At 69.6% G+C, this 57,671-nt stretch carries 43 protein-coding genes (2 of these 43 running past the window's edge); 14 read left to right on the top strand and 29 right to left on the bottom strand.

Annotation, left to right across the window (positions count from 1 at the left end; translation table 11 throughout):
- On the bottom strand, positions 1–1,426 hold the 5' portion of the coding sequence (gene clpB / locus CRT60_RS19055; protein WP_098738124.1) for an ATP-dependent chaperone ClpB. Its footprint begins 1,259 nt before the window's first position; the window shows 1,426 of its 2,685 coding nt (coding positions 1–1,426); its start codon is at positions 1,424–1,426; the stop codon falls past the left edge of the window.
- A 241-nt stretch (positions 1,427–1,667) separates the two neighbouring features.
- Here clpB and CRT60_RS19050 point away from each other — a divergent pair, with 241 nt between their 5' ends.
- From CRT60_RS19050 to CRT60_RS19040, 3 genes are all read left to right on the top strand, one after another.
- Positions 1,668–2,582, top strand: coding sequence for a LysR family transcriptional regulator (locus tag CRT60_RS19050; RefSeq protein ID WP_098738734.1), 915 nt, complete (start codon positions 1,668–1,670; stop codon positions 2,580–2,582).
- Positions 2,583–2,683: 101 nt separating this feature from the next.
- Complete coding sequence (locus CRT60_RS19045; RefSeq protein ID WP_244592615.1) at positions 2,684–5,263, top strand: cation:proton antiporter; 2,580 nt, start codon at positions 2,684–2,686, stop codon at positions 5,261–5,263.
- Positions 5,264–5,286: 23 nt separating this feature from the next.
- Positions 5,287–6,168, top strand: coding sequence for a DMT family transporter (locus CRT60_RS19040; protein WP_098738122.1), 882 nt, complete (start codon positions 5,287–5,289; stop codon positions 6,166–6,168).
- Between the two features lie 19 nt (positions 6,169–6,187).
- Here CRT60_RS19040 and CRT60_RS19035 read toward each other — a convergent pair whose 3' ends face one another.
- Positions 6,188–7,111, bottom strand: coding sequence for an MBL fold metallo-hydrolase (locus CRT60_RS19035; RefSeq protein WP_098738121.1), 924 nt, complete (start codon positions 7,109–7,111; stop codon positions 6,188–6,190).
- Between the two features lie 41 nt (positions 7,112–7,152).
- Positions 7,153–7,797 (bottom strand): DsbA family protein, encoded by a 645-nt coding sequence (locus CRT60_RS19030; RefSeq protein ID WP_098738733.1) that lies wholly within the window; start codon positions 7,795–7,797, stop codon positions 7,153–7,155.
- 121 nt (positions 7,798–7,918) lie between these two features.
- Here CRT60_RS19030 and CRT60_RS19025 point away from each other — a divergent pair, with 121 nt between their 5' ends.
- The 3 genes from CRT60_RS19025 to CRT60_RS19015 all read left to right on the top strand — a co-directional run bounded on the left by CRT60_RS19025 (position 7,919) and on the right by CRT60_RS19015 (position 14,277).
- Positions 7,919–8,827: a LysR family transcriptional regulator gene (locus CRT60_RS19025; protein WP_098738120.1), complete on the top strand. Its 909-nt coding sequence runs from the start codon at positions 7,919–7,921 to the stop codon at positions 8,825–8,827.
- A gap of 149 nt (positions 8,828–8,976) precedes the next feature.
- The gene (locus CRT60_RS19020) at positions 8,977–10,614 is read left to right on the top strand and encodes a GMC family oxidoreductase (protein WP_098738732.1); all 1,638 of its coding nucleotides are present in this window, start codon (positions 8,977–8,979) and stop codon (positions 10,612–10,614) included.
- Positions 10,615–10,785: 171 nt separating this feature from the next.
- A complete protein-coding gene (locus CRT60_RS19015; protein ID WP_244592614.1) occupies positions 10,786–14,277 on the top strand; it encodes an indolepyruvate ferredoxin oxidoreductase family protein in 3,492 nt (1,163 codons plus the stop codon).
- Between the two features lie 7 nt (positions 14,278–14,284).
- Here the strand turns inward: CRT60_RS19015 and CRT60_RS19010 are convergent, their stop codons facing one another.
- From CRT60_RS19010 to bcsA, 6 genes are read right to left on the bottom strand one after another with little or no spacing between them, the layout of a single operon-like run.
- Positions 14,285–15,958: a tetratricopeptide repeat protein gene (locus CRT60_RS19010; protein WP_098738118.1), complete on the bottom strand. Its 1,674-nt coding sequence runs from the start codon at positions 15,956–15,958 to the stop codon at positions 14,285–14,287.
- A 13-nt stretch (positions 15,959–15,971) separates the two neighbouring features.
- Entirely contained in the window at positions 15,972–16,655 is a 684-nt protein-coding gene (bcsN, locus tag CRT60_RS19005) for a cellulose biosynthesis protein BcsN (protein WP_425290416.1), read from the bottom strand.
- A 25-nt stretch (positions 16,656–16,680) separates the two neighbouring features.
- Positions 16,681–18,519 (bottom strand): hypothetical protein, encoded by a 1,839-nt coding sequence (locus tag CRT60_RS19000; protein WP_098738117.1) that lies wholly within the window; start codon positions 18,517–18,519, stop codon positions 16,681–16,683.
- Positions 18,516–19,586 (bottom strand): family 8 glycosyl hydrolase, encoded by a 1,071-nt coding sequence (locus tag CRT60_RS18995; RefSeq protein WP_098738116.1) that lies wholly within the window; start codon positions 19,584–19,586, stop codon positions 18,516–18,518. Before CRT60_RS18995 ends, CRT60_RS19000 begins: the two co-directional genes overlap by 4 nt.
- Positions 19,583–22,150, bottom strand: coding sequence for a cellulose biosynthesis cyclic di-GMP-binding regulatory protein BcsB (locus CRT60_RS18990; RefSeq protein ID WP_244592612.1), 2,568 nt, complete (start codon positions 22,148–22,150; stop codon positions 19,583–19,585). The genes CRT60_RS18995 and CRT60_RS18990 overlap by 4 nt, the downstream gene beginning before the upstream one ends.
- A gap of 14 nt (positions 22,151–22,164) precedes the next feature.
- A complete protein-coding gene (gene bcsA / locus CRT60_RS18985; protein WP_098738114.1) occupies positions 22,165–24,450 on the bottom strand; it encodes a UDP-forming cellulose synthase catalytic subunit in 2,286 nt (761 codons plus the stop codon).
- A gap of 364 nt (positions 24,451–24,814) precedes the next feature.
- Between bcsA and CRT60_RS18980 the strand changes: the two genes are divergently transcribed.
- From CRT60_RS18980 to CRT60_RS18970, 3 genes are read left to right on the top strand one after another with little or no spacing between them, the layout of a single operon-like run.
- Positions 24,815–25,708 (top strand): AEC family transporter, encoded by an 894-nt coding sequence (locus CRT60_RS18980; protein WP_098738113.1) that lies wholly within the window; start codon positions 24,815–24,817, stop codon positions 25,706–25,708.
- Positions 25,709–25,722: 14 nt separating this feature from the next.
- Positions 25,723–26,220 (top strand): OsmC family protein, encoded by a 498-nt coding sequence (locus CRT60_RS18975; RefSeq protein WP_098738112.1) that lies wholly within the window; start codon positions 25,723–25,725, stop codon positions 26,218–26,220.
- The gene (locus tag CRT60_RS18970) at positions 26,210–26,929 is read left to right on the top strand and encodes a nitroreductase (protein WP_244592611.1); all 720 of its coding nucleotides are present in this window, start codon (positions 26,210–26,212) and stop codon (positions 26,927–26,929) included. Before CRT60_RS18975 ends, CRT60_RS18970 begins: the two co-directional genes overlap by 11 nt.
- A 113-nt stretch (positions 26,930–27,042) precedes the next feature.
- Here the strand turns inward: CRT60_RS18970 and CRT60_RS18965 are convergent, their stop codons facing one another.
- The 4 genes from CRT60_RS18965 to CRT60_RS18950 form a co-directional block, all read right to left on the bottom strand.
- The gene (locus CRT60_RS18965; RefSeq protein WP_098738111.1) at positions 27,043–27,441 is read right to left on the bottom strand and encodes a response regulator; all 399 of its coding nucleotides are present in this window, start codon (positions 27,439–27,441) and stop codon (positions 27,043–27,045) included.
- A gap of 37 nt (positions 27,442–27,478) precedes the next feature.
- Positions 27,479–28,801, bottom strand: a complete 1,323-nt coding sequence (locus CRT60_RS18960) for a sensor histidine kinase (RefSeq protein ID WP_098738110.1) — start codon at positions 28,799–28,801, stop codon at positions 27,479–27,481.
- 136 nt (positions 28,802–28,937) lie between these two features.
- The gene (locus CRT60_RS18955; protein ID WP_098738109.1) at positions 28,938–31,577 is read right to left on the bottom strand and encodes a PAS domain S-box protein; all 2,640 of its coding nucleotides are present in this window, start codon (positions 31,575–31,577) and stop codon (positions 28,938–28,940) included.
- Complete coding sequence (locus tag CRT60_RS18950; protein WP_244592610.1) at positions 31,574–34,585, bottom strand: chemotaxis protein CheB; 3,012 nt, start codon at positions 34,583–34,585, stop codon at positions 31,574–31,576. The genes CRT60_RS18955 and CRT60_RS18950 overlap by 4 nt, the downstream gene beginning before the upstream one ends.
- Before the next feature lie 367 nt (positions 34,586–34,952).
- Here CRT60_RS18950 and CRT60_RS18945 point away from each other — a divergent pair, with 367 nt between their 5' ends.
- On the top strand, positions 34,953–36,998 hold the full coding sequence (locus CRT60_RS18945; protein WP_098738108.1) for an NAD(+) synthase: 2,046 nt from the start codon (positions 34,953–34,955) through the stop codon (positions 36,996–36,998).
- Between the two features lie 64 nt (positions 36,999–37,062).
- Here CRT60_RS18945 and CRT60_RS18940 read toward each other — a convergent pair whose 3' ends face one another.
- The 3 genes from CRT60_RS18940 to lptF form a co-directional block, all read right to left on the bottom strand.
- Positions 37,063–37,605 carry a flagellar biosynthesis regulator FlaF gene (locus CRT60_RS18940; RefSeq protein WP_098738107.1) on the bottom strand — a complete coding sequence of 181 codons (543 nt, stop codon included), beginning with the start codon at positions 37,603–37,605 and terminating at the stop codon, positions 37,063–37,065.
- 88 nt (positions 37,606–37,693) lie between these two features.
- On the bottom strand, positions 37,694–38,704 hold the full coding sequence (locus tag CRT60_RS18935; protein WP_098738106.1) for a glycosyltransferase family 9 protein: 1,011 nt from the start codon (positions 38,702–38,704) through the stop codon (positions 37,694–37,696).
- Positions 38,701–39,864, bottom strand: coding sequence for an LPS export ABC transporter permease LptF (gene lptF / locus CRT60_RS18930; protein ID WP_244592609.1), 1,164 nt, complete (start codon positions 39,862–39,864; stop codon positions 38,701–38,703). Before lptF ends, CRT60_RS18935 begins: the two co-directional genes overlap by 4 nt.
- A 162-nt stretch (positions 39,865–40,026) precedes the next feature.
- Between lptF and CRT60_RS37555 the strand changes: the two genes are divergently transcribed.
- The 4 genes from CRT60_RS37555 (at position 40,027) to CRT60_RS18910 (ending at position 45,581) form a co-directional block, all read left to right on the top strand.
- A complete protein-coding gene (locus CRT60_RS37555) occupies positions 40,027–42,189 on the top strand; it encodes a tetratricopeptide repeat protein (RefSeq protein WP_280177230.1) in 2,163 nt (720 codons plus the stop codon).
- Positions 42,190–42,266: 77 nt separating this feature from the next.
- A complete protein-coding gene (locus tag CRT60_RS18920) occupies positions 42,267–43,631 on the top strand; it encodes a PQQ-dependent sugar dehydrogenase (RefSeq protein ID WP_425290411.1) in 1,365 nt (454 codons plus the stop codon).
- Between the two features lie 63 nt (positions 43,632–43,694).
- A complete protein-coding gene (locus tag CRT60_RS18915) occupies positions 43,695–44,822 on the top strand; it encodes a cysteine desulfurase family protein (protein WP_098738104.1) in 1,128 nt (375 codons plus the stop codon).
- Positions 44,823–44,909: 87 nt separating this feature from the next.
- Positions 44,910–45,581, top strand: coding sequence for a hypothetical protein (locus CRT60_RS18910; protein WP_098738103.1), 672 nt, complete (start codon positions 44,910–44,912; stop codon positions 45,579–45,581).
- Positions 45,582–45,644: 63 nt separating this feature from the next.
- On the opposite strand, the gene CRT60_RS18905 is transcribed toward CRT60_RS18910, so the two are convergent.
- From CRT60_RS18905 to CRT60_RS18845, 13 genes are all read right to left on the bottom strand, one after another.
- Positions 45,645–46,373, bottom strand: coding sequence for a porin (locus CRT60_RS18905; protein ID WP_098738102.1), 729 nt, complete (start codon positions 46,371–46,373; stop codon positions 45,645–45,647).
- Between the two features lie 244 nt (positions 46,374–46,617).
- Positions 46,618–47,379 (bottom strand): LamB/YcsF family protein, encoded by a 762-nt coding sequence (locus CRT60_RS18900; protein ID WP_098738101.1) that lies wholly within the window; start codon positions 47,377–47,379, stop codon positions 46,618–46,620.
- 40 nt (positions 47,380–47,419) lie between these two features.
- Positions 47,420–48,994 carry a methyl-accepting chemotaxis protein gene (locus tag CRT60_RS18895; protein WP_098738100.1) on the bottom strand — a complete coding sequence of 525 codons (1,575 nt, stop codon included), beginning with the start codon at positions 48,992–48,994 and terminating at the stop codon, positions 47,420–47,422.
- Between the two features lie 45 nt (positions 48,995–49,039).
- A complete protein-coding gene (locus tag CRT60_RS18890; protein ID WP_098738099.1) occupies positions 49,040–50,062 on the bottom strand; it encodes a 5-oxoprolinase subunit C family protein in 1,023 nt (340 codons plus the stop codon).
- On the bottom strand, positions 50,059–50,826 hold the full coding sequence (gene pxpB, locus CRT60_RS18885) for a 5-oxoprolinase subunit PxpB (RefSeq protein WP_098738098.1): 768 nt from the start codon (positions 50,824–50,826) through the stop codon (positions 50,059–50,061). The genes CRT60_RS18890 and pxpB overlap by 4 nt, the downstream gene beginning before the upstream one ends.
- Before the next feature lie 43 nt (positions 50,827–50,869).
- Positions 50,870–51,643, bottom strand: a complete 774-nt coding sequence (locus tag CRT60_RS18880; protein WP_098738097.1) for a substrate-binding periplasmic protein — start codon at positions 51,641–51,643, stop codon at positions 50,870–50,872.
- Between the two features lie 86 nt (positions 51,644–51,729).
- Positions 51,730–52,518 (bottom strand): putative hydro-lyase, encoded by a 789-nt coding sequence (locus CRT60_RS18875; protein WP_098738096.1) that lies wholly within the window; start codon positions 52,516–52,518, stop codon positions 51,730–51,732.
- A 54-nt stretch (positions 52,519–52,572) separates the two neighbouring features.
- Positions 52,573–53,340, bottom strand: a complete 768-nt coding sequence (locus CRT60_RS18870; RefSeq protein WP_244592607.1) for an ABC transporter ATP-binding protein — start codon at positions 53,338–53,340, stop codon at positions 52,573–52,575.
- A 4-nt stretch (positions 53,341–53,344) separates the two neighbouring features.
- Positions 53,345–54,064 carry an ABC transporter ATP-binding protein gene (locus CRT60_RS18865; protein ID WP_193548444.1) on the bottom strand — a complete coding sequence of 240 codons (720 nt, stop codon included), beginning with the start codon at positions 54,062–54,064 and terminating at the stop codon, positions 53,345–53,347.
- Entirely contained in the window at positions 54,061–55,077 is a 1,017-nt protein-coding gene (locus CRT60_RS18860; RefSeq protein WP_098738095.1) for a branched-chain amino acid ABC transporter permease, read from the bottom strand. Before CRT60_RS18860 ends, CRT60_RS18865 begins: the two co-directional genes overlap by 4 nt.
- Complete coding sequence (locus tag CRT60_RS18855) at positions 55,077–55,943, bottom strand: branched-chain amino acid ABC transporter permease (protein ID WP_098738094.1); 867 nt, start codon at positions 55,941–55,943, stop codon at positions 55,077–55,079. The genes CRT60_RS18860 and CRT60_RS18855 overlap by 1 nt, the downstream gene beginning before the upstream one ends.
- A 226-nt stretch (positions 55,944–56,169) precedes the next feature.
- The gene (locus CRT60_RS18850) at positions 56,170–57,516 is read right to left on the bottom strand and encodes an ABC transporter substrate-binding protein (RefSeq protein ID WP_204562006.1); all 1,347 of its coding nucleotides are present in this window, start codon (positions 57,514–57,516) and stop codon (positions 56,170–56,172) included.
- A gap of 146 nt (positions 57,517–57,662) precedes the next feature.
- Positions 57,663–57,671 carry the end of a LysR family transcriptional regulator gene (locus CRT60_RS18845; RefSeq protein ID WP_098738093.1) on the bottom strand. It continues 939 nt past the right edge of the window, so 9 of the gene's 948 nt are visible here — the last part of the coding sequence; its start codon lies beyond the right edge, outside the window; the stop codon is at positions 57,663–57,665.

Genomic DNA, 57,671 nt, shown 5'->3' with positions numbered 1-57,671 from the left:
GGCCCTCGGTGCGGCGGGACTGCGAGGCGCGCCACTCCTCCTCCATCGAGGTCTGGCGGGCTTCCGCTTCGACCAGTTCGCCGTCCAGCACATGCAGGCGTTCCTGTGAGGCGGCGTCCGGCTCGGCCTTCAGCGCCTCGCGCTCGATCTTCAGCTGGGCGACGCGGCGGTCGACGGCATCGAGCGCCTCCGGCTTGCTGTCGATGGCCATGCGCAGGCGGCTCGCCGCCTCGTCGACGAGGTCGATGGCCTTGTCAGGCAGCCGGCGGTCGCCGATGTAGCGCGCCGACAGGCTGACCGCCGCGACCACCGCCGCGTCGGCGATGCGCACGCCGTGATGGACCTCGTACTTGCCCTTGATGCCGCGCAGGATCGACACCGCGTCGTCGGCCGACGGCTCGTCCACCGTCACCGGCTGGAAGCGGCGGGCCAGCGCGGCGTCCTTCTCGATGTATTTGCGGTACTCGTCCGGCGTGGTGGCGCCGACGCAGCGCAGCTCGCCACGCGCCAGCGCGGGCTTCAGCATGTTGGCGGCGTCCATCGCCCCGTCGGTGCGGCCGGCGCCGATCAGCGTGTGCAGCTCGTCGATGAACAGGATGATGCGGCCGTTGGCCTCCTGCACCTCGCTCAACACAGACTTCAGCCGCTCCTCGAACTCGCCGCGGAACTTGGCGCCGGCCAGCAGTGCCGTGAGGTCGAGCGACAGGACGCGGCGGTCCTTCAGCCCTTCCGGCACGTCGCCGGAGGCCAGGCGCTGGGCCAACCCCTCGACCACGGCGGTCTTGCCGACACCGGGGTCGCCGATCAGGACGGGGTTGTTCTTGGTGCGGCGAGCCAGCACCTGGATGGTGCGGCGAATCTCGTCGTCACGGCCGATGACCGGGTCGAGCCGGCCCTGCCGCGCCTCTTCGGTCAGGTCGCGGGTGTAGCGGGCCAGCGCCTCGCCGGCCGTCGTCTCGGTCTCGGCGTCGGCGGGATGGTCCTTGCGCTGGGCATCGGCGGCGGCGGCCAGCGCGTCGGCATCGACGCCGGCGCGGCGGAACAGCGCGCGCAGCGGACCGCTCTGACGGGCAAGGCTCTCCAGCAGGCGTTCGGCGGTGACGAAGCGGTCGCCGCCGGTACGGGCCGAGGCGACGGCGCCCTGCAACACGGCGGCCAGCGCCGGCGACATGTAGAGCGGCTGCGGACCGTCGTTGGCGCCGGCCTGGACCGGCGCGCGGGACAGCTGCTCCTCGGTCGCGGATTTCAGCAGATCGGGGTCGCCGCCGGTGTCGCGCACCAGACGCGCCGCCACGCCGCTGCCCTCGTCGATCAGGGCCTTCAGCAGATGTTCGGGGAGAAGCTGTTGATGCCGCTCGGCAAGGGCGGCGATCTGCGCGGCCTGAATGACGCTGCGCGCACGATCGGTGAATTGACCGAAGTCCATCCGGCACTCCGTTTCCATGGTCTTCCGCCCAGTCATCCGGCGCGGAACGGCGCCTCCGCAGTCCGCAAAATGCGCGACCGCCCGGTGCCTGATGGGTAAATGGTTAACGGATTTGCGGCGATCAAGAGGGGGACCCGCGAGGAGATGCATCCGGCCGCATGGACGGCGCGGCCATATTGACACACGATCCCCGCCGCCCCTTTCATAGCGCCATGGTATGGACGGCAAGGGGTCCGGCGGGATGGATGTGCGGCAGCTTCGCTATTTCCTGGGCATCGTCGAGCATGGCTCGATCTCCCGCGCGGCGGATACGCTGCGGGTGGCGCAGCCGGCGCTCAGCCTGCATCTGAAGCGGCTGGAGGAGGATTTCGGCTGCCAGCTGGTGCTGCGCACGGCGCGCGGCGTGGTACCGACGGAAAGCGGGCGGCGGCTGGCGCAGCGGGCGGCGGCGCTGATCGGCCAGATGGACGGGCTGCGCGACGAGGTCAGGGCGGTGGAGGCGGTGCCGGCGGGTCCGGCCACCGTCGGCATTCCGACCTCGCTGGGGCCGGTGCTGACCGTGCCGCTGGCGCTGGCGGTGCGGCGCACCCATCCGCAGATCAGGCTGCGGGTGGTGGAGGGGCTGTCCGGCCACATGCTGGAATGGGTGCTGTCGGGGCAGCTCGACCTCGCGCTGGTGTTCGGCACCAAGGAGATGGGCGGGCTGGAGACCGAGCTGGTGGCGCGGGAGAAGCTGCATCTGGTTGGGCCGGCCGACGACCCGCTGCTGCGCGGCCGCAGCGCCATCCCCTTCGCCGAAGCGCTCTCCCTGCCGCTGATCCTGCCCGGCCGCCCGCACGGCGTGCGCGAGGAGGTGGAGCATGCCGCCCTGCTGGCGCGGGCAAGCGTCACCGTGGCGCTGGAGATCGACGCGCTGGAGCAGATCAAGGCGCTGGTGGCGGAAGGCTGCGGCTATACCGTGCTGTCGGACCGGGTGGCACGCCACGGCGTGGCGGCGGAGCGGCTGACCGGCCTGCCGATCGCCGATCCGCAGATCGACCGGACCATCCTGCTGGCCCATGCCGCCGGCCGGCCGATGTCGGCCGCCGCCCGCGCCACCCACGCCATCCTGTCGGACATCCTGTCCGGCCTGACGCAGGACGGCGGCTGGCGGTGAGGCCCGGATAAAGGGAGGGGGAATACGTGAGAGCGGCATACCCCCCTGCTGCCGGCCGGCGCATCGCTGCGGACCATTTTTGCCGCAGGAATCCACGGCCCATGGCCTTGCCCCCGCCACAGTGCGGCGATACCGTGCAGCCCACGCCGCAGCCGTTCCGTGGAACCATGCACGACATCGTCATTCAAGTCCTCGGCGTCGCCGGGCTTCTCGCCCTCGTCAGTTTCCTGCCGCCCCTCGCTGCCCGCTTCCAGATGCCCTATACGGTGCTGCTGGCCGGCGTCGGCGTGGCGCTGGGGGCCGTGATCCAGACCTTCGCCGGGCCGGGCAAGGATCCGCTGCACGACTTCCTGAATTCGCTGGCCGAGCTGGACGTCTCGTCCGACGTGCTTCTGCACGTCTTCCTGCCGATCCTGCTGTTCGAAACGGCGCTGGCGGTCGATGTGCGGCGGCTGTTCGAGGATCTGGGGCCGATCCTGCTGATGGCGGTGGTGGCGGTCTTCGTCTGCACCTTCGCCGTCGGCTATGCCGTCAACCTGTTCACCCCGCTGCCGCTGGTCGCCTGCCTGCTGCTGGGCGCCATCGTCGCCTCAACCGACCCGGCGGCGGTGATCGGCATCTTCCGCGACCTGGGCGCGCCGAGACGGCTGACCACGCTGGTCGAGGGCGAGAGCCTGCTGAACGACGCCGCGGCCATCGCGCTCTTCACCCTGCTGCTGGAAATGCTGACGCGCACCTCCCACGGCGGGGCGGCGGCGGCGGCGGTGGATTTCCTGCGCGACTTCTCCGGCGGCGTCGTCACCGGCTATGTCTGCGGCCGCATCGTCTGCATGCTGGTGGAGCCGGTGCGCAACCAGCCGATGGCGGAGATCACGCTGACGGTGGCGCTGGCCTACCTGTCCTATGTTCTGGCCGACCATTATGTCGGCGCGTCGGGCGTGGTGGCGACGGTGACCTCGGCGCTGGTCATCGGGTCGGTCGGGCGCACCCGCATCTCCCCGGCCACCTGGGGCGCCATGGAGCATGTCTGGCAGCAGCTGGGCTTTTGGGCCAACTCCATGATCTTCCTGCTGACCGCCATCCTGGTGCCGCGCCTGCTGGCCGATGCCGGCTGGGCGGAGGTCGGGCTGGTGGTGGTGGTGGTGCTGGCGGCCTTCGCCGCGCGCGCGGTGGTGCTGTTCGGGCTGCTGCCGGTGCTGTCCTGGGCCGGGCTGGCGCAGAAGGTCAGCAATTCCTACAAGTCGGTGATGCTGTGGGGCGGCATGCGTGGGGCGGTGTCGCTGACGCTGGCCCTGGCGGTGACCGAGAATTTCCGGGTGCCCGACAAGCTCCAGAGCTTCATCGCGGTGATGGTCACCGGCTTCGTCTTCGTCACGCTGTTCGTCAACGGCACCACGCTGCGCTGGCTGATCCGCCTCTTGAAGCTGGACGAGCTGACGCCGGTGGAGCGCGCCATGCGCAACCGGGCGCTGGCGCTGTCCACCGACAGCATCCGCGACCGCGTCTCCGCCGTCGCCCAGACCTATGAGGTCGACGGCGCGGTCAAGGACGTGATGATCGCCCGCTACGAGGAGCGGCTGAAGAAAATCGACCGCGACAGCCAGGAGGAGGCCAAGCTGACCGACGAGGACCGCGTCACCATCGGCCTCGTCATCCTGGTGAACCGCGAGGAAGAACTCTATTACGCCCACTTCTCCGAAGGGGTGGTGTCGCGCGCGGTGATGGAGATGCTGGCCGGCCGCAGCGGGCGCCTGCTCGACGCGGTCAAGAGCCAGGGCCGCAACGGCTATCGCGCCTTCGAGGAGCCGTTCATCGCCTTCTCCCCCTGGATGCGGACCGCCAGCTGGCTGCAACGCCGCTTCGGCATCCACAGCCCGCTGGCCCGGCGGCTGTCGATGCGGTTCGAGGTGCTGGTCGCCGTGCGCACGGTGCTGCGCGAGCTGCTGGCCTTCACCCGCGACCGGCTGGCCCGCGTGCTGGGCCAGGAGGTGGCGTTCGAGCTGGAGGGCATGCTGGTCGGCCGGCTCGGCATCGTCGAGCAGGCGCTGGCGGCTCTTAAGCTGCAATATCCCGACTACGCGGTGGTGCTGCAGAGCCGATATGTCGGCCGGGCCGCGCTGCGGCTGGAGCATGCCGAATACCGCGCCATGCACGCCGAATCGATCATCAGCCAGGAGGTGCTGACCGACTTGGAGCGCGATTTGGAACAGCGGCGCCGGGTGCTGGAGCGGTTGCCGAAGCTGGACGTCCGCTTCGACGTGGCGGAGCTGGTGCGCCGCGTGCCGCTGTTCGCCGAACTGCCGGCGGAGCGGGTGGCAACCATCGCCACGCTGCTGCGCGCCCAGCTTGCGCTGCCGGGCGAGACCATCGTGCGCAAGGGCGAGCGCGGCGACGCGATGTTCTTCATCGCGTCGGGTGCCGTCGAGGTGCTGGTGCCGATGCTGGCGGAGCCGGTGAAGCTCGGCACCGGCGACTTCTTCGGCGAGATGGCGCTCCTGTCCCGCCAGCGGCGCAATGCAGACGTGCGGGCGCTGGGCTATTGCCAATTGCTGGTGTTGGATGAGAAGGATTTCCGCCGGCTGGTGCAGAAGGACGCGGATTTGCAGTCCCACATCCAGGCGGTCGCCGAAGCGCGCCGCCAGCCGACCCAGTCGTCTCCGGCCGTTCCGGCGGTGAGCTGACCGGACGGGGAAGGATTTTGGAGATGAGCGGGACCGCGACGGGCGGCCAGACCTGGCTGCGCCTGATGCCGGGCCTTTTCGTGCTGCTGTGGAGCACCGGCTTCATCGGTGCGAAATACGGCCTGCCTTATGTGGAGCCTCTGACCTTCCTGCTGATCCGGCTGGGGCTGGTCGCCGTGGTGCTGGCGCTGGTGGCGCTGGCGAGCCGGGCGCCCTGGCCGAAGGACTGGGCGACCGCCGGGCGGATCGCGCTGGCCGGGCTGCTGGTGCACGGCGTCTATCTCAGCGGCGTCTTCCTCGCCATCGCCCATGGTCTGCCGGCCGGCGTCACGGCGCTGATCGTCGGTATCCAGCCGCTGCTGACCGCCGCCCTGTCCGGCCCGCTGCTGGGCGAACGGGTCAGCGGCCGGCAATGGGTCGGCCTGCTGCTCGGCCTTGCCGGCGTCGGGCTGGTGGTGCGCGAGAAGCTGTCGGTCGACGCCGAGCACCTGGTCGGCATCGGCTATGCCATGGCGGCGCTGGTCGGGATCACGCTCGGCACGCTGTACCAGAAGCGCCACGGCGGCGGCATGGATCTGCGCAGCGGCACCGCCATCCAATATGCCGCCACCGCAGTCGTCCTGGCTGTGGTCGCCCCGCTGACCGAAACGATGCAGGTGCAGTGGACGGGCGAGTTCATCTTCGCCCTGCTGTGGCTCTGCTTCGTGCTGTCGGTCGGCGCCATCTTTCTGCTGTTCGCCCTGATCCGCCGCGGTGCGGCGGCCAAGGTCGCCAGCCTGTTCTACCTGACCCCGCCGGTGACGGCCCTGGTCGCCTGGATGCTGTTCGGCGAGAAGCTGGGCGTCGCAGCATTGGCCGGGATGGCGGTGGCGGTCTGCGGCGTGGCTCTGGTGAACCGGAAGTGAGGGTGGAGACGGTGGAGCGTCAGCCCCACTTCATCTCGCCGGTCGCCACCTTGGCACCGATTTCGAGCGAGATTGCCTTTTCGGCGTTGGGGTAGCGCCGCTTCATGGCGGCGATCAGATCGGCGCTCGTCTTCGCTTTGGCAAGCTCCTCCTCGAAGGCCAGGAGATAGGCCTTGGTGTAGGCGATGGCGGTTGCATCGGATGCGGCGCCCGGCGCGGCATGGCCGGCGACCACCGCAGCCGGATTGCGGGCGGCCATGGCGTCCAGCGCCTTCACCCAGGCGGCCCGCGCCTCCGCCGTCGGGGTATCGGCGGTCCAGACATGCAATCCCGACGTCACCAGCACTCCACCGAAGACGGCGCGCAGCGACGGCACCCACAGGTACCGGCGGTTCGCCATCCCCTGGAGATCGACGATTTCGATGGTCTGGCCTTCCAGCATCAGTGCGGCAGCGTCGAAGGGTTGCGGCATCACCACATCGGCCAGGGTCTGCGGGCCGTTCTCCTTCAAGGTCGGTCCCCAGACCGCGAGCTTCTTTTCGACATTGCCCTTGATCGCCTCGACAGTGGCCGAGGCGGCGATGATGCGGGCATCGGGGAAGGCCGCCCGCACGGGACCCAGGCTGAAATAGTAATCGGGATCGCTCTGGCTGACATAGATGGTCGTCAGCGTCTTGCCGGTCGCCTTGATGCCTTCGGCCAGCGCCTTGCCGTCGGACAGGGTGAAGCCGCCGTCGATCAGGATCGCTTCGCGGCTGCCGGACAGCAGGACCGGAGCGCGGAAGAAGCCGCTGTCACCGGCCGGAAATGCCCGCCAGTTCAGCGGAGCAGCAGACGGCGTCGGCGTGGCGGCAAGCGCGCCCGCCGGAGCCAGGAGGGTGGCTGCCCCCGCCAGCGTCAGGGCATGCGCAGCGGTGGCAAGGAGGTCCCTGCGTGTGATCATCGTCGATGTCCTTGAGTTCGGTGCGGGTTGGGTGTTCGCAGTCAGCCGGCGCTGAGAATGGCGGCCAGCCGGCCGGGCTTGGAGAAGAGGATTTCGGAATCGAGTTTGCGCCGGTGCGATCCGTCGTCGAACAGCAGGGTCGGCACGCCACTGGCGCGGTAAGCCGCCATCAGCTGCCGGCCACGCTCCACCCGCGCGGCGTCGGCGACCGTCAACTCATCAGCCCCCTCGGCGAAGAGCGACGCCGCGGCATCGAGCCCCAGGCCGGTCAGGATGTCGGTCAGCGTCGCCGCCGCGGTGATGTCGAGCCCGTCGGCATAGCGCGCCGACTGGATGGCGGCCAGCGCCGCGAACTCGCGGTCGGGCGCGGTCAGCGCGACCGCCGTCAGGGCCAGCGTCGCCGGACCGCTGTCGATCCTCTGGCTCCGGTCGCCCAGGACGCCTGTGCGGTAGTGTTCGCTGAAGACCTGCCCGGTCAGGGCGTGGATGCGCTGGTCGTAGGCCCAGGCATGAGCGGCGAAGCCGTCGTCCAGCGGCCGGGCGCCCGCGCCGGAAAACAGGCCGGTCGGCAGCAGTTCCAGCGCGAGATCTTCGACATCCGACAGCGACGCCATGGCCGGCGAAGCGCCGTAGCACCAGCCGCAGAGCGGGTCGAACAGATAGGTGACGGTCCTGGTCCGGCTCATGAACAGCATCCGTGGCTGGCGGTGGGGCGATGGAACGACCTTAACCCCGGCCGATTGTGCTGGGTAGCCGGTACAAAACCGACATATCGTATGCTATTGGCAAACAATGGTCAGGCGTCCGATGAGCGACCCGAGGCATCTGAACCGCATCGCCTATTTCGCCGCGGTGGTCGAAACCGGCTCCTTCACCGCGGCGGCGGCGCGGTTGGGCATCACCAAGGCGGTGGTCAGCCAGCAGGTGGCGAAGCTGGAGGAGGAGGTCGGCGCCAGCCTGCTGGTCCGCACCACCCGCAAGGTGCGGCCGACCGAGGCCGGCATGAGCTTCCATCGCCGCTGCGTCGTGATCCTGCGCGAGGCCGAGGACGCCTTCGGCGAGCTGGCGGAGACCGCGGCGGCGCCGTCCGGGTTGCTGCGGCTGACCGCCCCCTTCGATTACGGGGTCGCGGTGGTCGTTCCGGCCATCGCCGCCTTCGTCGCCGCCCACCCGGCCTGCAAGGCCGACATGGCGCTGTCCGACCAGTCGCTCGACCTCGTCGGCGGCACCTTCGATCTCGCCATCCGCGTCGGCTGGCTGGCCGACACCAGCCTCCAGGCCCGCCAGTTCGGCAGCTTCCGCCAGCTTCTGGTCGGCACCCCCTCTCTGGCCGCGCAGATTGGCGAGGAAGCCGGGCCGGAGGACATTGCCGCCCTGCCCTTCGTCGCCAACACGGTGCTGCGCACCCCGCTGAGCTGGCAGTTCAGCGCCGTGACCGGCGAAGTGCGCACGGTGTCGCCGCGGGCATCCATCGCGCTGGACGCCACCTTCGCCGTGCGGGAGGCGGTGCGCGAGGGAGCCGGGCTGTCGGTCCTGCCGGATTACTGCGTGGTCGACGATCTGGCGTCCGGCCGGTTGGTCCGCCTCCTGCCGGGCTGGAGCCTGCCGCCAGGCGGCATCCATGCCGTCTTTCCCGCCGCCCGCTTCCGCCCGACCAAGGTTCGGGCCTTCGTCGATCTGCTGACCGAACGCGAGCGGCGGCGGATGGCGGGGTGAGCGGGTGCGAGGAGCGGGTGGGAGACCGGGGAGTCCGCAGCGACGGATCCCGCTGCGGCGAAATTTCGCTGGATCGTCCGCACGGTCAGCAATCTAATATGCCTGACAAATCAACAGATCCCTCGGGAGGGACGCGGATGGCGGACGGGATGGCAGGCGTGCTCGACTTCGGCAGCTTCGATTACATCATCGCCGGGGGCGGCACGGCCGGCTGCGTGCTGGCCAACCGGCTGTCGGCCGATCCCGACGTCTCGGTGCTGCTGCTGGAGGCCGGCGGCAAGGACAGCTGGATCTGGCTGCACATTCCCGCTGGCTACCTGTTCTGCATCGGTAACCCGCGCACCGACTGGTGTTTCAAGACGGAGGCCGAGCCGGGGCTGAACGGCCGCAGCATCCATTATGCCCGCGGCAAGGTGCTGGGCGGCTGCTCCTCAATCAACGGCATGATCGCCATGCGCGGTCAGGCGCGCGATTACGACGAATGGGCCGCCCTCACCGGCGACAGCCGCTGGAGCTGGAAGGAGGTGCTGCCGGTCTTCAAGGGCAGCGAGGATTACTGGCGCGGCGCCGACGAGATGCATGGCAGCGGCGGCGAATGGCGGGTGGAGCGGCAGCGGCTGCGCTGGGACCTGCTCGACCGCTTCGCCGAGGCGGCGCGGCAGGTCGGCATTCCCCGCAATGACGATTTCAACCGCGGCGACAATCTGGGCGTCGGCAGCTTCGAGGTGAACCAGAAGGGCGGCATCCGCTGGAGCGCCGCCAAGGCCTTCCTGCGCCCCGCCCTCGACCGCCCCAACCTGAAGCTCACCATCGATGCGGCCATCGACCGGGTGGAGATCGCCGACGGCCGCGCCACCGGCATCCGCTTCACCGTCAATGGGCAGCCGGCGCGGGCGGCGTCGAAGATCGAGACGGTGCTGGCCGCCGGGTCCATCGGCAGCCCGGCGATCCTCCAGCGCTCCGGCATCGGCCCGGCGGCGCATCTGAAGTCGCTCGGCATTCCGGTGGTGCTGGACGCGCCGGACGTCGGCGCCAATCTGCAGGACCATCTGCAACTGCGCATGATCTACAAGGTCGACGGCATCGTCACGCTGAACAAGCGGGCAGGCAACCTGTTCGGCAAGGCGATGATGGGGTTGGAATATGCGCTGTTCCGCAAGGGGCCGCTGACCATGGCGCCCAGCCAGCTCGGCGTCTTCGCCAAATCCTCGCCGGAGGTCGAAAGCGCCGACCTGGAATATCATGTGCAGCCGCTGTCGCTGGAGAAGTTCGGCGATCCGCTGCATGGCTTCCCCGCCTTCACCGCCAGCGTCTGCGACCTGCGCCCGGCGTCGCGCGGTTGGACCCGCATCACCAGCGCCGATCACCGCGCCAATCCGGCCATCGCCCCCTGCTATTTGTCCGATCCGGCCGACCGGGCGAAGGCGGCCAAGGCGCTGGCGCTGACCCGGCGCATCGTCTCGCAGCCGGCGCTGGCCCCCTACCACCCGCAGGAATACAAGCCCGGCCCCAGCTTCCAGACCGAGGAGGAGCTGGCGCAGGCCGCCGGCGACATCGGCACCACCATCTTCCATCCCGTCGGCACCTGCCGGATGGGCGGCGCGGACGACGCCACCGCCGTCACCGATGCGGAGATGCGGGTGCGCGGCGTGCGCGGCCTCCGGGTGATCGACGCCTCGGTGATGCCGACGCTGACCTCCGGCAACACCAACACGCCGACGGTGATGATCGCCGAGCGCGGCGCTGCCCTGATGCGGGCCGACCGCCGCGCCTCCCTGAGGGAGTAGCCCCGCCCGGACGCGCCGGCACCGCGCAAAACTTTCGCTGACTCAGCCAACAATCCGCAACAGGATTTTCCGGACCCCCCCGATCCCCGACCAACCCGCAAAATCATTTGCCTGCGAAAGGCGCAGACTTGTCCTCAGAAAAGAAATCCGAGGGGACGAGAGATGGACGGCATGCCGAAAGGTCTGCGGCCGGAGCAGGGGACGGCGGAGCGGGCGGAGATCGACCGGAGCTATCGCCTGGATGACCGCTACAGCCGGGCCGAGGGCCAGGTCTATCTGTCCGGCACCCAGGCGCTGGTCCGGCTGCTGCTGCTCCAGGCGGAGAGCGACCGGCGGGCCGGGCTGAACACCGCCGGCTTCGTCAGCGGCTATCGCGGCTCGCCGCTGGGCGGGCTGGATCAGGCGCTGTGGCAGGCGCGCAAACATCTCGATGCCCACGCCATCACCTTCGTCCCCGGCGTGAACGAGGATCTGGGCGCCACCGCCGTCATGGGCACCCAGCAGGTCGAATCCTCCGGCGAGGCCACCGTCGATGGCGTGTTCGGGATGTGGTACGGCAAGGGGCCGGGGGTGGACCGCTCCGGCGACGTGCTGAAGCATGCCAACGCCTATGGCAGCTCGCCGCGCGGCGGGGTTCTGGCGGTGGCCGGCGACGACCATGGCTGCGTGTCCTCCAGCATGCCGCACCAGAGCGACCTTGCGATGATCGCGTGGTCGATGCCGGTCCTGAACCCGTCGGGCGTGCGCGAGTATCTCGATTTCGGTCTCTATGGTTACGCCCTGTCGCGCTTTTCCGGGGCGTGGGTCGGCTTCAAGGCGATCTCGGAATCGGTGGAAAGCTCGGCCACTGTCCGGCTGCCGTCGCTGGAGCGCGGCTTCCTGCCGGTGGCATTCGATCCGCCGCCAGGGGGCTTGCATTACCGCTGGCCCGACCTGCCCAGCCTCGCCATCGAGGAGCGTCTGGCCGCCAAAATCGCGGCGGTGAAGGCCTTCGCCCGCGTCAACCGCATCGACCGCACTGTACTTGGTAAGGGCGGCTGGCTGCGCATCGTCACCACCGGCAAGGCGCATCTCGACCTGATGGAGGCGCTGCGCCTGCTGGGCATCGGCACGGCGGAGGCCGCTGAAATTGGCTTGTCGGTCCACAAGATCGGTCTGTCCTGGCCGCTGGAGCCCGACTTCGCCCTGACCGCCGCGCGGGGGGCGGAGGAAATCCTGGTGGTCGAGGAGAAGGCTCCCGTCGTCGAGGGCCAGTTGAAGGATCTGCTGTTCCACCTGCCGGCCGGCGAGCGCCCGCGCGCGGTCGTCGGCAAGACCGACGAGTTCGGCGCGCATCTCCTGCCCGCCACCGGCGAGTTGCGGCCCTGGATCGTCGCCAAGGCGCTGGTGGAGCGCATCCGCCACCGCTTCCCGGAACGGGATTTTTCCGCCCGGCTGGCGGAGCTGCTGCCGGGCGAGGCGCCCGCAGCCCCTGCCCTGCCCCGCACGCCTTATTTCTGCTCCGGCTGTCCGCACAACAGCTCGACCAAGGTGCCGGAGGGCAGCAAGGCGATGGCCGGCATCGGCTGCCACTTCATGGCGTCGTGGATGGACCGCGACACGGTGGGCCTCAGCCAGATGGGCGGCGAGGGGGTCAGCTGGATCGGGCAGGCACCCTTCAGCAAGCGGCCGCACATCTTCCAGAATCTGGGCGAGGGCACCTATTTCCATTCCGGGCTGTTGGCGATCCGGCAGGCGGTGGCCGCCAAAATCAACATCACCTACAAGATCCTGTTCAACGACGCCGTCGCCATGACCGGGGGCCAGCCGGTGGACGGCCCGATCTCCGTCGACGCCATCACCCGCCAGTTGGCGGCGGAGGGCATCACCCGCATCGCCGTGGTCAGCGACGCGCCGGAGAAATACGACAGCCGGTCCGCTCTGGCGCCGTTTACTACGGTGCATCACCGCGAGGATCTCGACGCCATCCAGCGCGAGATGCGCGACATCCCCGGCGTCACCGCCATCGTCTATGAGCAGACCTGTGCCGCCGAGAAACGCCGCCGGCGCAAGCGCGGCACCATGGCCGACCCGGCACGCCGGATGGTGATCAACGATCTGGTCTGCGAAGGCTGCGGCGATTGCGGCAAGAAGTCGAACTGCCTGTCGGTGCAGCCCAAGCAGACCGAATTCGGGGTGAAGCGGCAGATCGACCAGTCCAGCTGCAACAAGGACTATTCCTGCGCCGACGGCTTCTGCCCCAGCTTCGTCTCGGTGGTCGGCGGGTCTTTGCGCAAGCCGAACCCCGATGCGGTCGCCGCCCGCTTCACCGACGATCTGGCGGCGCTGCCTTTGCCGCATTTTTCCAGCACGGACGACCCGGCGGAAATCCTCATCGTCGGCGTCGGCGGCACCGGCGTCGTCACCATCGGTGCCGTGCTGGCGATGGCGGCGCATCTGGAAGGCAAGGCGTCCTCGGTGCTCGATTTCATGGGCTTCGCGCAGAAGGGCGGTGCCGTCTACAGCTATTTGCGGGTGGCGGGCGACGCGGCACGGCTCAATCAGGCGCGGATCGACCCGAAACAGGCGCAGCTGGTGCTGGCCTGCGACACGGTGGTCGCTGCCTCGGCCGACGCGCTGAAGACGGTGCGGCTGGGCCGCACGCGGGTGGTGGCGAACGCCCATGTCGCCCCCACCGGCGCCTTCACCCGTGACGGCAGCAAACTGCCCGATGCCGGATCGCTGCTGCGCAGCTTGCGCCGTGCCGCCGGACCCGAGCAGGTGGAGGTGGTGGACGCCAACCGGGTGGTCACCGCGCTGTTCGGCGACAGCATCCTCGCCAACGTCTTCCTGATGGGCGTCGCCTTCCAGAAGGGGTTGCTGCCGGTCGGGCTGGAGGCGCTGACCCGCGCCATCGAGCTGAACGGCACCGGCGTGCCAGCCAACCTATGCGCCTTCGCCTTCGGCCGCCTCGCCGCACACCGGCCGGAACTGCTGGCGATACTGGGCGCGGAGGAGGAGGCGCCGGCCACCGACCTCGCCGGCATCGTCGAGCGGCGGGCGGCGTTCCTCGCCGACTATCAGGACCGCACCTATGCCGACCGCTACCGCGCGCTGGTGGAGCGGGCGCGGCAGGCGGAGGCCCGCGTCGCCCCCGGATCGACCGCGCTGGCCGAGGCGGTGGCGCGCAGCGCTTTCAAACTGATGGGCTACAAGGACGAGTATGAGGTCGCCCGCCTGCACAGCGATCCGGCCTTTGCCAAGAGCCTGGAGGACCGGTTCGAGGGCGACTGGAAGCCGGTCTTCCACCTCGCCCCGCCGCTGCTGTCGCGCGACACCAACGGCTATAGCGAGCCGCGCAAAATGGTGCTGGGCGCCTGGATCCTGCCGGTGTTCCGCGGGCTGGCGGCGATGAAAAAACTGCGCGGCACGGCGCTCGACCCGTTCGGCTATACGGCGGAGCGCAAGATGGAACGCGCGCTGGTCGTCCGCTACGAGGCCACCGTGGCGGAGATCGCCGAGCGTCTGTCGGCCGGCCGCCTCGCCACCGCGGTGGAGTTGGCGGCCCTGCCGCAGGAGATCCGCGGCTTCGGCCCGGTCAAGCACCGCGCGATGGAGGCGGTGGAACCGCGCTGGCGGGCGCTGGAGCAGCGGCTGCGGGAGCGGACGGCGCAGGCGGCGTGAAGACGCCTTACTTTTCGAGGAAATGCAGGAAGGGGAAGGCTTCGAAGTCGAAGCGGATCAGGGCCGGCGCCCCGCCGCTGCGGACCAGATGGTCGTGGGTGCAGTAGGGGGCCGCCTGATCCAGCCCCCAGAAGGCCCGGCCCTCGTCGAAATGCCGGCCGATATAGGCGACGACGAGGTCGAGGTAGCGCTGCGCCGCCGGTGTGCGGTTGAAGGCGAGGAAGCCGGCGAGGAAATCGCGGGTCGGCCCGCGGCCCCGGCGGTCCTGCATCACCGCCACGTCCCAGGACGGCCACGCCGCCATGGCGAGGCCGGGATCGGCGAGCAGCAGTGCATCGACATCGATCTGGATCACCGGCCCAGCCCCGGCCCGCAGAAGCTGCTGCGTCACCGCGAACCGGGCGGAGGCGTAATAGGTCAGCCGCACCGGCTCCGGCAGGGCGCTCAGATCGACGGCCTCGAAGGAGACGGACAGCGGCAGGCCGCCGCCCGCCAGCCGGATCAGCTCCGCTTCGACATCGGCCGGCGGGTTCACGACATGAACATGCAGGACGCAGGACGCGGCCTTGTCCTGCCATGTCTCAAGGAAGCCGGCGCCAAAGCGCCGCCAGTAATCGCCGTCGCAGCCGACCAGCAGGATCGGCCGGCCATCGGACTTCGCGGCCACCGGCATGCGGCGGGCGGCACGGGCGAAACAGGCCGGCGGCTCGGCGGCCAGCGCTTCGAAGAAGGCCGGCCCGCCGCGCACCATCGACCACAGCAGCATCTCGAAATCGGCAGCGATGTCCTCCGCCGTCCAATGGCGGGCGAACTTGCGGAAATAGCGCTCGGCAAGGGCGAGCCGCTGCCGCCGGTAGAGGGCGTAGCAGACCACCGACAGGGCGACGCTGTCGCGCGGCTCCGCCATCAGCCGGCGGCGGGCGGCGGCGGCGACCCGCTCCAGCAATGCGTCATCCATCACGCCGGTCTGAACCGCGACCACCGCCGTCCCGAACAGGTTCCGGCATGCATCGCCGTGCCCGCCGTCGGCGGCACGGCCGAAGGCGGCGATGGCCTCGCCCAGGGCCGCCCGGTCGACCAGCCGGCCGGCAGCGGCGAGCGCGACGCCCATCACCCGGCTCGCCGCCAGCCGGCACAGGCCGAGACGGTACAGGCAGTCGGGCCGGCCGGGCTGGAGCGCGTCCAGCCGCCGGTACTGCGCCTCGGCCTCCGCGGTGCGATCCTGGGCATAGAGACAGTCGCCGAGCCGCCGCAGGAAGCTTTCGGTATCCGGCGCCAGCCGCAGGGCCCGGCGCAGCGCTTCGGCCGCCCCGGCCCCGTCGCCAAGGTCGGTCAAAGCGCCGGCGAGGTTGCCGAACGGCTTGACCCAGGCGGGGTCGAGCGCCATCGCCGCCCGATGCTGACCGGCCGCCCGGTCCGCCTGCGTCGCCGCCCGCAGCGCCGATCCCAGATTGTCGCGGTAGGCGGCGCAGAGCGGGTCCCGCCTGATTGCCTCGCCGATCAGCCGCACCGCTTCGGCATGCTCGCCCGACTGGTGATGCAGCACGCCCAGCAGATGCCACGCATCGGCCACCTCGGGTGCGGCCTGGATGATCTTCCGGTAGATGTCCGCCGCCTCGGCCAGCCGGTTGCCCTGGTGCAGGCCGACGGCGATGCGCAAGGCTTCGGATACGGTGGTCATCGCGGGCGCGCTCCTAGAGTCCTCCCAGATCCTGCGCTTCCAGGATCGTTTCCGGCAGGGTCAGGGTCAGGCCGTCGAAGGGAGCCAGCAGGGCGCGGATGTTGGAGCCGACACCGCAGACCCGGTATTCCAGCCGAACCGCCTCGATCCGTTCCGGCAGCATCCGCTTGTGGTCGGTGATCAGCTGCCAGGCGAGGACACAGCTGTTTTCCGCGTCCTGGGCGGTCGCATAGTCGTAGTCGCCGTAGCGGTTGCGGCGGGCGATGTCGGCGACCTTCACCTTCATGTCGGGAAATTCGCGCCGGGTCGTCACCGTCAGCGTTTCCATGGTGTAGAGCGGCACCGGGAAGACGCGCGGCGGCTGGACCAGGGCGCCGAACAGGCTGTCCGGCAGGGTCTGCACGTCGACGGTCAGGCGGTTCTCCCCGGCCAGCGAGGTCGGGTTGCCCAGCGCCACGTTGTAGGTCTTGTAGACCGCGCCGGTGTCGCGCATGCGGGCGGCGACGATGGGGAAGTCGCGGCTGTCCGGCAGGGTCACCGGCAGCGCCGCCGGCTGGATGCGGCGCCAGGGGGTGGCCGACTGAGTGAGGTTGTCGCGGACCCAGCCGGCGCAGCCGGAGGTCAGCAGCGTGGCCGCCGCCAGCGCCGTCCACAGCGCGGCGCGTCTCGCGGTCCGGTGAATCGGGGTCACGGCCATCTCCATTACGGCCATCGGGGCTTCCTTACCAGTCATGGTAGATCGTCTTCCAGGCAGTGGAGAGGCCTTCGCGCGACTCCTCGGTGCTGAGCCGGTCGTCGATGGACTTGAACTGGACGTAGGCTTCGTCGAAGCGCATCAGGTTGTACAGCGCCCAGCCGCGCACGATGCCGAGGTTCCGCGGCTCCGGCTCCAGCTCCTTGCGGGCATCGAGCAGGCGCAGCACGTCGTTGTAGCGCTTGTCCTCCAGCGCCCGGCCGGCCTCCGTCGCCATCAGCGAGGCGCGGATTTCCGCCCGCTGCGTCGCGGTCAGATTGGCGCGCGGCAGGTCGCGGGTCAGGCCGGTCACGTCGCCGGTCGCCAGACGCGCGATGGCCTGCCCATAGGCGTTCTCCTGGGCCGGCGTCGCCGTCTGCGGCAAGCCCGATGCGGCGGGGCTGCGGTTGCCCGCCTTTCCGGCCGCTGTTCCGGCCGCCGAAGCCCCGCCTTTTGCGGGTGCCGGGGCGGGCTCGCGGGCGGCCAGGGTCTGCGCCTCGGCGAAGGCGGCTTCGGCTTCCGACGGGCGTTTCAGCTCCAGCAGGCACCAGCCGCGCTGCTGCAACAGGGAGGCGGTCGGACCGCTTCTGGCGATGGTGCTGCGGATGATGCTGATGCACGCGGCGAAATCATGCCGGGCCAGCGCGCGGTCGAGCTCGCTCGGGCCCTGCGGTGCGGTGCGTCCGCCGCCGGGGCCGGAGGGGCCGCGCGGCGGGTCCACCGCCTTCAGCGCCTGATCGATGCGGCTCGACTTGCCCTTCCACGGGGCAGCGGCGGCACGGGCCTGCGCCTTGTCGCCCAATCCGTTGTAAGCCAGCACCAACCCTTCCGCCGCCTTGTCCGACGGTGTCCACTCGTTGGCCTGGGTGAACCAGCCCTGCGCCTCGGTGAAATTCTTCTGCTTCTGGAAATACCAACCGAGCGCGATGGCGCCGTCGGCATCCTGCTTGTCGCGGACGATGCCCTGGACGCGCGACAGATCGGCCGCCGACAGGGCGCCGGGCTTCGCGTTCCCCAGCCGCTCCAGCAGGCGGCCGGTCTCCAGCTCCGCCTCGGCGCTGCGGACGGCGGAGTAATCCTCCCCGGTCGCCGGGTTGGCGGTGGCGCCGAGCGCCGACAGCTCGCGCAGCCGCTCCGGGCTGAGATGGCGCGACGCCTTGAAGATGGTGTCGCGCCGCTCCTTCGCCTTGGGGCAGGTGGTGACGATGGTCTTGTAGGTGTCGAAGGCGCGGTCGGTCTGCTTCAGCTCGGCATAGGCCTCCGCCAGACGCCAGGCATTGTCGAGCCGGTTGCAGGCCACCGCCTCCGGCTGGGCGGCGGCGGCATCGACGACCTCCTGCCAGCGCTTGGTGTCGCTGGCGGAGCGGATGCGCCCGGCGCTCTCGGCCAGTTCGAGCTCCTGCAGAAGCTTGTCCGACGGCTGCCAGGACGGCGACTTGCGCCGCTGTTCGGCGATGGCGGCCCGCGCCTCCGCCACCTTGCCGGCGGACATCAGAGTCCAGAACGGCGTCTCGTCGACGCCGGCGGCGGTCGGCTGCGGCGCGAACAGGTCCTTGGGCGGTTCCCAGCCGGGGTCGAGCGCGCGCAGGCGGGCGATCTCCGCCTCCATCCGCTCGCCGTCGCCGATGCGGGCGTAATAGCGCAGCGCCGTCTCGTCCACCTTGCCGGCGGCCGGGGCGGAGCCGCTGCCGGGAGCCGGCGCCACCTCCACCTTCACGCCGGGAGCCAGTGCCCGCGCGCCGCTGTTCGACTGCGCCCAGGCATCTGACCCACCAGCCACGGCGATGCCGGCGAGGAAAAGGGCGGAAAGGAGGAGAGGACGGGTCACGGATCGATCCCCAGGCTTTGCGCCGCCAGCGCGGAAAGATGGGCCAAGGTGGTGGAGTAGTAATCCTCGTCGGGCGCCAGCGGCGGCACCGTCACGGCGTCGCCGGCCCCGGCAAGCTTGCAGGCCAGCCGGTAGACCGCCAGCATGCCGACCGACGCCGCCACCTGGGTGGTGGTGCCGCCCGGCAGCGACACGGTGGCGGGAACCGCCGAGCCGCCAAATTTCGTCGCCAGCGTCGCGAAGGGGCGGAAGTAGTAGGGATCGCGATAGCCGTCCATCGCCAGATAGAGCGGCACCCGCACGGCGTCGTAGCCATACTGTTTCTTGAAGCCGTCGGCGATGCCCACCGTTCCGGCGGCATCCAGCGTCATCCAGTCCGGCGGCAGCTGGAAGCCGCCGAAGCGCGCCTTCGACAACAGCACCAGCCCGGCATCCGACAGCTTGCCCCAGCGCTCGCCCCCCGGAAGGGCGGCGAAGGCGCGGATGGCCGGAAAGATCCAGTAGCTGGGGTTGAGGACCAGCGTCTCGCCCTTGCGGAAGCCGTCGCGTCCAGGCAGCAGCACGGTCAGCCCGGCCTGCTCCACCAGAACCCCGGCGGCCAGCGCCTTGACGATGGCGGCGGCGGCGGTGCGGTAGGCCTCCGCCTGCCAGGTCTCGGCGGCGCGCAGCAGCGCCCAGGCGATCAGCATGTCGCCGTCGGATGCGTTGTTGCGGTCGGCGACCCCGCCATCGGGCGTCCAGCGCCAAGCCACCAGCCCGTCGCCGCGCACCATCAGCACGCGCTGGGTCCAGCCCCACAGCCGGTCGAAGGCGGCGCGGTCGCCCCCCGCCACAGCCAGCAGCATGCCGTAGCCCTGCCCTTCGGAATGGCTGATGCCCTTGTTGCCGGTGTCGACGATGCGGCCTTCCGGCAGCAGGAAACGTTCGGCATAGCGGCGCCACGCCGCCCCGTCATAGGGGGCCGCGCGCAAGGCGCCCGGCAAGGCAGCCGGCACCGCCGCGGCCAGCCCGAGGGCGGCCGTCCCGACCAGCATGCCGCGCCGCGATGTTCCGACAGGGGACGTCATGACCCGCTCCGTTCCCGATGCCCGCTCTTCAGCAGAAGGCGCATGCTGACCGTCAGCACCACCGCCGTCCCCAGCAGCAGGGCGAACAGTAGCTCGATCCGTTGCGACAGGTTGCGGGCCAGAATCAGGATAAGGTTGCCGATGTCAAAGGGATTGAGAATGATCTGGTAGGGACGCGACACCTCCAGCGTGGTGATGGCTGGCGCCGCACTGCTCCACAACGCCCCGCCGCCGCGCAGCTTGTCCCACAGCCCGGCCTCGCCCAGGCTGCGCATGGCGCGGTCGACGGCGCGCGGATCCGCCGCGGTCAGCAGCGTCCAGGTCAGCGGCTCGGCCCCCGGCGCGCGGTATTGCAGCAGCGCCGCCTCCGGCAGGGTTTCGGCATTCTCGGTCAGCGCGACCACGTCGACCGGCGCCTCCTCCACCGTCCAGCTGTTGATGTAGCGCGCCGCCGCACCCATCGCCCGCCGCGCCCAGTCGGGCACCCAGCCGCGCCCGGTTGCGGCCGGATCCTTGGCATCGCCCGCCATCCGCTGCCAGCGGTTGGCCGCACCGCCGTCGGCGGCCAGCGCCGAGCCCGCGGCGCCCATCTGCTGCCCCAGTCCCTGCGGTATGCCCCCCGGCCGCGCCGGCCCCGGACGGGCGGCAGTGCCGGACCAGCCCAGCCGCAGCCGGTCGGCCAGGGCGCGGCGGTCGGCCGCCGCCATCGGCTCGCCGCGCGCCTTGGCCTGGGCGATCAGGGCGCCGGCCTCCAGCAGACCGGCCAGCCGGTCGGCCGGCAGCGGGGCCGAGGTGAAGACGGCCTGCGGCAGCGCCGCGACCGGGCCGACGATCAGCGCGTTGTCGTTCGGCAGCCCGTCCCAGCCGGTGTAGGGCACCACCGCCATCAGGTCGCCGGCCCGCTGCGCCAGCTTGGCGGTCAGGCTCCAGGCGGCGCCGAACCAGGCGGGGTCGCGCCCGACGACGACGAGATCGAAGGGCGGCGCCTGCTCGCCCCCGGCGGTGCCGCCATAGGGAAAGGCGGTGTTGGCGAAGCCGCCCAGGCTCGGCAGCGTGACCAGACGGGCGAAGCCGGGGATCTCGATGCTGGAGCTGTCCAGCAGGGTGAAGGTCGGGCGCCGCACCGCGAAGACGCAGTCGGTGCCGCCGGCCGGCGGCAGCTCCGCCTCCAGTTCGATCAGGTTGGGGCCGGGACGGAACAGCGCCATCGGCAGCGGCATCTCGCCATTCTCGATGATGCCGCTGGAGCGCTTGTCGATCTCCATGGCGCCGGCCGACTTGCCGTTGACCCGGACGTTCAGCACCGCGCCGGGGCCGAGATTGCCTTCGAACGCCGCGTTGACATGAAACAGGATGGAGCGGTCGCTGACCGGGGCGAAGCCGGCCGGCAGGGTCAGATCGACCCGGCCGGTGTAGCGGTAGCCGCTGTGCTGCACCGTCTGGAAGCCGAGGTCCGACAGACGGTAGCGCCCCTCCGCCTGCACCGGCGGGGCCGGCGGCGCGGCCGGGACCGCCGCGTCGGTGACGATCATCGCGGTCTGTGTCGGCAGCGGCCGGGTCACGTCGGCCAGCCGCATCACCGCCTGATCGACCTCCTGCTGGGTTCGTCCCGAGGCGACGGCGACGAAGCCGCCACCGCCGCTTCCCTCCGGACCGCCCTTGTTGACAGCATAGGGATAAACGCTGAGGAACGGCCCGGCGATGGCGGCGGCCCGCGCCTCGCCCAGCAGGGGAGCGAGGCGGTCGCGGGTGCCGATCAGGATGTTCTTGCCGCCCGGCAGCGGCAGGCTTTCCAGCGTCGGGGCGGGAGTGCCGGGAGGGTTGCCCGGCGCATTGCCGGCGGGCTTCACCGGCACCGCCACCACCCGCGGGGTCTGGTCGCCCAGCAGCAGGCCGTAGGACTGCGCCACCATGGAGCCCCAGCCGAGGTGATCGGCGTCGATCTCGCTGCCGGGCTGGACGATGGCCAGCGGCTCCCGCGCGCGGTCGGCGGAGGCCAGGAGCTGGCGGACCATGGCGAGGTCCGGCTCCGGCACGCCGCCGTCGGACATCAGCGTCAGCGACGAGGCGGCGAGGTTGACCCGCGCCCACAGATCGTAGGTGCCGCGGACCGTGCAGATGGCGCGGTGCTGGGCGCTGGTCTGGAAGACGATCTGGTTCTCGCCGGGGCGGATCAGGCTGCCGGGCAGGGTGATGGAGGCGTTGACCGGCCCGCGGAAGGCCGCGAGCGGCAGGTCCGCCACCGGAGAGCCGTTGATGAAGACCGACATCGACCCCTTTTCGGGCAGGATGTCGATGCCGTTCTCGTAGGTCAGCGTCAGCATGGCGCTGGTCAGCCCGATCACCGGCGGCAGGACGGCGCGCAGCGCCACCGTCTCCGTCTCGCCATGCAGCGTGACCTCCGGCTGGCCGTCGCGCAGGTTCGACAGCGGGATCACCCGGCGGTCGGCGGCCAGCACCGGCGATGCCCAGCCGGCCCATAGCGACAGCAGCGCAATCAGCGCCGCCAACAACGTCCGTGGCGACGCCCGCAGCATCCGGCCCCCGCCGGTTTGTTTGCCCATGCCCGCCATCGTCGTTACGGAGCCTGGAAGGTCAGGATGCGGCGCAGCGCACCCGGCAGGGCCAACAGGACATGGCCCAGCCGTGGAACCACGCGGGTGGCGAAGAAAAGCAGCCCGCCGAAGAAGGTCGGCGCCGCAACCCGCTTGCGGTCGAGGAAGATGTCCCAGCCGACGCTGTTGCCGAAGACGAAGCGCGCCATCTCGACGATGTCCTGGCGGTCGCGCGGGGCGAAGCCGGCGCCGACCGCCAGTTCGCCGTTGCGCATCTCGATACGGAAGAAGCGCACGCCGGTGGTGGTCGCCGCCTCCGTCTCCGTCGCGGCGATGGTCAGCACCGGCGTCTGGTCGGGCCGGCTCAGCAGCTCGCGCCATTTTGGATCGACGATCAGCCCGACGCCGCCGGCGGACACGTCGGCAACCGTCAGGTCGATGCCGGTGCCGTCCTCGAACTTCAGCACCGCCGGGCGGTCGACGGTGAAGCGCTCCTGCCGGCGTACGCGCTTGCGCTCATAGACGACGGCGAGGCCGCCCAGTGCCAGCAGCAGGCTCAGCGAACACCACACCGCCACCGGAACGATGGCCGCCCGGTGTTCGGGGAAGATGGAATAGCGCCACGCGCAGGCCGCCAGCCCCGCCGCCAGCAGCAGCGTGGTGACGATGAAGGGGGTGGCGAGCGGCGAGAAGCCGTCCTCCTCCACCGACTGGCCCTTGGCGGTCACCTTGAACACCGGGTCGCGCGGCCGGATCAGCGTCGCCAGCGCCGCGCGGGAGACGTGGAAGGATTGCAGATACTCGTACAGCTCCGAGAACAGCGGCCAGCGCATGCGCCCATGCAGGAACTGCGACAGGAAGGCGGCGGCGAAGACGTGCGGAATGACGAAGCAGCCGAAGTCCGGCAGGTTGATGCGGTAGATCTCCAGCCCGAACAGGGCATAGCACAGCGGCGACAGCAGGAAGATCGGCCGCCAGAACCAGAAGAACCAGTAGAGCATGGTGCTGAGGTAGCACAGCCGCTGCGAGAACGTCAGGCCGCGCTTGAGCAGCGGGTTTTTCAGGAGGAACAGCTGGATCATGCCCTGGGTCCAGCGCGACCGCTGGGCGATGAAGCTGTCGAAGGTCTCCGGCTGCAATCCGGCGATCAGCGGGCGCGGCAGATAGACGCTGCGCCAGCCGCGCGAGTGCAGCTCCAGCGCGGTCTCGCAATCCTCGGTCACCGTGTCGCCGCTGAAGCCGCCGACCTCCTCCAGCGCCGCGCGGCGCAGGATGGCGGCGGATCCGCAGAAGAAGGAGCCGTTCCAGCGGTCCAGCCCGGGCTGGATCGAGTAATAGAACATCTCGTTCTCGCTCGGCATCCGCTCGAAGGTGCCGAGGTTGTATTCGACCGGGTCGGGATTGACGAAGAAATGCGGCGTCTGGACCAGGAACAGGCCGGGATCCTGCTGGAAGAAGCCGACCGTCGCCTTCAGGATGCCAACGGTGGGAACATGGTCGGCGTCCAGGATCAGCAACAGATCGCCGGACGTCTTATGAAAGGCGTGGTTGATGTTGCCGGCCTTGGCATGCTCGTTGCGCGGCCGGGTCATGTAGGTGACCTGCAACCGTTCGCACAGCGCGGTCAGCGTCTCGCGCCGGGCCGAAGCCGCCGCTGCCTGTTCGGGATTGCTGTGGGCGAGCTTCTGATCGGTACCGCCGTCGTCCAGCAGATAGACGTGCAGCTTGTCGCGCGGGTAGTCGATGCAGACCGCGGCGGCCAGCGTCGTCTCCAGCAGCTCCGGCTCCTCGTTGTAGGAGGGGATGTAGACGTCGACGCTGGGCCAGAAGGCGGGATCGCCCGTCGGTTCCGACGGCTCGCGGGCGAGCGGGTCGATGATGACGAACAGCGAGGTCAGGAACAGGACGAAGGACAGCGCCTCGGCCGCGAACAGGGTCACGCCGGGAATGAAATTCACCAGGTCGTCCACCGGCGGCAGCGTGCCGGTCAGGCGCCAGAAGAAATAGCGGAAGGTGACGAAGGCCAGCAGCAGAACGGTCAGCGTGCGGGCATGCCAGAAGCGCTGGGCGAAGCGCCCAAGCACGAAGGCGGCGGCCACCACGCCGGCCGAGATGGCGGCACTTGCAAATCTTCCAACGGGCAAGGCGGCCAGCGCAAGAAACAAACCCGCCGACAGCAACAATAGAATCCAGAGCAGAACCGAGCGCAGGGAGAATCGGCGACTGTTCAGGTTCGGCTGTCGTTTGGATTGCTGCGCCTTGTTGTTCAGGGGCCGAACAACGGTCTTGGCGCCGGGCGAGGTTGTCATGCGTATCCGCAGAATGGGGCCATTGCACCCTAGTGGGTGACCCCTTATGGCTCAAGCTTCGTTACAAATCGTTACTGGCTCGAGACAAAGCTCGCTCAAAAGCCGTATTTCGTCGGGTCTGTGTCATTCCGATAACGGGGGTTCCGGCGCAGTTTTCCCCGGCGACGCACGCGAATGGCTGCGACTCGGGACGGGTGGGCGATTGCCGCAAGGGTCTGGCAACGCAGCGGCAATCGGATTCCTGTTGCGCGGCTGCCCTGCGTCCCGGCTTGGGTTTGGGGGGATGACGGCGGGCGGGATTGCCGCCATGGTGGCTGACAGTCCGCCCACCCACCGGTTGCAGTAAAGGGTTCCGCCAATCTCCATGCCCATCTCCGCCCTTCTGTCCGACGCCTTCGCCGTGCTGGCCCCGGTTTTCGTGGTGGCTGCACTCGGCTATGGCTGGGCCCGGGGGAAGCTGCCCTACGACAGCGCCTTCATCACCACCTTCGCCATCAACGTGTCGTCGCCCTGCCTGGTCTTCGCGGCCCTGACCCGGCTGCACCTGTCCGCCGACGTGATGGGGGAGATGGCGCTGGCGGCAACGCTGTGCATGGCGCTGACGGCGCTGGCGTCGGTCCCGGTGCTGCTGGCGTCGGGGCTGTCGCTGCGGGTCTATGTCCCGGCGATGGCCTTTCCCAACGCCGGCAACCTGGGCCTGCCGGTCTGCCTGTTCGCCTTCGGCGAGAATGGCCTCAGCCTTGCCGTGCTGTTCTATGCGGTGATGTCGGTGGGGCAGTTCACGCTGGGGCCGGCGCTGGCGGCTGGGCGCTTCGACCTGGGGCAGATGGCGCGCACCCCGACGATCTACGCTGTGGCGGCGGCGGTGGCGATCCAGCTGGCAGGGCTGCCGCTGCCGGTGTGGATCGGCAACACCACCACGCTGCTGGGCAACTGCGCCGTGCCGCTGATGCTGTTCTCGCTGGGGGTGGCGCTGTCGAAGCTGCGCCTCTCCGGCGCGGTGCGGGCCCTGTCGATGTCGGCCTTCCGGCTGGCGGTCGGCTTCGCCATGGGGCTGCTGGTGGCCTGGGCGATGGGGCTGACCGGGGCCGCGCGCGGCGTGGTGCTTGTGCAAAGCTCGATGCCGGTGGCCGTCTTCAACTATCTCTGGGCGCTGCGCTACGGCAACGCGCCGGAGGATGTCGCCGGCATGGTGCTGGGGTCCACCGCCATGGCCTTCGTCGGCCTGCCGGCGCTATTGATGTTCGTGATGCAGTAGAAGGGAGGAGCTTCATGGCGCACAGGGAACACCGCTATGCCGTCCGGCTCGACTGGACCGGCAATCTCGGCACCGGCACCTCGTCCTACAGGGCCTACAGCCGCGACCACACGCTGAGCGCCGGGACCAAGCCGGCAATCCCCGCCACCTCCGACGCGGCCTTCCGCGGCGATCCGGCGCGCTGGAACCCGGAGGAGATGCTGGTCGGCGCCCTGTCCTCCTGCCACCAGCTCTGGTACCTGCATCTCTGTTCGGCCGCCGGGATCGTCGTCACCGGCTACAGCGACGATGCGGACGGGATGATGGAGGAGGAGACCGACGGCGGCGGCCAGTTCACCGCCGTCGTCCTGCGGCCGCGGGTGACGCTGGCGCCGGGCTCCGACGCCGGCAAGGCGCTGGCCCTGCACCATGAGGCGGCAGAGAAATGCTTCATCGCCCGGTCGGTCAATTTCCCGGTCCGGCACGAACCGGCGGTGGAGGTCGAGGGAGAGGCAGCCGGCGATGAGCGCTGACCCCACGGCCCTGCCCATGCCGGTGGAAGGCACCCCCGCCCTGCCCGTGCTGGACGCCGTCGCCGGCCGGCGCAGCATCCGCGCCTTTCTGCCGACGCCGGTGGAGCGGGAGACGGTGCTGCGCATCCTCGACCTCGCCGCCCGCGCGCCGAGCGGTTCCAACATCCAGCCCTGGAAGGTCCACGCCATCGCCGGGGAGGCGCGCGCCGCCCTGTCGGCGGAACTGCTGGCCGCCCATGAGGCCGGGGAGCCGGAGGTGCCGGAATATCCCTATTACCCCGAAACCTGGCGGGAGCCCTACCTGGGCCGCCGGCGGGCGGTGGGCTGGGCGCTCTACGGCTCCATCGGCATCGGCAAGGGCGACCGCGAGCGGATGGCGCGCCAGCATGGCCGCAACTGGCTGTTCTTCGGGGCGCCGGTCGGGCTGTTCTTCACCATCGACCGCGACATGGGCAAGGGGGCGTGGCTCGACCTCGGCATGTTCATGCAAAATGTGATGATCGTCGCCCGCGGCTTCGGGCTGGAGACCTGCCCGCAGGCCGCCTTCTGCTACCGCCACGCCATCACCGCGCGGCATCTGGGCCTGCCCGACGGCGAGATCATCGCCAGCGGCATGGCGCTGGGCTTCGCCGACTGGTCGGCAGCGGAAAACAACTTCCCGACGGAGCGCGAACCGGCGGAGGGCTTCACCCGTTTCAGCGGGTTCTGAGGACTGCGTCCTTAGAGTGCGATCGGTTCAAGCGGAATCGCTTGAAGCGTGAATCGCACGGAAAACCAAAAGCCTAGAGTCTGTCCGGTGCTTCAATAAGCACCGGACAGACTCTAGAGCGTCACGAACCCATGGGGCGCCGCCGCGGATGGCGCGCCGGGCGACAGCACCCCGGCGACGAAGGCGGCGGTCTGGACCAGCACGCGCGGCGAAAAGGGCTTGGCGATGTAGCCCAGCCCGACCCCGCCGGCCTGCGCCTTGTTGGGCGGGTTGCCGGTGGCGAAGACGCAAGCGATCCCCATCGCCTTCAATGCGCGGGCGACGTCGAGCCCGTTCGAGCCGTTGGCCAGCTTGATATCGACGAAAGCCATATCGGGCTTCTCCTGCCCGGCCAGGGCAAGGGCGGTCGGCAGATCCTCGGCGATTCCCGTCACCGCATGGCCGGCCGACTGCAAAGTCAGCGACACGCCCTCGGCGATCAGGAATTCATCCTCTATGATCAGTATCTTCATTGTTTTTCTTGTATATTTTGCGGATTGGCCGGAAGGCTCACGCCTGGGTTGGAGCAGGCGGCTTCATCGGGAAAGTTAAAAGGAAGCGCGTCCCCGGTGTCAAACGTTCGATCTCCAGACGCCCCCTTAATTGCCGCGTAAGATTGCGGGCCGTGTTCAGGCCGAAGCCGCCGCCGCTGTTGCCCGCGACCTCCTCCGGCAGGCCGATGCCGTCGTCGGCGACATCGATGCGGACCTCGTTCCCCGCCACCGCCATATCCACCGTGACCCTGCCGCGCCGCCCGTCGGGAAAGGCGTGCTTGTAGCTGTTGGTCAGCAGCTCGTTGACGATCAGCGCCACCGGCACCGCGGTGTCGACCGGGGCCGACAGCGGCGCGCCCGTCGCCAGGGTCATCGACGGTTCGGCCCCACCGGTGGGCGGGACGGCGTTCTCGGCGATGCTGCGGATCAGGTCGGTCAGCTCGACGGTGTCGTACACCGCCCCTTCGCCATAGAGACGGCGATGGACCTCGGCAATCGCCAGCACCCGGCTGCTGCTGTCCAGCAGTTCCTGCCGCACCTCCTCGCTGCGATGCCGCATCGCCTGGGTCCGCAGCAGGTTGGCGACGATCTGCAAGGAGTTCTTGACCCGGTGGTTGACCTCATCCAGCAGGATCCTGTTCTCCTGCAGCGTCGCCGCCAGCACCTCCCCTTCGGCCCGCTCGGCCTGGTAATCCCGCTCCAGCCGCCGGACGGTGGAGAAGCAGAGCCAGCCGGTGACGGTGACGAAGACGATCCCATAGGCGATCATCAGCAGCTCAAGAATGGTGGCATGCCGGCTGCGCCCGGCGAGCAGCAGGTCCTCATCCGCCCGCATGGTGGCGGTCATCCGCCGGATTTCGGCCATCATGTTGGCGCCGATGCCCTCGCGGACGGGTGCCGGCGCCCACGCCACACCCGCCTCGTCGGCCTGCCGCAGAAGCTCGGCCATCCGGTCCAGCCTGTCGGCGGTCAGGCTCCGCAACGCCGTCACCTTGTCCTGCTGCACCGGATTGTCGGCGGTCAGCGAGCGCAGGCGGTCCAGCAGCGCGCGGCTGCGCTCCCTCCCCTCCTCGTAGGGGACGAGCTGCCGGGGGTCCAGCGACAGCAGATAGCCGCGCTGGCCGGATTCGGCATCGGACAGGGTGGATTGCAGTTCCTCGACCGCGGAGATGACCTTGTGCGTGTGGTCGATCCAGTCGATGGCGCGGCGATATTCGATGAAGACGACGACGAGCAGCAGGAAGCCGATGAACAGGCCGCCGAGCAGCAGCGCAGATACTCTGGCGGCACGGGCGCGCACCATCCGGCGCGCAAGGCTGGCATCCGTCCTGTTGGGCATGGGTCGTCCCCGTTTTGTGCCGTCATTCACCTCTCTAAACAGTTCGGACAGTCTGGATCTTCATCGGTCCGGAGCATTGACGTGAATCAAGAAAAGCTGCGTTGACGAAGGATTGCGCTGGCGACCCATACACCGGTCAGCCACCCAGCGCCGCCGCCAGCGTATCGTGCAGGCGGCCGGGCTGGATCGGCTTGTGCAGCAATGCACATTGGGCGCCGGCCGCCTCCCGCAGCCGGTCCGCCGAGGTGTCGCCGGTCAGCAGCACTCCGGGAATGTCGCGCGACAGGCGGCGCCGGACCATGTCCATCACCATCAGCCCCGTCGTCCCCTCCGGCAGGCGGTAGTCGGCCAGGATCAGGTCGGGCTCTTCCCCGGACTCGATCAGGTCGCCCAGCAGCTGCTCCGCCTCCGCCCCACTGCCGGCCTCCGCCACGCGATAGTTCCAGTCCTCCAGCATCAGGACCAGCGCCATGCGGATGACGGCGTCGTCCTCCACCAGCATGACCAGCCGCCCGGCCTCGTCGTCGGCCCCGCTGCGGCCGGCGCTGCCGGACCGGTCGGTCATGTCCGGCCTGGTTTCGGTCAGGGGCAGGCTGACGGTGAAGCGGCTGCCGCGGCCCAGCGAGGAGGTCACGTCGATGGTGCCGCCCAGCATGGTGACCAGCCGCTTGGCGATGCTGAGCCCCAGACCCAGCCCTTCGCGCCGGTCACGGGCGGCGTTGCCGACCTGGTAGAAGTCCTGGAAGATGCGGTCGATGTGCTGGTCGGCGATGCCGATGCCGGTATCCCACACCTCGATCTGCACATGGTCGCCGCGCTGCCGCGCCCCGATCAGCACCCGCCCGCCGGGGGCGAAATGCAGCGCATTGGCCAGCAGAGCGCGCAGCACCCGCTCCAGCAGCCGCGGGTCGGTGCGCGTCGTCAGAGGCGGCGCCACCAGACGCAGAGCCTGCCCCGCCTTCCCGGCCGCAGGCGCGAATTCCCCATGCAGCCGGGCCAGCAGGGCGGCGATATCCACAGTCTCCGGATTGGGGGCGACCAGCCCGGCCTCCAGCTTGGAGATGTCGAGCATCCCGTCCAGCATGCCGCCCAGCCCGCCGAGCGAGGACTGGATCTGCTCCGCCATCCGCCGGGCGCCGGGGGCAAGCGTTTCCTTCATCAACAGGTCGGCGAGCAGCAGCAGGGCCTGCACCGGCTGGCGCAGATCGTGGCTCGCCGCCGCCAGGAAGCGCTCGCGCGCGTCCAGCGCCACGTTCAACTCGCGCTCCAGCGCCTTCACCGCGGTGATGTCGGCGACACTGGACACCACCGCCTCGACCCGGCCGGCCGGATCGGCGACGGGACGGCTCGACACCCGCAGCCAGCGGGTGGGGGCGGTCGCCTCCTCCCCCTCGACCACGCCGATGATGCGCTCGACCACCGGCTTGCCGCTGCGCACCGCTTCCGCCGCCGGGGGAAGCCCATGCAGCCGGTTGCCGTTGGCGTCGATGAAGCGGCGGCCGGCCGTGGTCGGAACCATGGTGGCCGGGGCGGTGGCCGGCGCCATCTGTCCGCCGGCTCGGCTCTCTGCGTTGCCGTCGGCGTCGAAGGCCGACGCCATCGGGTCGAGCAGGGGGCGGGCGGGGCCGTCCAGCAGCCGCTCGGCCATGGCATTGGCCAGCAGGCTGCGGCCATCGACCGCGGTCATCGCCAGCGCGTCGTGCAGCGACTGGACCAGCACCCGGTGCCGCCGCTCGCTGAGGTTCAGCGCCGATTCCGCGGTCCGCCGCGCGGTGACGTCGCGGAAGGCGACGACGGCGCCCTGGATGCGCTCCTCCATCGGGGCGAGGCGCATGCCGGACGCCAGCATGGGGGAGATGGTGATCTCCACCAGCAGCGTCCCGCCATCCTCGCGGCGGAGCCTCTCGCAGGCGACGCTGCGCGGCCGGCCGTCGGTCAGCGAGAGCGCCAGCGCCCGGGCCGCCCCGCCCGCCTGGGGTGCCGCTGGGTCCGTTTCGCCAACCGGCAGCCCGGTCCCTGGCTCCGCCGGTCCGGCCAGCAGATCGGAGGGCGGGCGGCCGATCAGGTCGAGGTCGAGATGCCCGGTCATGGCCGTCGCCGCGGCGTTGACGAAGCGGATGCGCCCGTCGGCGTCCACCCCGAGGATGCCGTCGCCGACCGACTGGAGGATGTGGTGATAGTCGGCGCGCGCCCGCTCGGCGTCGTCGCGGGCCTGCTGCACCTCGCGAAGCCAGGCGTTGCGTTCGGTCAGGTCGGTGATGGTCAGCAGCACGCCGCCGCGGTCGCTGTCGTCCAGCGTCACCCGGCGGGCGTCGGTCAGCCCGTCGATGATCGTGCCCTGGGGCCCGAGATAGCGGAACTCCTGCCGGACCCAGTCGCCATGGTCGCGCAGCCGGCCGAGCGCGGTGAACAGCCGGCCATGGTCGACGCTGTCGAGCAGCAGGGTCAGCGGACGGCCCTTCAGCCGCAGCATCGGCAGGCCGAACTGCCGTTCGGCGGCGGCGTTGGCCTCGCCGACGATGCCGGCGGCGTTCACCGCCAGACAGGCCAGCGGCACCGACTGGAAAAGCTGGAGATATTGCAGGCGCGACGCCTCCAGCGCCTGCTGGGCGCCGCGCAGCTCCTCGTTCTGGATCTCAAGCTCGGCCTGATGGACATACAACTCGTGCAGCAGTTCCTTCATCGAGGTGGCGGTGACGTCCGTCGCCTCGAAAGTCCCGCCGCTCAGAATGGTTTCGGCACGGCGCCGCAGTCGGCCGGAAGACTCCTCACTCATTCTTCGCCCCCGTCGCCCTTACCGGCATCGTCGAACCGCAATTCCATCAGCTTGCGGTTGGTTATGTTGATGTGACTGACGACGATGCCGCCGTCATGGTCGTTCAGGCGGGTGGCGTGCATCAGGAACCAGCGCTGTTCATCGGGCGAATGGCAGGGATATTCGATGGAGAAATCATCGGCTTCGCCGTCCAGGATGCGGCGCAGCCCGTCATGCACCGCCCGGGCGATGGCGTCCCTCTTCGCCGCCTCCGGGTTGAGGCAGACGTCCAGATAGTTGGTGCCGACGCCGCAGCGCTCGGTCGCCGGGGCGCCGTTGCGCTGGGCGAATCCGCGCCACGCAGCGTTCACCATGACGATCTGGCCGTCGCGGTCGGTCACGGCAATGTGCTCAGGCAGGCTGTCCAGCACCTTCTGCAGCCGCTCCTGCGCCTGCTTGGTCTCCGTCACGTCGACGAAGGTCACCACCACGCCGCCGGTCTGATTCTTGTCGGTCAGGTAGGGCAGGATGCGGGTCAGCACCCAGCGGCCGTCATACACCCGGACATGGCGTTCCACCGTCTCCTGCCCGTCGAACACCTTGCGGATGTCGGCGAGGAAATCGGGATAGTCGATGTTGGTAGACAGATGCGCGATGGAGCGGCCGATGTCGCGCGGGATGATGTTGATGAAGCCGGCCGCCGCCGGGGTGAAGCGGCGGATGACGAAGTCGCCGTCCAGGAACACCGTGCCGATCTCGGTCGAGCGCAGCAGATTGTCGAGGTCGTTGGTGATCTCGGTCAGCTCCTCCACCTTCGCCTGATATTCGGCGTTGACGGAGTAAAGCTCCTCGTTGACAGACTGAAGCTCCTCGTTGGTGCTCTGCAACTCTTCGTTCGAGGCCAGCAATTCCTCGTTGGTGGCCTGCAATTCCTCATTGGCGGTCTCCAGCTCCTCGATGGTCGCCTGGAGGTTCTCGCCGCGCGACAGCAGTTCCTGCTCCAGCCCGCGGATGCGCTCGGCGGCGTCGGCGTTCAGGTCGAAGTCGGAATCCGGAACCGACAGCGGCAGCATGTTGGCGCGGTCCAGCACCACCAGGGCGAAGCGGCGCCCGGTCTTGCGCGCGACATAGGGCTGGACCCGCAGGCTGATCGCCGCCACCCCTTCGCGGTCCTTCACCGGGATGTTGGACAGCGCGAACTCCTCGCCGGAGCGGAAGGCGCGGTTCAGCGCGGTGCCCGTCACCATGGCGACCGAGGAGGGCAGCAGCTTCAGCACGTTCAGCGTCGCCTCGCCCGCCGGCACCTTCAGCAGGGACGAGGCGTCGCCGAACACATGCATGATGGTCATCTGTTCGTTGACCAGCAGGCAGGGCGGCACATAGGCCTTCATCAACGCGCCGATGGCCTCGTCGATGACCGCCCCCTCCTCCATGCCATGGCTTACGGCATCCTCGCCATGGCGGGCCAGCGGGGCCGCCACCGTCGGCACCAGCAGGCGCGACAGCCGGAAGGAGCCGGCGCGCAGGCTCTGGAACAGCTTGTTGCGGCTGTCGACGGTGTGGAAATCGGACTGGAGGTCGCCCAGCGTCTCGCTGGTGCCGAGGAACAGGAAGCCGCTCTGGCGCAGGGCGTACTGGAACAGGCTCAGAACCTTCCGCTGCAACGGCTGGTCCATGTAGATCAGCAGGTTGCGGCAGCTCAGCAGGTCGATCTTGGTGAAGGGCGGGTCGCGCATGATGTTGTGGGCGGCGAACACCACCATGCGGCGGATGTCGCGCGACACCGCATAGCTGTCGCCGCGCGCGACGAAGAAGCGGCTCAGCCGGTCCGGCGATACATCCTCGGCAATCGCGCGCGGATACTCGCCGAGGCTTGCGATCTCGATGCTGTCCTGGTCGATGTCGGTGGCGAAGATCTTGACGTCGAAGCTGCGCCCCAGCCTTTCCTGCGCCTCGGCGAACAGGATGGCGATGGAATAGGCCTCCTCCCCGCTGGCGCAGCCGCAGACCCAGACGCGGACCATGTCGGTCGGGCTGCGGTTGGCGAGCAGGCTGGGAATCACCCGGTCGGCCAGGACGCGGAAGGCCGCCTCGTCCCGGAAGAAGCGGGTGACGCCGATCAGCATCTCCTTGTAGAGATTGACCGTCTCGGCGCTGTTCCGCCGCAGAAGGGCGGCATACTCGTCCATCGACTCCAGGCCGGCGCCCTGCATCCGCCGCTCGATCCGCCGCAGAAGGGTCGCCAGCTTGTAATGCGAGAAATCGACGCCGGTGACGGAGCGGATGACCGCGATGATCTGGGCCAGCGGGTCGTCGCCGTCCTCGCGCCGCTGGCGCGCCGGCATCGGCCGGGCGCGGGCCAGGGTCTTGCGCGCATGCTCGATCAGGCGGGCCGGCAGAGCATCCGGCGCCAGGGTGGCGTCGATCTGTCCGGTGGCCAGCGCGCTGCGCGGCATGCCGTCGAACTGCGCGGTTTCCGGCTGCTGGACCGCGGTGAAGCCGCCGGCCGACTTGATCGCCATCAGGCCGCGCGTCCCGTCCGATCCGGTTCCCGACAGGATCAGGCCGATGGCCAGCGGACCCTGGTCGCGGGCGAGCGCGGTGAGAAAGATGTCGATCGGCAGGCTCATGCCGCCGCCGGCATCCTTGGCGGTCAGCCGCAGCCGGCTGTCCTCGATGCTCAGATGCTTGCCCGGCGGCAGCAGATAGACGGTGTTGCGCTGGACCGGCACGCCCTCGGTCGCCTGCACGACTTCCATCGCCGTGTGCTTCGCCAGCAGATCGACCATCAGGCTCTTGTGCACCGGCGACAGGTGCTGGACCACGACATAGGCGAGGTCGCTGTCGCCGGGCACCGCGTCGAAGAAGCGCTGCAACGCCTCCAGCCCGCCGGCCGAGGCACCGATGCCGACGATGCAGCAGGCCTGCTCCGGCGACGCACCCGTTTCCGCCGGAACACCGCCTGCGTCCGCATTGGGCGATGCGGAGGGCGTCGGGTCAGGATGCGTGGCGGGCGTATCCGTTGGCACGGTGATAAACTGGTCCTTCTGGCGTCGGCCTGCCGGTTCTCTGCGCAAGCGAGTCCCTGCCTATATCCGTCGCATTTGATTTGGTCAACTTGACTGTCGCAGGGCAACGCTCTTCATCATCATCAATTTAACTGGAATGTCCCCATCTTCCCATCGATTTGACTTTGGTTTTATAACGAATGTATCGTGTCTTAAGCATCGCCCCGACAAGCCCCGGCCTTCCCGTCCGAAAGGCCCGGAAGCCCGGGATCGCGCAGAAGGCAGGCGGGACAGAGGACCTGACGTGCGCGAAATTCCTGCTATGTTTGCTGCCCCCAGGCGTCGCATCCTGGGGCGTCAATGGCATGCAAGGTAGCGGGAACGGGTCATGAGCTTCACCTCGATCTATCGCCACGGCTTCGCGCGGGTGGCCGCCTGCACCACGCGCAGCACCCCTGCCGACCCGGCGGCCAATGCCGCGGCGGTGCTGGAGGCGGCGCGCGCCTGCCACGACAAGTCGGTGGCGGTGGCGCTGTTCCCCGAACTGGCGCTGTCCGGCTATGCCATCGACGATCTGTTGATGCAGGACCCGCTGATCGACGCGGTGGAGCAGGCGATCCTCGATCTGGTGCAGGCGTCGGCCGGGCTGATGCCGCTGCTGCTGGTGGGCGCGCCGCTGCTGTATGACGGGCGGCTCTACAACACGGCGGTGGCGATCCACCGGGGCGAGTTGCTGGGCGTGGTGCCGAAGCAGCATCTGCCGAACTACCGCGAATTCTACGAACGGCGCCAGTTCGCGTCGGGCGCCGGCACCGAAGGCGGGACGATCCGCATCGGCGACCTGACCGCCCCCTTCGGCCCCGACCTGCTGTTCTCCGCCGAGGACCAGCCCGGTCTGGTCGTCCATGCCGAAATCTGCGAGGATCTGTGGGTTCCGGCCCCGCCCAGCACCATGGCGGCGCTGGCCGGCGCGACGATCCTCGCCAACCTGTCTGCCAGCAACATCACCATCGGCAAGTCGGACACCCGCCGGCTGCTGGCGAAATCGCAGTCGGCGCGCTGTCTGGCAGCCTATCTCTATTCGTCGGCCGGGACGGGGGAATCGACCACCGACCTCGCCTGGGACGGCCAGACCTCGATCTTCGAGAATGGCGAGAAGCTGGCGGAGACCGACCGCTTCCCCGACGGCGCCCAGATGGCGGTGGCCGACGTCGATCTCGACCTGCTGCGGCAGGAGCGGCTGCGCCAAGGCACCTTCGACGACAACCGCCGCCTGTTTCCCGCCGCCACCGGCAGTTTCCGCACCGTAGCCTTCCATCTCGATGCGCCGGAGGAGGATGTCGGCCTGCTGCGCGTGGTGCCGCGCCTGCCCTTCGTTCCCGCCGCCGCCGAACGGCTGGAGCAGGACTGTTACGAGGCCTACAACATCCAGGTCGCAGGATTGGTGCAGCGGCTGCGCGCCACCGGGATCAAGACGGTGGTGATCGGCGTGTCGGGCGGCCTGGACAGCACCCACGCGCTGATCGTCGCCGCCCGCGCCATGGACCGGCTCGGCCTGCCGCGGACCGGCATCCTCGGCTACACCATGCCGGGATTCGGCACCAGCGAGGGCACCAAGTCCAACGCCTGGACGCTGATGACGGCGCTGGGGGTGACGGCCAAGGAACTCGACATCCGGCCGGCGGCCAACCAGATGCTGCGGGACATGGAGCACCCCTACGCCCGCGGCGAGGCGGTGTACGACATCACCTTCGAGAATGTGCAGGCCGGCCTGCGCACCGACTACCTGTTCCGCCTTGCCAACCACCACAACGGCATCGTGCTCGGCACCGGCGACCTGTCGGAACTGGCGCTCGGCTGGTGCACCTATGGTGTCGGCGACCAGATGTCCCATTACAACGTCAATGCCGGCGTGCCGAAGACGCTGATCCAGCATCTGATCCGCTGGGTCGGCCGCACCGGCCAGTTCCAGCAGGAGGTGTCGGCGACGCTGGACGCCATCCTGAAGACGGAGATCTCGCCGGAACTGGTGCCGGCCGGCTCCGACAAGGCGCTGCAAAGCTCCGAATCCGTGGTCGGGCCGTATGATTTGCAGGACTTCACCCTGTTCTACGTGCTGCGCTACGGATTCCGCCCGTCGAAGATCGCCTTCCTGGCCCGCCATGCCTGGTCCGACGCCAACAAGGGCGACTGGCCGGAGGGCTATCCGCTGGAGAAGCGCCGCGCTTACAGCCCGGCCGAGATCCGCGACTGGCTGCGGGTGTTCCTGCGCCGCTTCTTCGGGTTCAGCCAGTTCAAGCGCTCGGCCATGCCGAATGGCCCGAAGGTGAGCGCCGGCGGCTCGCTCTCGCCCCGCGGCGACTGGCGCGCCCCGTCGGACGGCAACGCCCGCATCTGGCTGGAGGAGCTGGACCGCGAGGTTCCGGCGGAGTGAAAGGACAAAAAAGGCCGGCGCCCCATCGGAGCGCCGGCCTTTTTCCTGTCGGTCGCGACAGCGATCAGATCGAAATGCGCAGGGACTCGCGGTTGACCGGGGCGGCGTCCGGGGCGGTCATCGGGCGCGGCGGCACGGCGGGGCGCATTCCGGCCGGCGGCTGGCCCGGCGCCGGAGCTGCCTGCGGCGCCTGGGGAGCGGCCGCCTGGGGCGTGCCCGGATGCGGCTGGGTCGCCTGCTGGGCGGCGATGAACTGGCCCTGGGCGGTCAGGCCGCTGGCGACGTTGCGGTTGATATTGACCAGCGTGTCGATCTTGCCGAAATCCAGGTCGATCAGACGGTTGGTCGTCTCGCGATCGACCAGCAGCGACAATGCTGCAATGTTCGTCCGGACTTCCGGCGGATGGCCGCAATCCTCTTCGGTGATCGCCGCCTGGAAGATCGTCCACAGGCGCTGATTCAGCTGGAGAGCCTCGCGGTAGGCTTTTTCGTCCTTGGCATGGCTGGCGGCGATGATACGGCGCGCCGCTTCCGCCAGGGCCCAAGCCTCGACATCGCGCGGATTGTCCGAGGTCGGCTTGTTGGCGTAGGTGGGAGTCGGCTTCATTCCAAACCCTCGGGGGAAAACCCATCCGGTGGGGGCGGACCTGCCCCTTTGCTTCGTCTAGGAAGTGTCGGTTATCCGACCGGCTTTGTCAACGCAACGGGGGTAGTTCGGCGGGTGTGGAGGACCCTGACGCAAACTGGTCACACGTTCTATGCGTTTCGGAGAGGAGCGCGGTCGCCGTCTCATCCACCCGGTCCTCGTCGACGCCGTCCATCAGCCCGCGGGCGTTGGGGTCGGCGGTGACGCGGGCCAGCAGCTCCGGCTGCGGAACGCTGCTGACCACCACCCGCCCGCGCGGCCCCCAGGGACCGTAGATTGCGGGATAGCCGGGACCGAACAGCCCGACCGTCGGCACGCCCGCCGCCGCCGCGATGTGCATCAGGCCGCTGTCGTTGCCGACATAGAGCGCCGCCCGCTCCAGGCAGGCGGCGGCGGCCATCGGGTCGGTGCGGCCGGTCAGGTCGATGGCCCGCGGCCCCAGCGCCGCCAGCACCGGCTGCGCCCGGTCCCGCTCCGGCCCGGCGGCCAGCACCGCCACCCGGGCGCCGGCCAGCGGCCCGCCCTCCCCGGTCAGGCGCAGGGCCAGCCGGGCGAACCGCTCCGCCGGCCATTCCTTGCCCAGCCAGTTGGCCGTCGGCCCGATGGCGAGGAACGGCCCGGTCCCGGCGGGGATCAGGGCGTCGGCCTGCCGCCTCGCCTCCCGGTCGATCCACAGGCGCGGGGCCGGCGGCGGCGACAGGCCCAGCACGGCGGCATTCTCCTCCACCTTGTGCATCGGGCGCGCCGCCTTGGCGTGGAAGGCGCGGCGCCGCGCCGGCACCAGCCGCCCGACCGCCGAATTGCGCAGATCCACCACAAGATCCCAGCGCGTGCCGACACACTCCAGCCAGAGCCGCAGCCAGTGGCGCGCATAGGACCGCTTCGCCAGCGGGATCAGCCGCTCCAGCCCCGGCACCGACCGGAACAGCGGCGCCGGCAGCGGCCCGCAGGCGACGGTCAACCGCGCGCCCGGATGGGCGTCGGTCAGGTGGCCGAGCAGACCGGTCGAGAGCACCGCGTCGCCCAGCCGGTTGGAGGTGATGAAGAGGATGCGGCTCATGACGCCGACCCGGCCGGGCCGGCATCGGGACCGGCATCGGGATGAAGATCGGGCGCCCCCTGACGGCGCCCCGGACGCAGGCTGAGGCCGCGCGACATCACCCACAGGGGCGGCAGCAGCATCGCCAGCGGCATGGCATACATCAGCGGCACGAAGACGGTCGCCTTGCCGGCGAGGCTGGTCAGCCCGAGCGCCCCGGCCTGCAACCCCATCACCGCCAGCACGGCGATGGTGACGCGGGAGGACTGGCCGCGCCGGTTGAACTCGCCCGACAGCAGCGCCGACAGCGCCACCAGCGCATAGGTCAGGGCCAGCAGCGGCGAGGAGAAGCGGTGGTGCAGTTCGGCGATCAGGCCGCGGCGCATGCGGTCGTCCTGGGCCGGGACGTTTCCGTCCATCAGCTCCGCCGTCGTGCGTTCACGCGCGTCGGGCCAGCGGTCCGCCGCCTGGGGCGCCACCGCCTTCAGGTCGACGGCATAGCGGTCGAAGAACAGCTGTGACAGCCGGTTGGTCTTGCGGTCCAGCTCCTGCCGGTTGCCGTCATAGACGACGAAGCGCGTGCCGTCCGGGCCGGTCTGCATCACCGCGCGGTCGCCCATGATCGTCACCGGCTTGTCCGGCTGGCGCCCGTCATGGATCAGCACCTTGTGCAGGTTGCCGTCGGAATCGCGGTCGCGCAGGAAGACGCTGAACCGGTCGCCGACCTCGTTGAACACGCCCTCGCGCAGGAACAGCTGCGAATAGTCGCTGCGCACGGTGTATTCCATCCGCACCAGCTCGCGGTGGGCCGCCGGGGTGATCCAGATGTTCAGGGTGAAGACGACGGCCATCACCCCCACCGCCAGCGCCAGCGCCGGGGTCGAGAGCGAGAAGGGGCCGACGCCGGCCGCGCGCATCACCACCAGCTCGCTGTCCGTCGCCATCTTGTTGTAGGTGAACAGGATGGCCCCGACCAGCGCCAGCGGCAGCACGATGCCGAGGAAGGTCGGCACGGTCAGCAGCAGCAGCCACAGGAACATGCCCATCGGCGCGCCGGCGCTGACCACGATCTCGATCAGGCGCAACGACTGGCTGAGCCAGATGGTCAGCGTCAGGCCGGCCGTCGAATAGAGCGTGGCGATCAGCAGGTTGCGGAACAGGTACCGTTGCAGTCGGTTCATCGGGGATCGGCCGGGGGCTGTATACGGCCGGCAAGCTGACCGCCCCGGCCCGCCGGGTCAAGTGCTGAAAACCGCGCGCGCCCACACGGGTGCCCGCTTGGGCGCCCCCTCGGATTGGGAAAGCGCTGGCGCCCGCCCGCGCCAGCCGGTATGACGGTCGTCATGGCGACGATCCAGGAAGCGATGGCTGCCGCGGTGGCGCATCATCAGGCCGGCCGGCTCGGCGAGGCGGCGGCGCTCTATCATGGCGTCCTGGATGCCCTGCCCGGCCATGCCGACGCTGCCCATCTGCTGGGCGTCGTCCATCTGCAATCCGGCCAGCCCGAGCGCGCCGTCACCCTGATCCGCGGCGCCATCCAGCACAACCACCGGGTCGCCGATTATCACGACAATCTGGGCAGCGCGCTGAAATCGCTGGGCCGGCTGGAGGAGGCGGTGGCCGCCCACCGGCAGGCGGTGCGCCTGCGGCCGGACTTCGCCCAGGCGCTCTACAATCTCGGCAACGCGCTGGAGGCGCTGGGCCGGCTGGAAGAAGCGGTGACCGCCTTCCGGCAGGCGGCGGCACGCCGTCCCGGCTATGCCCGCGCCCGCTTCAACCTGGGCAATGTGCTGGCGGCACTCGGCCGGCGGGCGGACGCGGACGACGCCTATCGCGCCGCCCTGGCCGACGATCCGACCTTCGTCGAGGCGCACGCCAACCGCGGCGCCCTGCTGCTGGCGCTGGAGCGCCCGCGGGAGGCGGCGGCGGATCTGGCCCGCGCGCTGGCGCTGCGTCCCGACCATGCCCCGGCCCTGTCCAACCTCGCCGCGGCCCGGCTGGCGCTGGGCGACCGCGACGGCGCCGAGCTTGCGGCCCGCCATGCCGTGGCCGCCCGGCCGGATCTGGCCGACTGCCTGCTGCGGCTGGGCGAGGTGCGCCAGCGCGCCGACCGACTGGGGGCCGCCGCCGACGCCTACCGGACGGCGCTTGCCTGGAACCCGGCGCTGGCGGAGGCGCAGGCCAACCTCGCTTTGGTCCGCCAGGGCCAGGGGCTGCTCGACGCGGCGGAGGCCGGCAACCGGCGGGCGCTGACGCTCGACCCTCATCTCGCCGACGTGCGGTCCAACCTCGCCTATCTGCTGCTGTTCCGGCCGGGGGTGACGGCGGCGGCGGTGCTGGAGGCGCATCGCGACTGGGACCGGGTGCATGGCGCGCCCCACCGCGGGCGCTGGGTGAAGCCGGGGAAGGCCGGCGCGCGGAAGGGGCCGCTGACCGTCGCCATCCTGTCCGGCGATTTCCGCCGCCACCCCGCCGGCCTGTTCGCCCTCCGCACGGTGGAGGCGTTGCCGGGACAGGACATCCGGCTGCTGCTCTACGCCAACCAGAGCGAATCCGACGACGTGACCGGCCGCTTCCGCAAGGCGGCGGCGCAATGGACCCCGGTCACCGGCCTGACGGATGCGGAACTGGCGGCGCGGATCCGCCACGACCGGCCCGACGTGCTGATCGACCTTGCCGGCCACAATGCCCGCGGCCGTCCCGGCGTCTTCGCCCGCAAGCCGGCCCCGGTGCAGGTGGCGTGGTCGGGCTATATGGCGACCACCGGGCTGGCGGCGATGGATGCGCTGGTCGCCGACCGCCACCATGTCCCGGAGGGAATGGAAGCCTTCTATGCCGAGCGGGTGCTGCGCATGCCCGACGCCTTCATCGCCTACGATCCGCCGGATGTTGAGGAACTGCCGCTGACACCGCCGCCCTGCCTGTCGGGCGGACCGGTCACCTTCGGCAGCTTCAACATCCTGACCAAGCTGAATGACGGCGTGCTGGCGGCCTGGGCGGCGATCCTGGGCCGAATGCCGGGGTCGCGGCTGCTGATGAAGACAAAGGCGTTGTCCTGCCCCGACACCGCCGCCCTGTGGCGCGGCCGGCTGGCCGCCGCCGGCATCGATCCCGGCCGGGTGACGATGGTCGGCGCCACCGCCAGCCTTGACCATATGCGCTGGTGCGCGTCGGTCGACGTGGCGCTCGACCCCTTCCCCTTCTCCGGCAGCACCACGACGCTGGAAACGCTGTGGATGGGGGTGCCGGTCGTCACCCTGCCGGGAGAGACCTTCTCCAGCCGCCATTCGCTGGCCTTCCTGACGGTGGCCGGGGTCGAGGGCTGCATCGCCGCCGATCCGGCCGATTATGTGGAACGCGCCGTCGCCTGGGCCGGGGACGGGCAGGGGCTGGCGGATCTGCGCCGCACCTTGCGGACCCGCATGGCCGCCGGGCCGTTGTGCGACGGCGGAAAACTGGCCGCCGCCCTGGCGGGGGAGTTGCGGGCCCTGACGCTGCCGCACTGACGGCGGAACCAACCCGAATGCGCCGGCGTTGAGCGTTGGGTACTCCCTCCACGCTTACAGACGCGGGATTTCGGCGCATGCACAGCACCACACGGCTCGCCTTCATGCTTTCGGCGACGGTCGCCGTCCTGTCGCTCGCCGGCTGCGGCGATCAGGCGTCCCTGCCGGTGTCGGCCGGCACCGGCCCCAACCCGACGCTGCCGGCGCCGAAATCCACGCTGATCCCGACGGTCAACATCGCCGACGCCATCGGCTGGCCGCAGGGCGCGCAGCCGGTGGCGGCCAAGGGGTTGAGCCTCACCGCCTTCGCCACCGGCCTGGACCATCCGCGCTGGATGCTGGCCCTGCCCAACGGCGACATATTGGTGGCGGAGACCAACGCCCCGCCCAAGCCGGAGGACGGCAAGGGCATCAAGGGCTGGGTCATGGGGCTGGTGATGGGCAAGGCCGGCGCCAAGACGCCCAGCGCCAACCGCATCACCCTGCTGCGCGACAGCGACGGCGACGGCAAGGCCGATGTCCGCGAACCCTTCATCGAGGGGCTGAACTCGCCCTTCGGCATGGCGCTGGTCGGCGGCGACCTCTACATCGCCAACAGCGACGCGGTGGTGAAGGTACCCTACAAGCCGGGCGACACCCGGATCACCGCCAAGCCGGAGAAGGTCGTCGATCTGCCGGGCGGGCCGATCAATCACCATTGGACCAAGAACATCATCGCCAGCCGCGACGGCACCAAGCTCTATGCCACGGTCGGCTCCAACAGCAATGTCGGGGAGAACGGGATGGAGGCGGAGCAGGGCCGCGCCGCCATCTGGGAGATCGACCTGAAGACCGGGGCGCACCGCATCTTCGCATCGGGCCTGCGCAACCCGAACGGCATGGACTGGGAACCGACGTCCGGCGTCCTGTGGACCGCCGTCAACGAACGCGACGAGATCGGCAGCGACCTCGTTCCCGACTATATGACCTCGGTGAAGGACGGCGCCTTCTATGGCTGGCCCTACAGCTATTACGGCCAGCATGTCGACCAGCGGGTGGAGCCGCAGCGCCCCGACCTCGTCGCCAAGGCGATCCCGCCCGACTATGCGCTGGGTCCGCACACCGCCTCGCTCGGCCTGACCTTCTCCCGCCAGGGCGACCTGCCGCCGAACCTGCAGGAGGGCGCCTTCATCGGCCAGCACGGCTCGTGGAACCGCGACCCGGCCAGCGGCTACAAGGTGATCTTCGTGCCGTTCCGCAACGGCAAGCCGGCGGGTGAGCCGGTGGACGTGCTGACCGGCTTCCTCGACAAGGACGGCAAGGCGCAGGGCCGCCCGGTCGGCGTGATCCTGGACAACAAGGGCGCCCTGCTGGTCGCCGACGATGTCGGCAACGCGATCTGGCGCGTCGGCGGCACCGCGACCGCACAGTCGGCGGAGCGGCCGGACCAGCCGGCGAAGTAGCGACAGGGAGGGGAGGCGGGCATCCCCCCTCCCCTTCGTCGCGCGATGGCGCGATACTGCGCCATGATCTACCTTGACCATCTGGCCTCGACGCCGCTCGACCCGCAGGTGCTGGAGGCGATGCTGCCCTGGATGCGGATTGACGCGGCCGGCAACCCGCACGCCGCCCATCCGGCCGGCTGGCGCGCCGCCGACGCCATCGACCAGGCGCGGGCAGAGGTCGCCGCCCTGGTCGGCGCGCAGCCGGGCGAAATCGTCTTCACCTCCGGCGCCACCGAGGCCAATGCGCTGGCGCTGCTGGGCGGCGTGCCGGCGGGTCGCGGCTGCGTCGTTTCGGCGGTGGAGCATGCCAGCATCCTCGGCTGCCTGCCCGAGTTGCGGCGGCGCGGCCATCCGGTGGCCGTCCTGCCGGTCGACGGCAGCGGCCTGGTCGATCCGGCTGTATTGGACAGCGCCCTGGCCGGCCTGCCGGAACCGTCCCTGGTCTCGGTGATGGCCGCGAACAACGAGGTTGGGACGGTCCAGCCCCTGGCAGAGCTGGCCGCGGCCGCTGCACGTCATGGCGCGACGATGCACAGCGACGCCGTGCAGGCGCTGGGCACGCGTACGCTCGACATGGCGGCGCTCGGGCTGCATGGACTCAGCCTGTCGGGACACAAGCTCTATGGACCGATGGGCATCGGCGCGCTGATCGTCCGCCCGCCCTTCCGGCCTGTGCCGGCCTCGACCGGCGGCGGACAGCAGCGCGGCCTGCGGGCGGGAACGCTGCCGACGCCGCTCTGCGTCGGGCTGGGCGCAGCCTGCCGGCTTGCGCGGACGCGGCGAGAAGAAGATGCCCGCCGCATCGGCGCGCTGCGCGACCGGCTTTGGCAGCGCCTGCACCAGCGGCTGCCCGGCATCCGCCGCAACGGAGCGGCGGATAGGCTGGCCGGCTGCCTGAACGTCACCATTCCCGGCATCGACGCGGCCGACCTGCTTCTGGATCTGCCGGAGCTTGTCGTCGCCACCGGGTCCGCCTGCCACAGCGGGGATGGCGAGCCGTCGCATGTCCTGCTGGCGCTCGGCCTGTCGGCGGCGGATGCCCATGCCAGCCTGCGCTTCGGGCTGGGCCGCGGCACCACGGTCGCGGAGGTGGACGAGGCGGCCGACCGGCTGGTCACCATGCTGGGATCAGCAAATCCAGGGGAATGAATCGCCCCGCCGGAGCGTCCTGCTTCAACTGGCTCCGCCGGCAAGGGCTGATCTGGCGGGGAAAACAACAGCAAAGGGAGAGAAACCATGATCGGTGCGAACATCCGGACCGCTGCGGCGGCCGCTTTCCTGCTGGCGATCCCGGCAGCGGCTTCGGCGCAGCAGGCCGGCCCGTCCGCCATGACCTTCTTCGTCACCAGTGTAGGCATGGGCAAGGGGGCCGATCTCGGCGGGCTGGTCGGCGCCGACCAGCATTGCCAGAAGCTGGCCCAGGCGGCGGGCGCCGGCAGCCGCACATGGCGGGCCTATCTCAGCACCCAGGCCGCCGACGGCCAGCCGGCGGTCAATGCGCGCGACCGCATCGGCAAGGGACCCTGGCAGAACGCCAAGGGCGAAATGGTCGCCCGCTCGGTCGAAGAGCTGCATGGCACCAACGCCCTGACCAAGCAGACCGCGCTCAACGAGAAGGGCGAAACGATCAACGGTCGCGGCGACCAGCCCAACACGCACGACATCCTGACCGGGTCGCAGCCCGACGGCACCGCCTTCGCCGCCGGCCAGGACATGACCTGCGGCAACTGGACCAAAAGCGGGACCGAGGGTGCGGCCATGCTCGGCCACCATGACCGCATGGGCCTGGACGAGCAGCCGCCGGCGAAATCCTGGAACTCGTCGCACGCCTCGCGCGGCGGCTGCAGCCAGGACGCGCTGAAGAGCACCGGCGGCGCCGGGCTGCTCTACTGCTTCGCGGCGAACTGAGCGGTTCGTTACCGGCTGCGGCGGGGCGGTGGAGATGCCATTCCCCCGCCCTGTCCGTCACGGTCAGAACACCAGACGCGCGCCAACCTTGACCACGGCCCCCATGGACTCGGCACCGGTGTCGATGTTGGTGTCGGCCATCACCTGCCACTGCGGCGTGATCCGATAGGCCAGATCGGCAAGGTAATGGCCACTGGCGGCACCATTCTCCGGCAAGGTCCGCCGTGCCCGGAAGGACAGGGTCATGTCGCCGCTCCCATAGGCCAGCGCCGCGTTGAGGCTGCGCACCGACACGCCGTCGGACTCCTGCTGCTGGCGCAGGTCGCCGTCGAGCGTCACGCTCTGCCATGCGAACTGGGTGCCGACGATCCAGGACTGGCGCGGCAGGCGGCGGCTGTCGCTGCGCACCCGCGCCCGGCTGGTCCCGGCGGAAAAGCGGGTGCTGATGCCGCCCATCAGGATGGTCTTGCGCACCGCCGCCTCCACCAGATGCATGGCCTCGCGCGGGTCGGGCATGTCGCCGGCCCCGCGCGGCATCGGGGTGTAGCTGGCGCCCAGTTCGAAACCGCGCAGCGGCGGGGTGTAATAGCTCAGCTTCGCCGTCCGGCTGCCGGCCCCGGTCGAGGCCGGCACGGCCGCCGCCCCCACCAGCCGGTTGCGGACACTGTCGGCCTGCCCGATCTCCAGTTCCCCCCATGAAACATCGACGGCCAAGAAATGCCGCTGATCCGAGAAACTACCCTTTTGATATAGGATATCCGCAGACGCACCGGTTGCCGATAAAATCGTCATTGCCGCCAGAATAGGCATGGAAATGCTTCGTTTCATTTGGCAAGCCCTGTGCTGTTCGGCCGATGGTCGACTATCCGTTTGGTCGATACGGCCTTGTGTATCCTTTTCGGTTTGAGGGATGTTCGTCTAAAATTCTGACAAAACTGTGACCCGCTCTTTGTATGCTGCGATGCAAAAAAGCGGGATTACTCGCGTTATGCGGGAGATGTCATGTCGGGAAGGCCGTCATGGCAGGCAGCAGTCGCTAGACCACCGCCTGGACCGTCACTCCCGCCGCCGCTAGCGCGCGGCGGACGGTCGCCGCCATGGCGACCGCGGTCGGCGTGTCGCCATGGACGCAGATGGTGTCCGCCACGATGGGCAGCCGGGTGCCGTGCCGGCTCTCCACCGCCCCGTCCAGCACCATCCGCACCACTCGGGCCGCCGCCAGATCCGGGTCGTGGATCACCGATCCGGCCACCGAGCGCGGCGTCAGAGTGCCGTCATCCTCATAGGTACGGTCGGCGAAAGCCTCGCGCGCCACGCGCAGGCCCAGATCCTGGCCGGCACGCTCCATGGCGCTCAGCGGCGGGACGACGAACAGCAGGGCGGGGTCCACCGCCTTGACGGCGCGGGCGATGGCGCCGGCCAGATCCGGCTCCACCGCCGCCATGTTGTAGAGGGCGCCGTGCGGCTTCACATGGGTCACCCGCCGGCCCGACAGCGCGGCACAGGCCTGGAGCGCGCCGACCTGATAGGCGACCAGCCGCTCGACCTCCGTTGTCGCGATGCCGCGCATGACGCGGCGGCCGAAGCCGGAGCGGTCCTCGAAACCGGGATGGGCGCCGATGCGCACCCCCTTCTCTCCCGCCAGCCGGGCGGTGTCGGCCATGATGGTGGGATCGCCGGCATGGAAGCCGCAGGCGATGTTGGCGGAGGTGACGATGTCCAGCATCGCCCGGTCGTCGCCCATGGTCCAGGCGCCGTACCCTTCCCCCATGTCGCAGTTCAGATCGATGCTCGGCATGGCGTTTCTCACAGTCCGTTCGTCAAAAGTCCTGGCGTTTTCACGCCGCATCCGACTGTCGCAGGGAATGGATGAAGCCGGCAACCTCGCTGCGCATCGCCCCCATCTGGTCGGTCAGCATGCCGGCGGCGGTGTCGAGCTGTGCCGAGGCGTCGCCGGTCTGACCGGCCACTTCGGAGGTGGCGTTGACGTCGCCCAGCAGGGCGCGCACGCCCTGGGCGGCCTCGCTGACGCCGCGGCCGATCTCCGCCGTCGCGGCGTTCTGCTCCTCGACCGCCGCGGCGATGGAGGCGCTGATCTGGCTGAGGCTCTCCACCACGCGGGCGATCTCGACGATCTCGTCGGCGGCGGAGCCGGTGGAGCCCTGGATGGCGCGGATCTGCGTCTCGATGTCCTCGGTCGCCTTGGCGGTCTGGGTCGCCAGCGCCTTCACCTCGCCGGCCACCACGGCGAAGCCCTTGCCGGCCTCCCCGGCGCGTGCCGCCTCGATGGTGGCGTTGAGGGCCAGCAGGTTGGTCTGCTTGGCGATGGCGTGGATCAGCGTCACCACAGCCGACACCCGGTCGGACGCCTGGACCAGCCCGGCCACCTGATCGGTGGCGCGGCCGGCGCGGCGCGATGCCTCGTCGGCGATGGACTGCGAATGCTGGGCCTGGGCCGAAATCTCGCGGATGGAGGCGACGAGCTCGTCCACCGCGGCAGCCATGCCGTCGACCGAGGCGTTGACCGTCGCGGCATTGCCGGCGGCCTGCCGGCTGAGCTGCCCGTTGTGTTCGGCCACCCCGGCAAGGCTGCGGGTGGCGAGCCCCATGCCGTCGGTGGTGCGCATCACCTCGGCCAGCCTGCTGCCGACGCGCCGTTCGAAATCATCGGCAACCGCGGCGATGGCGGCATGGCGCTCCGCCTCGGACTGCCGACGCAGTTCGACCTGTTCGGCCTCCAGCCGCTGCTTGGCGGCACCCTGTTCCTTGAAGACCTGCACGGCTTCGGCCATGCGGCCGATCTCGTCGCGGCGGTCGAGCGACGGCACATCCACCGCGCGCTCGCCGGCGGCCAGCCGGGTCATCACCCCGGTCAGGCGGACGATGGGCCGGGTGGCGCCGCGCACCATCAGGAACAGCACGCCGCACAGCGCGACCAGCGCCGCCAGCCCGCCGCCGGCCAGCAGCCACCCCCGCTCCGCCGCCTGCCGTTCGGCCCGGCGGGGCGACAGGTGGATTTCCACGGTGCCGAGCTTCTCCATCCGGGTGCCGGCCTTGCGCAGGATGTCGGCATGGCGGACCAGCACCGACGGGTCGCCGTCCGACACGTCGCCGCTCTTGGCGAAGACCTGTCCCTTGGGATCGACCACCCGGCTGCCGAGATAGTCGGGATCGTTGGCGAGCGCGGCGAGCTGTGCCGCGGCGGAGTCGGCATCGACGTTCCACAGCGGCTCCGCCAGCCCGCCGGCGATGACGCGGACGGTGACCGCCGCCTTGTCCTCCAGTGCGCTGCGGGCATCCTCGCGGTTGACGGTGACGACGGCGGCTATGCCGGTCGCGCTGATGACCGTGACCATCAGGGCGATGGGAACGACGACACGCATGGCAAGGGTACGGCCCACACGCTGCAGCATCAGGTCCACTCCATTGTGGGTGTTGGGGCGTTGGAAAGCGAAAGGTCAGTCCCAGCCGGTTACGGCGCCGCCGATCAGGTTGAAGCCGAGCAGCCGGCTGCTGTCGTAGAGGGCGAAGCCGCCGGCCGATTGCAGCAGCGCCGGCAGGCCGTCCACCAGCTCGCGATGGCGGGCCTGGATGCGCCCGGCCTCCGCCGCGTCGACGGCGGCGAAGCGCAGCCGCTCGCCGGGCCGCATCTGTGCAAGCGCCGCGACGTCCGGCCCGACGACGCAGGCGATCTTGGGATAGCCGCCGGTGGTCTGGCGGTCGGCCAGCAGCACGATGGGCCGCCCGGTGCCGGGAACCTGCACGGCGCCCAGCGGGATGCCGTCCGACGTGATGTTGAAGCCACGGGAATGCTCGATGGCGGGACCGTCCAGCCGGCAGCCCATGCGGTCGGCCTCGTGGCTGAGGGCGTAGTCCTCCTCCAGAAAGGCTTCGATCCCGGCGGGGGTGAAATAATCCTGCTGCGGCCCGAGCATCACGCGCAGCCGCCCGCCGCGTGCCGGCAGCAGGGACGGGTCGAGGCAGCGCTCGCCCCGGTCCTCCGCCCGGTCGAGGGCAAGCGGCAGCCGGTCGCCGGCCTTCAACGCACCGCCGTCCAGTCCGCCCATACGGCTGCGTATGTGGGTGGCGACGCTGCCCAGCACCGGCTGAAGTGCGAAGCCGCCCTCCACCGCCCAATAGCCGCGCATGCCGCTGCGCAAGTTCCCGATGCGCAGGGTCTGGCCGTCGGTCAGGCGCAGGCTGGTCCAACCCGGCACCGGGTCGCCATCCACCGTCAGGTCGGCATCGGCGGCGACGGAGATGCGCACCGGCCCGCCCTCGACCGTCACGCTGTCGCCGGCCAGGGTGAACTCCACCGCCCCCTCCCCCGGCCGGTTGCCGGCCAGGGCGTTGGCGGCGGCATGCAGCAACGGGTCGGCCGCCCCGGCCACCGAGACGCCGTAGCGCTGATAGCCGACCCGGCCGCGGTCCTGAATGGTGGAGCTGGGACCGGCTGCCGCGACGCGCAGATGGGTGGTCATGCGGCGGCTCCCTGCATCAGGGCAATGGAGGAGGTCACCGTCTCGCAGTCGGGCAGGTAACCGCTCATCCCCTCCAGCCGGTCATATTCGGCGGCGCTGATCGCGGTGAAGCGGATGCGGTCGCCGGGGGCCAGCAGGAAGGGCGGCTCCCTCTTGAGATCGAACGTCCGGGCCGGGGTGCGGCCCAGCAGGTGCCAGCCGCTGGGCATGGCGATGGGGGAGATCGCCGCCTGTGCCCCGCCCTGCATGACGCTGCCGGCCGGGGTGACCATGCGCGGGTTCTCGCGCCGGGGCTGGTGCAGCATCGCCGGCAGCCCGCCGAGATAGGCGAAGCCGGGGGAGAAGCCCAACATATAGACCCGGTAGTCGGCGGTGCAGTGCAGCCGCACCACCTCCTCCGTGCCGAGGCCGGAGCGACGGGCCACCTCGTCCAAATCCTCGCCATGGGCACCGCCGAAGCAGACCGGCACGATCCAGCGCAGCTGCGGTTCCGCCACTGCCCGCGTCATCTCGGTTGCCAGCCCCAACAGGGCTTGGCCCAGCGGTTCGGCCGAAGTCACCGCCGGGTCGAACTGCACAAGGATCGAGCGATAGGTCGGCACCGTCTCGACGACGCCCGGCAATTGGGCGTCGTCGATGCGGCGGTCGAGCCGGTGGACGGCGGCGTTCAGGTCCTGGGCGATGCCGTCGCCCAGTTCGACGATCAGGGCACTGTCCCCGGCCGCCCGCAGAACGGGGGCCGGGAGCGGGGTGGTCACGCTCATGGCGGCTTCTCGAAAGCTGGTCGGAAGGGAAGGCGCCCGATGGTCAGCGGGCGTATTTGTCGAGGATCTGCTGGTAGACGCCGCTGGCCTTCATCGCCGCGACCCCGGCATCGAACTCGTCGCGCAGCTTTGCGGTGTCGCGAGCCTTGGTGAAGGCGATGTAGCTCGGGATGTCCTGCACTGCCGGTGTCAGCTCCTTCACCTTGTCCAGGGCACCGGCCTGCTTCAGGAAATACTGCGCGACATAGCGGTTGCTGGGCATCACGTCGAAGCGGCCGGAGACCAGCTTCTTGACGTTGCTGTCGCTGTCGTTCGACTTCTCCACCGCCGGCAGCACACCGGTCTTGATCGCGTCGTCGACGATGGAGCCGTAGCTGATCTGGTTGACCACGCCGAACTTGCGGTCGGCCAGCTTGGACAGGTCGCCGTCGAAGCTGACCGGGCTGTCCTTTGCCACGAACAGCGAGACCACCTGCGGCACCAGCACCTGGGTGGAGTAATTCAGGAACTGCTCGCGCTCCGGCGTCTTGTAGGCGGTGAAGACCGCATCGGCGCCGCCATCGCGCACCGTGTCGAGCGCGCGGGCCCACGGCATGATCTCCACCGTCACGGCATGCCCGGCGGCCTTCATCGCCTCGGTCACGATGTCGTAGGCGATGCCGGCCGGCTTTCCGCCGTCGTCATAGATCAGCGGCGGGAAGCTGAGCGCCACCATGCGCAGCTGGTCTGCCGAGGCCGGGGCCGTGACGGCGGTCAGCAGGAGAATGGAGCCCAGAATGCTGGAAGAGAGCAGGCGGACGGAAAACGGGGTTTGCATCGGGCAAGCCTCCACCGTGTCCGCGCGAGGCGGAATGCCCGCGCGGCGGCCGGTATCGCAGGGGATGAAGCGGGGGAGAGAAGCGGTCAGAGCACCGACAGGTGCGTGTTCAGCAGGTCGGTGATCAGCATCGCGCCGGGGCTGTGGCTGATGGCGATGGGCGGGCGGGCGGTGCGGATCGCGACCTGTGGCGTCACCCCGCAGGCCCAGAAGACCGGCACCTCGCCGGGCTCGATGGGAACCGCCTCGCCATGTTCCGGCTGGGCGATGTCGCGGATGCCGATGGCGGCCGGATCGCCGAAATGCACCGGCGCACCGTGCACCGACGGGAAGCGCGAGGTGATCTGGATGGCGCGGATGGCGTCCTTCGGCACCATCGGCCGCATCGACACCACCATGGTGCCACCGAAGCGGCCGGCCGGGGTGCAGGGGATGCTGGTCTCGTACATCGGCACATTGCGGTTCATCGCGATGTGGCGCACCGGCAGCCCGTCGGCCAGCAGGGCCTCCTCGAAGGAGAAGGAGCAGCCGATCAGGAAGGCGACGAAATCGTCCTGCCACAGGTCGCCGATGTCGGTCGGCTCGGCGGAGAGCACGCCGTCGCGATAGACGCGGTAACGGGGCACGTCGGTGCGGATGTCGATGTCATGGCCCAGCGTCGGCAGGCGCGGGTCGCCGACCTCCGACACCGCCAGCAGCGGACAGGGCCGCGGGTTGGCCTGGCAGAAGCGCAGGAAGTCGCCGGCCCAGTCGGCGGGCAGGATGGCGAGGTTGGCCTGGACATGGCCGGGGGCGAGGCCGGCGGTCTGGCCGCTGTTGGCGCCGCTGCGGATGCGCAGGCGCTCGGCGGCGGCGGAGAGGGGAGTGGTCGTCATGGGGATGGTCCGGAAAAGGAGTCGGAAGGATGGCGTGCGTCGATGGAAAAGTTCTCACATGCCCAGATACGCCTGCCGCACCTCGTCGTTGCCCAGCAGGTCCTGGCCGCTGCCTTCCATCACGACGCGGCCGGTCTGGATGACATAGCCACGATCGGCGATCTCCAGCGCGCGGTGGACGTTCTGTTCGACCAGCAGCACGGTGATGCCGCGCTGGCGGATCAGCTGGATGGTCTCGAAGATGCGGGTCACCAGCTTCGGCGCGACGCCCCAGGAGGGTTCGTCCAGCATCAGGAGGTCGGGCTGGCTCATCAGGCCGCGGCACATCGCCAGCATCTGCTGTTCGCCGCCCGACAGGGTGCCGGCCTGCTGGCGGCGGCGTTCGCCGAGCACGGTGAAGGTGTCGTAGGCGAATTGGAGCGTTTGCTCGCGTTTGGCCGCATCGCTGGTGGTGAAGCCGCCCAGCATCAGATTCTGTTCCACCGTCAGGCGCGGGAACAGGCGGCGGCCCTCCGGCACCAGCACCAGTCCGCGCTTCACCCGCTCGTGGGCGGGCACCGCGGAGATGTCCTGGCCCTTCAGCAGGATCGCCCCGCCGTCGAGCGCGTTCAGCCCGGCGACGGCGCGCAGCGTGGTCGACTTGCCGTTGCCGTTGCCGCCGACCAGCGCGACGATCTCGCCCCGGTTCAGGGTCAGGCTGATGTCGCGGATGGCGGGAACACGGCGATAGCTGGACTGGATGTTGCGGACTTGGAGCATCGCCTCGCCTGCGGGAGCGGGGGCGACGGGGCGGACGGGTTCGGACAGCGTCGGTTGGAGCATCGTCTCACTCCCCCAGATAGGCGGCGATGACCGCCGGGTTCTCGGCGATCTCGGCAGGGGTGCCGTCGGCGATCTTGGCACCGTAATCGAGCACAAGCATCCGGTGGGCGATGGGCATGATGCCCTCCATCACATGTTCGACGATGATACTGGCGATGCCGCGCTGGTGGATGCGGTGGACCAGGGCAGAGGCCTCACGCACCTCGGTCGGGTTGAGGCCGGCCATCACCTCGTCCAGCAGGATCAGCTTCGGTTCGGTGGCGAGCGCACGGGCAACCTCCAGCCGCTTCTGCTCCGACACCGTCAGGTCCGACGCCGGGGTGTCGGCCCGGTGCGACAGGCCGACGAAGGCCAGCTCGTCCTCCGCCCGCTCGCGCGCCTCGGCCACCCGCTTGTTGCGCAGCATGGCGCCGACCATGACGTTCTCCAGCGCCGTCATCGACTGGAAGACGCGGACGATCTGGAAGGTGCGGGCGATGCCCAGCGCCGCTGCCGCCTCCGGCGTCGAACCGGTGATGTCCTGGCCTTCGAAGGCGATGCGCCCGGTGGTGGGGGTGTGGAAGCCGGCGAGGCAGTTGAACAGGGTGGTCTTGCCGGCACCGTTCGGACCGATCAGCCCGATGATCTCGCCATGATGGACGATGAAGCTGATGTCGCGGTTGGCGACCAGACCGTCGAAGGCCTTGCCCAGGCCGTCCACGGCAAGCAGGGGGGCGGTGTTCACGGGCGGGCCTCCTTGGCGCTGGTCTTGACCTCGGCCGGCTTGGCGCCGGGCAGATGGCGCCGCAGGTCACCCAGCAGGCCCAGCACGCCGGACGGGCTGAACACGGCGACCAGGATGATCATGGCGGCGTAGATGATCATGTCGGTGCCGGACCCGGTGCTGCCGAACAGGGTGCGGCTGTATTCCTCGATGGTGATGAGGATGACGGCGCCCAGCACTGGTCCCATCAGCCGGCCGACGCCGCCGAGAATGGCGATCAGCGCGATCTTGATCGAGATCGTCGTGGCGAACACCGAACCCGGATCGATGAACATCTCCTTCTGGGCGTAGAAGCTACCGCCCATCGCCGTCAGGAAGGCCGACACCGTCAGAGCGATCAGCTTGTAGCGGGTCAGGCTGACGCCCAGCGCGCGGGCCGCTTCCGGCTCGTCCTTGATGGCGCGGAAATAATAGCCGATGTGGCTGCGCTCGATGGCCCAGGAGACCAGCACCGTCAGCACCAGCAATCCCAGGATGACGTAGTAGTAGGGCAGCTTCGACAGGAAGATCAGCACGCCCCAGCCGCTCTGGTCCATCGGCAGGTAGAGGCCGACGGCCCCTTCGAGGGCGTCGCTGTTGGTGACCAGGATCTGCATGATCTCCGCCACGGCGATGGTCGCCATGGCGAAATAGTGCCCCTTGAGGCGGAAGCAGGGCCAGCCCATGGCAAGGGCGAAGGCCGCCGCCACCAGCCCGCCGGCCAAGGCACCGATCCAGGGCGTCAGCCCCAGGGTCAGCAGCAGCATGGTCGAGGTGTAGGCGCCGATGCCGTAGAACACCGCATGACCGAGCGAGACCTGTCCGGCATAGCCGCCGACGATATTCCAGGCGACGCCCATCTGGGCGCCCATCAGGATCAGGATCAGGAAGTTCTGCTGCGACGGTTCGGTGACCGCCAGCGGCAGGACGGCGGCGAGCGCCAGCAGGGCGGCGGTGCCGACGCCCTTGCGGGAGATGTTGATTCCGGTCGTCATCAGGCTTTCCCCAGCAGGCCGCGCGGACGCACCAGCAGCACGATCAGCAGCAGCGACAGCACGATGGCGGTCTTGTATTCCGGGCCGACCAGGAAGCCGCCCAGCACCTCGATCAGCCCGACGATGATGCCGGCCAGGAAAGCGCCGGTGACGCTGCCGAAGCCGCCCAGCACGACCACCACGAAGGCGATCAGGATGAAGTTCGACCCCACCTCCGGGAAGATCGGGAAGAAGGTGGCGATCAACCCGCCGGCCAGACCGGCGCAGGCCGCACCGATGCCCCAGGCGAGCGCGAACATCTTCTGACCGTCGATGCCCATCAGGGTGGCCGCCTCACGGTCGATGGCGGTGGCCTCCAGCGCGGTGCCGAGCCGGGTGCGGTGCAGGAACATCCACAGGGCGCCGGTCACGCCGACGGCACCGAGCGCGGCGACGAACTGCGGCAGGCCGAACTGCACGGGACCGAAGGCGACGTTGCCGCTGACGAGGCTGTGCGGGATCAGCCGGTGGTCCGGCTTCCAGAAGAACTGGGCCAGACCGCGCAGCAGGATCATCAGGCCGAAGGTCGCGAAGATCTGCGACAGCATCGGCGCCTTCAGGATGCGGCGGATCACCGTCTGGTAGACGATGACGCCGACCCCGAACAGCAGCAACGCCGTCAGGGGAAGCGCCACGATGGGATCGATGGCGAAGAGGGCGAAGGCCCAGAAGCTGGCATACATGCCCAGCATCAGGAACTCGCCATGGGCGAAATTGACGATGTCCATCACGCCGAAGATCAGCGTCAGGCCGACCGCGACCAGGGCATAGATCAGCCCGATCAGCAGGCCCGAGACGAGCACTTGGAAAAGAATGTCTGCGGTCATTGCAGCACCCCTTTTGCGGTCAGGGTGGGCCGGAGGAACTGTGCGGGAAAAGCCCCTTTCCCATCCCGGAAAGGGTGGCGCCGATGGCGCCGGGCAGGAGATGCATCGTGGATCGAAGCGCGGAATCGACTGGGCATCTCCGTAGCCCTACCCGTCGCAAGGCGACGGGCTCCCCCTTTTCCGGGAAAGGAAAGGGTAAGCAGCAGCCCGATGAAGGAAGCGGAGGTCAGCGGCCGTCCCAGGCGGGCATCGGATAGACGACCGGCTTGGTCGCCACGTCGAAGGGCCACACCGTCACATACTGGCCGCCCTGGACCTGGACGATGATGCCCGTGCCCAGCTCGTTCTGGCCGCTGGCGTCGAACTTGACCCCCTTCCACGGCATGATCAGGCCACTGGCCGGGATGTCGGTCTTCTGGAGCGCCTCGCGGATCGCGTCGGGCTTGGTCGAGCCGGCACGGTCCAGCGCGTCGGCCAGCACGGCGATGCCGGTGAAGGCGCGGGCCGAGTTGCCGTTGAAGTTCACGCCCGACCGCTTCTGCATCAGGTCGTTGACCTGTTTGATCAGCGGGTTGCGCTCGGCCTGATCGAGCGCCCAGACCTCGCGGCTGATGACGAACTCGCCATCCTTGCCCATGGTCTTCAGGAACTCGCTGTCGTTGAAGCCGGCGTCGTTGGCCAGCAGCATCTTCGGCAGGAAGCCCAACTCCTTGTAGGTCTTCATCGACAGGATGGCGTCGCCGAGGTAGCTGGACTGCATGATCACCGCCGGGGCGGCGGCCTTGATGCGCTGTACCTCCGACGTCATCTGCGTCGTCTTCGCCGGGTAGAGGATCTTCTCGGCGATGGTGAACTTCTGCTCCTCCGACAGCTTCACCTGAAGCTTGGTCGTCTCGTTGCCCCACAGCGTGTTCTCGTTGAACAGCGCGATGTTGCGCAGCTTGTCGCCGGTCTTCTTCTCCATGTCGCCGAGGAAGGTGAAGAAGTTGCCGACGAACAGGTCGTCATGCGGCGTGGTGCGGAAGAACCATTTGAACTTGCGCTGGGTCAGCGAGGCCGAGGAGGATTCGCCGTTCAGGAAGGGCACGCCGTAGCGTTCGGCGACTTGGCTGGCGGTGGCGGTGACGTTGGAGAAATAGGCGCCGGTCAGCGCCACGACCTTCTCGCTGGTGATCAGCCGCTCGGCCTCGGTGGCGCCGACCTGCGGGTTGCCCTGGTGGTCGCCGAAGATCAGCTTGATCTTCGCCCCCTTCAGGTTCGGCAGGCCGATGCCGGCGACCAGCCCCGGCGGGGCGGGGATTTCCTTGTTGACGATGGCGGCGGCCAGTTCGGCGGCGGCCTTCAGTTCGACGCCGGTGGAGGCGGCGGCACCGGTCAGCGGATAGATCACGCCGATGCGGATTTCATCCTGGGCCCGGGCCGGGGCGGCGCCGATGCCGATGCCGGTCAGCGCACTCGTCGTCAGCAGGGCCGCCGCGGCAAGCATGCGCTTGATCGTCTGGCGCCGGGTGGGAGCGTTGGCCATGGACGTGGGCGTGCGGGTGGGGTCGGTAATCGCTGCCGCGAACCGCATCGTGAAATCTCCTCTGTTCAGTGCCTTGGTGGCTTGTAGCGCGGGCCTTTACGGCTATTCGGTTGCGCTTCTGACAGGATGATGACACGAACAGTCTTGGGTGCGTCCAATCGTAAGTTTTGATCTGGATTGATAAGCTGCGGCGATCAATCGCT

Source organism: Azospirillum palustre, assembly GCF_002573965.1.
Classification (GTDB): Bacteria; Pseudomonadota; Alphaproteobacteria; order Azospirillales; family Azospirillaceae; genus Azospirillum; species Azospirillum palustre.
This window is presented reverse-complemented; position numbering and strand designations above follow the sequence as displayed.

Coding starts and splice junctions, on each gene's coding strand:
- CRT60_RS19050 (WP_098738734.1), top strand. CDS start 1,668: ATGGATGTGCGGCAGCTTCGCTATTTCCTGGGCATCGTCGAGCATGGC.
- CRT60_RS19045 (WP_244592615.1), top strand. CDS start 2,684: ATGGCCTTGCCCCCGCCACAGTGCGGCGATACCGTGCAGCCCACGCCG.
- CRT60_RS19040 (WP_098738122.1), top strand. CDS start 5,287: ATGAGCGGGACCGCGACGGGCGGCCAGACCTGGCTGCGCCTGATGCCG.
- CRT60_RS19035 (WP_098738121.1), bottom strand. CDS start 7,111: ATGATCACACGCAGGGACCTCCTTGCCACCGCTGCGCATGCCCTGACG.
- CRT60_RS19030 (WP_098738733.1), bottom strand. CDS start 7,797: ATGAGCCGGACCAGGACCGTCACCTATCTGTTCGACCCGCTCTGCGGC.
- CRT60_RS19025 (WP_098738120.1), top strand. CDS start 7,919: ATGAGCGACCCGAGGCATCTGAACCGCATCGCCTATTTCGCCGCGGTG.
- CRT60_RS19020 (WP_098738732.1), top strand. CDS start 8,977: ATGGCAGGCGTGCTCGACTTCGGCAGCTTCGATTACATCATCGCCGGG.
- CRT60_RS19015 (WP_244592614.1), top strand. CDS start 10,786: ATGCCGAAAGGTCTGCGGCCGGAGCAGGGGACGGCGGAGCGGGCGGAG.
- CRT60_RS19010 (WP_098738118.1), bottom strand. CDS start 15,958: ATGACCACCGTATCCGAAGCCTTGCGCATCGCCGTCGGCCTGCACCAG.
- bcsN (WP_425290416.1), bottom strand. CDS start 16,655: ATGGCCGTGACCCCGATTCACCGGACCGCGAGACGCGCCGCGCTGTGG.
- CRT60_RS18995 (WP_098738116.1), bottom strand. CDS start 19,586: ATGACGTCCCCTGTCGGAACATCGCGGCGCGGCATGCTGGTCGGGACG.
- CRT60_RS18990 (WP_244592612.1), bottom strand. CDS start 22,150: ATGGGCAAACAAACCGGCGGGGGCCGGATGCTGCGGGCGTCGCCACGG.
- bcsA (WP_098738114.1), bottom strand. CDS start 24,450: ATGACAACCTCGCCCGGCGCCAAGACCGTTGTTCGGCCCCTGAACAAC.
- CRT60_RS18980 (WP_098738113.1), top strand. CDS start 24,815: ATGCCCATCTCCGCCCTTCTGTCCGACGCCTTCGCCGTGCTGGCCCCG.
- CRT60_RS18975 (WP_098738112.1), top strand. CDS start 25,723: ATGGCGCACAGGGAACACCGCTATGCCGTCCGGCTCGACTGGACCGGC.
- CRT60_RS18970 (WP_244592611.1), top strand. CDS start 26,210: ATGAGCGCTGACCCCACGGCCCTGCCCATGCCGGTGGAAGGCACCCCC.
- CRT60_RS18965 (WP_098738111.1), bottom strand. CDS start 27,441: ATGAAGATACTGATCATAGAGGATGAATTCCTGATCGCCGAGGGCGTG.
- CRT60_RS18960 (WP_098738110.1), bottom strand. CDS start 28,801: ATGCCCAACAGGACGGATGCCAGCCTTGCGCGCCGGATGGTGCGCGCC.
- CRT60_RS18955 (WP_098738109.1), bottom strand. CDS start 31,577: ATGAGTGAGGAGTCTTCCGGCCGACTGCGGCGCCGTGCCGAAACCATT.
- CRT60_RS18945 (WP_098738108.1), top strand. CDS start 34,953: ATGAGCTTCACCTCGATCTATCGCCACGGCTTCGCGCGGGTGGCCGCC.
- CRT60_RS18940 (WP_098738107.1), bottom strand. CDS start 37,605: ATGAAGCCGACTCCCACCTACGCCAACAAGCCGACCTCGGACAATCCG.
- CRT60_RS18935 (WP_098738106.1), bottom strand. CDS start 38,704: ATGAGCCGCATCCTCTTCATCACCTCCAACCGGCTGGGCGACGCGGTG.
- lptF (WP_244592609.1), bottom strand. CDS start 39,864: ATGAACCGACTGCAACGGTACCTGTTCCGCAACCTGCTGATCGCCACG.
- CRT60_RS37555 (WP_280177230.1), top strand. CDS start 40,027: ATGGCGACGATCCAGGAAGCGATGGCTGCCGCGGTGGCGCATCATCAG.
- CRT60_RS18920 (WP_425290411.1), top strand. CDS start 42,267: ATGCACAGCACCACACGGCTCGCCTTCATGCTTTCGGCGACGGTCGCC.
- CRT60_RS18915 (WP_098738104.1), top strand. CDS start 43,695: ATGATCTACCTTGACCATCTGGCCTCGACGCCGCTCGACCCGCAGGTG.
- CRT60_RS18910 (WP_098738103.1), top strand. CDS start 44,910: ATGATCGGTGCGAACATCCGGACCGCTGCGGCGGCCGCTTTCCTGCTG.
- CRT60_RS18905 (WP_098738102.1), bottom strand. CDS start 46,373: ATGACGATTTTATCGGCAACCGGTGCGTCTGCGGATATCCTATATCAA.
- CRT60_RS18900 (WP_098738101.1), bottom strand. CDS start 47,379: ATGCCGAGCATCGATCTGAACTGCGACATGGGGGAAGGGTACGGCGCC.
- CRT60_RS18895 (WP_098738100.1), bottom strand. CDS start 48,994: ATGCTGCAGCGTGTGGGCCGTACCCTTGCCATGCGTGTCGTCGTTCCC.
- CRT60_RS18890 (WP_098738099.1), bottom strand. CDS start 50,062: ATGACCACCCATCTGCGCGTCGCGGCAGCCGGTCCCAGCTCCACCATT.
- pxpB (WP_098738098.1), bottom strand. CDS start 50,826: ATGAGCGTGACCACCCCGCTCCCGGCCCCCGTTCTGCGGGCGGCCGGG.
- CRT60_RS18880 (WP_098738097.1), bottom strand. CDS start 51,643: ATGCAAACCCCGTTTTCCGTCCGCCTGCTCTCTTCCAGCATTCTGGGC.
- CRT60_RS18875 (WP_098738096.1), bottom strand. CDS start 52,518: ATGACGACCACTCCCCTCTCCGCCGCCGCCGAGCGCCTGCGCATCCGC.
- CRT60_RS18870 (WP_244592607.1), bottom strand. CDS start 53,340: ATGCTCCAACCGACGCTGTCCGAACCCGTCCGCCCCGTCGCCCCCGCT.
- CRT60_RS18860 (WP_098738095.1), bottom strand. CDS start 55,077: ATGACGACCGGAATCAACATCTCCCGCAAGGGCGTCGGCACCGCCGCC.
- CRT60_RS18855 (WP_098738094.1), bottom strand. CDS start 55,943: ATGACCGCAGACATTCTTTTCCAAGTGCTCGTCTCGGGCCTGCTGATC.
- CRT60_RS18850 (WP_204562006.1), bottom strand. CDS start 57,516: ATGCGGTTCGCGGCAGCGATTACCGACCCCACCCGCACGCCCACGTCC.